This window comes from Achromobacter sp. MYb9 (assembly GCF_002975275.1).
Taxonomy (GTDB): Bacteria; Pseudomonadota; Gammaproteobacteria; order Burkholderiales; family Burkholderiaceae_B; genus Achromobacter.
The window spans coordinates 113,325-167,669 of record NZ_PCOQ01000011.1; the positions used below are offsets into that span (position 1 = coordinate 113,325).

The window sequence follows — 54,345 nt, forward strand, 5'->3', positions numbered from 1 at the left end:
GTTCTCACGATGGGACGGTGAGGAGGACATGGACGCATTGGCGTGCCTACCCCATCGTGGTTGGAGGGTCGTATCACGGCACAGTCAAAAGCGAGCATCAATGAGGGGCTGCTCACGGCTGTGGATTCAATCGACAGCAGCACGCCAATCGTTGACAATCGACACGAGTCCAAGTGGGCAGCAAGTTCTACTGTTCACCGAGTTTATACGAGGCACACCTATGCGGGGTTCTGAGATGACCGAGGGTAAGCATGAAAATCGCTGCCCGTTGAGTGCGGTCGACCGTCGGCTTGGAGACGTACATAGGCACTGGCATGAGGCTGAGCGTGGATATTTTGACCCTGAGAGCTTTAGGATCTCTATCCAGACCACAATTCAGACGCTGCGCACCGTCACTTTCATTCTGCAAAATAATAAGCGGCTTTTCACTGACTTCGATCCTTGGTATGAATCGTGGCAAGACAGACTACGCGCTGAGCCTTTGATGCGGTGGATGGTAGACGCACGCAACAAAATCGAGAAACAGGGCGATCTCGAAGCGCATAGCTTTGTTCGAGCCGAGATCATGGCGTCCTATTACGAGGAAGGGCCACGGATGGAGGTCCCTGCCGAACTGTTTCAAAGTCCAGCTGAGCTGATCAACGGCATTTCCACTGAAGCATTGAGAAAGCACGTTTTCAAGGATGGCATCCTACGCATTCAACGCCGGTGGGTAGAAAACAGCTTACCAGACTACGAACTCTTAGACGCTGTGGGGATCGCGTACGGGAAGGTCGCCGAGTTGGTGGCTGATGCCCACCGGCAATTGGGCTTGGAACCGCCTTCCACAATGGTCGGCGACATCGACCGCACAGAAGGTGAAGGTTCCCGAGGGGGGAGATTGCCTTGCATGATCGGTCACGGTGACGCTCGTAGCCACGATGTGTGGATTGCCACGGGGCAGCCAATGGCGATCGAGTCGAGAGCTATCAAATTTGACAGGGAGAGTGCAGAACAGGCCGCAACCAAGTATGGGCTCGATCCGAAGGGAATATTCCCGTCTACAGACCCTGCGCCCGAAGCGACATTGAACGGACTGTTCGCTACAGCAAGAAAAATGTTTTCCGTGGACGGTCATCACGACACCATTGCCTTCCTCTTGAAGGGCGCACGCCCCGTAAATTTGAGGCAGCTGGCTCTTCAAGAGCACGGGGAAAAGTACTTGGTCATGAGGATGCTTGCGAACGAGGTGATCAAGTACGGTGCAGATGGAGTGATCATCCTCAGTGAAATATGGAGCGCCCGCTATGATTCGAGCAATCCTTATCGCAGAGCAGCAGATGCACCTGAAAGAGAAGAGTTTCTGTCGGCTATTCTCGTAACCAAAACCGGTATTCCTGTTCAACAGCTTGCCCTGATTATGCGCGATGGCGACGGCGTGACGCTCGGAGAGACACAGACGCTCAGGGACCAGCCGCAAATCGCTTTTGCTCCCATTTACGCTGCGTGGGGACGTGCGATTCCGAATGCTTGGTTCGAAGCAACGACAATGGGTGCGCGGGATGCATCGTCTGGCGAAGGGACCACGACGTCGGTTTGATTCACGGGCGAGCGTCAGCATCGTGAATGCCGAGAGGCCACTCCGGGTGGAAACGGGCCATCGCGCACGCGTGCTCCCAGCCAGGAAATTGTCAGCATTTCCTGGGTTCACCGCCTCAGGTTGCAAGCTGACGTTGTTGGACTACTAACGACTACCGGTCCCCAGATCTGGCCGCAACGAGCCTTGCAAGAGACTCAAGCGTGCTTTGCTCGCTTGCGATAACCGCGACATGGCAGAGCCGACGCATTTGGGCATCGATGTACCGTTAAGTCGGCGCGCAATTGCAGCGCCATGCCGTCGATAGGTGCAACGGCTCGATGCAGGCGCTACTTGAAGCTAAAGTGGCGCTGCGAGGGCAAGCGTAATACGTGATTGGCCTTAAGCTTCACGCGGGCCTTTGATGTATCACCTGCCTCGTCTAGAACGGTGATCTCGCCGCTCTGATGGAGGTCAAGCAGCGTCGCCTCTACCATGCCGCGCGTCGCCGGCGTGGTATTTATTAGCTCGAGGAAGAACCGCTCGAAAGTCACGCCCTCAGCGCCGCCAAACAGCATAGCAGGGATCTGAGCCATCATAGTTTCCTTGCTAACCGTCGCCGCCAATTCACTGAAATCGAATCCCATCTGCAGTCGCTTTTCATCGTCGATCTTGCTAATGTAGCCCGTGCTGAACATATGGAAGCCTGCTTTGCCGTAGTGCGCGAAGTGGTTGTGGTGCTGCCAATGGGTCGTCGCCATTACGTCGCGTGCCTTCCAGTGCTGCGAGAGGTGAAGCAGCCAGAAGTCGCCATGTCCGCGCTCGGGCCGGATGAAAAATGGTGTATAGAACTGGGCGGAACACTGACTGGTGAGGCTCTGGTACAAGGAAGACTGCAACTGAACTCGCCAGCGCGGTGACTGCTTGATCTCGTCTAGGTCTGCCGCGCATACCGACGAATTGATGCCCGTCGATAGTTCGAAGTCCGCGAGGTTCTTCTCGTTGAGGTAGCTGATCAGACTGTCGATGTAGAAGGTGAGGATCACCTCGGCGTGCTTGAGTTTAGCGAAGATGTCGTGCAGACAGTCCATCGGCACGGCCGAGTAACCATACTGATCAAGTACGAATAAGGCGCGTCCCGAGCGTGGACTGCGATCTCGCGCTCGTTGGACGGCAGCTGCACAATGATCGGCGAACTTGCCCTCGATCAGCCGGATGCTGCCCTTGACCAGGGCTTCACCATATCCCCGATCTTCGAGAACATGGCGCAGGTAATCCAGAGCGTAGCGACAGTCGTCGATGCAGATTAGCTCTACATCGATTTGGATCGGCTTGCGGCGTTCCTGGCGAATGTTGACGAGGGCCTCGGCCTCGCGGATCGCCTCCAAGATCACCAGAGGTGATCCTGGAGCCTCCTGACCGGACTCGTTCTGATAAAGGCCTCCTCCGCAGAAGCCGTCGACGATGGTCAGCTGAATCTTGTCCTGCTGAGGCATCGAGACGAGCGTTAGGAAATAGTCGACGAGGTAGTTGCGCAGCAGTGCGTGCTTTACTTCACTGTGTCGCTTCAGCAGCGGGGGTGGATTTCCCCAAATCCAATCGTAATGTGGCATTAAATTGCACGCTGAGCGCGCTTTGATCAACCCTACGAAACAATTTGCCAGCGAGGCCTCACAAAATCAAGCTCTCTGTTGCACAAATTCAGATGGCGCTGCCTTGGCGAACGATCGTCACTGGCATTTCGTCCCAAGTTCGGCCGTTTAATTCACGACCGTTTGCCGCCTTTGCACGTTTTTTTCCGTCTGCGCCCCAGCCGCCCCACTGCTTAAAGAAGAAGGCAACCCCCTGCTCCTGGCACTGTTCGCGCACTGCCTCCACCCACTCCATCTTCATTGGCCGAGCCTTTGGCCCGGATTCACCGCCAACGATCACCCAATGAATGTCTTTCAGGTCCAGTTCGCCCACATCGGACAGTAGCGGCTCAACAGACAAAAAGCGGATCGTCGCCGGTACTTGCCGCAGGTAGTCGATGCGAGGTACGCCGTACTTTCGGTCTTCGACGGAGACTCCCAGCCAGGCGTTAGTCGGCACCAAGCGCGTCCGGAAATACCGAGCCATACGTGCGGCGCGCTTGGTGAGGATCTGATAAGTGTGATGAGGCGTCTGCGCGATGACCGCGAACACACTGTCAATGTAGTAATCCGGTATCCGATCGTGGAATAAGTCCGACATTGAATTCACGAAGTACACCGTAGGCTTCTTGCGTTTGATCGGATCATTGAGTCGCTCGGGCAACAGGGTCAGCGCAAAGCCGTTCTCATAGCCGGGTGTGCCCATCGCGTTCAGGCGCTTGGACATAGTCTCGGCATAACAGTGTTTGCACCCCGGTGAGATCTTGGTGCAGCCCACAGTCGGGTTCCAAGTCTGCTCAGTCCACTCGATTTTGCTGATTGTCGTCATCGCAATGCTCCCTGCTTTGCTAGCTTAGCCCGGCCCGTCAGCGATGGCTTATAGCTCCGAACAACGCCCCTGACAACGCCGATGATATTCAACGTCTCCTTGGCGCACATGCTCCGTCTGTCCTGATCGTGCGCAGCCAAGTATGGCTTGCCACGATCGATTCTGTATTCCTTGATGGTGTGGATTCCATCGATCTCGGCCACCACCACATCCCCGTGGACCGCCTGCATGCCCGTCTCTACCACAGCTACGTCGCCGCTAAGGATTCCTGCGTCGACCATTGAGTCGCCGCGCACCTGCAAAAACACAGTTTTCGATGGCCTGGTGATCAGCAATTGGTTCAGCGCCTGTGCCTGAAGACGGCCAGTGGCATTGCCCTCGCAGCCGAACCCCGCGCGCACCTCGTCATCACTGAAATCAACGGTGAAGAAGTCAGAACTGGGCACCAGTCGTCCACCTACGGACTTTTCCAAATAGCCGGAAGCGACCAAGCGCTGAGTCAGTTTGAAGGCAGCGTTCTTAGCCTTGAATCCGAGCGCCCTTGCCATCTCACTGTACGACGGCATACAACCCGCGCGGGCGTACAGATCGCGTAGGCGGCGTAGGTGCTGGGCGTCATTGTTGGTTCGAGCCATGCCGCATTTTAGTGTACGATCGTCCACTAATCAAGCAAACACGATGCCGAGCTATTTCTTCCTGACCGTTGCAGGCCGATTAGTTGGGAAACAAGTCTAGATTGCCGCTCCGGGCGATGTCACTCCAGATGCGATCCGGAAGCGGGTGGCGCGAGAAGAACACTAGACGGTAGATCGATCGGCCCTTGCCATCGGTAATTAGCGGCATCTGCCCGCTGATCTTAAAGCCTAAGGCCCCAACCGCCTTGCACCAGGCGTCGAAAAACCAGGCGGGCAAGCTCGATTTGGACAACTGATCCGTCGGTACAGCCAAGCGCCAACCGGGCAAAGCGTGATCGAAACGGTCTCGCTTAGGGTTTAGCTCCATATCGATGTTGCGCGTTAGGTCCATCAGGCTGAAGTGGACAGCAAAATCCACGTACTGCAGCTTGGCAAGCCGCTCAATGATCGAGAAGGACAGGTGCTCGAGATTGTAGGGATCAATGTAGGCCAGCGCTAGGGCACCAAAGGGAACCGCTTTGACAATCTCATCCACCGCTTCTTTGGCAGGTCCGACGAAGCTCTGCACGTTCGCACCCACGGCGTTGAGCCTCAGCTTGTTCGCATTGGCGCGATCAGCTTCGACATCGCCCACCAAGAGCTTGGTGAACGGTGCGCCGGATCGCACCGACTGGCGGTAGGCCGCGATCGAGCCGCCGTCTCGCGTGAAGCTCTCGCCTTCCACCTGGATACGGCCTGGGCCACAGAAGGGATCGATGAGCACTCGCTGCTTGAATTTTTTCTGTGCTTCACGGGTGGCGTCGAGGTAGCGTGCTAGATAGCGGTGTTTTTCATCGACCACCCAGCGCCCGACGCCGCGACCGTGAGGTCCCCGCTCCACCGGCAGTTCAGGGTAGGGGTCGGGCAATACATCGTCGGGTTTCTCGGTTTTCAAGTTTTCTCGCTATGGAATAACGCGGCCGGGCATGACATTTACCCCTCCCACATGTTCTAAAATGTAACATGGGTTCAACTTGCATCGCCGGACGCTGACGACCAGATCCCCGTGAAGGCCCCAGAATGACGCCTAAAGCGTGCTAAAGGGCAGTGGCCTCGTCGGGCGCGCGTTCCGCGCACTAGCCGGTGCTGTTGAACACAAGCACCTGATTGCCGCATTGCTTGCAAGTTGCGCCAACATGGCCGTGTCCATGGTAATCGGGCCGCATTGCGCGTCGCCAGTGTCGTGACAGTACTCTCGCAGCGAGAGCTGCCCCGCGATGTGGCTCGAGCGATACGTACCAGAATTGTTTCATTCCAAAAAGAGCGGGCGTTGTCTCACACATATCTCAAACCCCGTCTCCTTTGTGTCTCACACGTGTCTCAAACTTGTCTCAGGTATGTCTCACACCTGTCTCATATGAGTCTCAAACGCGTCTCATAGGTGTCTTATCGAGCAGCGCCGGACTACCGAAATGCCGAAAATCGGATCCATGTATACGGCCGGACTCCGCGCAATGCCCCGATCCCCGTGGCTTGCGACATTTTTGGGAGGTTCATTGTCAGACAAAAGAAAGCAACCCTTCGAACGAAAAACACAAAAAAATCAACGGGATGCCCCCACCCGGAGGGTGCGTCCTGTGTGGTGGCTTTAAGGGCACCTGTGAGCGTCCGGGGGACGCTCACAAAGTCCGCAGGACGGCCCCGCCGGCGCAGCCGGTGGGACTGGACGCCCCGTATCAAATCCGATGGTCAACCAAAGCAAAGGGCCGCCCTAGGGCGGCCCTTTGCTTTGGGTAGGGCTTTACCCCCCGGGGGGACAAGAACCTGGATGGTGGAGCAGTACAACCGGCAGATCTTCAGCCAATCCTTCAGGACGCTGGTCATGCAAAAGTCATGTCACAGAGCGACAATAAAAGCCGATGTTCCTCACCAGAGGTCCTCGCCAGATCCTCAAGGAGCGAAGTCAATGAACGAAATGAAGACTGTCCGCGCTACCGAATATGTAGCTTTATTGAACGCACGGCTCCGCGACGCAGATGTGCCGGAAGACGCACGATTGGTGACGACCCAGATTATTGGTGAAGGGCTACAGGAACGTACCCACCTTCACATACCTCAAGCGGCGCTACCCGCCGCGACAGCCGCAGTGTTCCAGCTTAGGCAGGAGGGCATTTTCTGTTTTCCCGTACTCGCCCCGCTGGATGCCCATTTCCTTGTCTGAGCCGCCAAAGCTAAAGGCTGCCCGAGGGCGGCCTTTAGCTTTGGTGCAGGTTTTCTGCGCGGGGACGCGCGGAAGGAGCTCAGGTCACCTGATGAGTTTTCAACCAGTCCTTCAACGCATTGTTCATGCGGGTCTGCCACCCCTGACCGGTTGCCTTGAAAGCAGCCAGAACCTCTTCATCCAAACGGATGGTAGTAGCGGATTTACGCACAGCGGCGGTACTACCGACGGGCCGACCACGCCGCCGCACGATCTCATCGGGCGTATGCACTCGGGCATATTGACCGTCAACAGCCTGTTTGGCGCTGCGCAACAGTGCGGCTTCAAACTCAGCCATCTCAGCATCTGGTTTCTTAGGCATCAAAGCACTCCTTGAGTTTGGCGAGAAACGACGCGGGCACGTTATCGAACTTGGCTTTGGCGTATACGATCAGCAACACCACTTCGCCGCTGGCCAGCCGAAGGTAATAGATCACACGTGCACCGCCCCGTTTTCCCATACCGACGCGGGACCAGCGCACCTTTCTGCATCCGCCCGAGCCAGGGATTACATCCCCTGCTTCCGGGTTCGCCGCGATCCAGTCTACGAATGCCTCCCGTTCGGAGTCGCTCCACACCTTCGCGGCCCAGGTGCTGAATTCATCAGTTTCGATAACGGTTAGCATGAATTAATTGTACTAACATTTTATTGGTGAGGCAAGATGTTTTGGTGGGCCGCCAGCCAGGGACCCGCCCAGCGACCCCGGCGCACATGCTCCTCATTCCTCCATTTCTCCCATCGGGCGTTCCACGGCCATTGCGACTTGAAGGGGTTGAGTTCGCATGATTTCAGGTACCCAGCCCTTGCCTTCCAGCAATTGCTCGGCGGTAGCGGCGGCCTGGGCCTTCTTCATGGCCAGCAGCGGCTTCGCCTGCTCCGCATCGACCGCCTCCGTGACCACTGCCGCGATCCGCTCCTTTGACACGTGGGCGAGGTAGGTTTGCGCGGTCGGCTTCCACCACTTGCTCATGTCCAGGCCGATCACTGTGCCCAAGCGGTCAAGGTGCCGAGGTTCTTCACCATAGGAATGGCTTTGGCGGCGGTAAATTGAAACGCTTGTGAGTACGGCGAGCAAGTCGATGAGGTCAGTCTGCGACTGATCCAGCAGCCAGGGCAGTACGGCTGCGGGGTCCTCCGGAACGTGCATCATGACGGCTTCGATCTGCGCGTGCACCGCTGCCCATGCCGAACTGTCCTTGATGCCTTCGTCCGTCTTCGCCAGCTCGTCGTGCGCTGTCCGCAACGAAAAATCGAAGGTATCTCCTGCGCTGCTGCGGCGGCTTCTGTCGAAATCCCCCAGCATTTGTTCGATAAGCAGGCAGAGGGCGAGCGTCGGGCGCATCATGATTTCGGCTTGGAGCGCAATGACGCGCTGTGCTTGGAGCCGGTTGGTCAGCGCCTCAGAATGCACGGGCCGCGTCATAACGGGGGGCAAGTCTACGCCCGCCGTTTTCTGGCCATCTGCGTCGTTGCTTCGCGTGGCTTGTGCCACGGCGTCGCGCTCGTCCTGGCGGATGAGGCCCCGAGTGACGGTCAAGTCGCCTTGATAGTCCAGGTGCACAATCGCGCCGCATAGGGCTTTCAGGTCGGCCGGGTAGTCGTAAAGCTCGGCCCGGATTTCACGAATCTGCCCTTCATAGCCGCGAATCACGCCGCGAACCTTGTCCAGGTCGGCCGCGTCGTGGCCTTCGGACTCTTGCAATCCAGCAAGCTTTGTCCGCGCCGCTTCGACCTTCTTTTGCAGTCCGTCGATCTGCTTGGCCTGGGCCTTGCTCGGCTCCTGGTTGACGCGCTGAATCTCGCCAAAGGGCTTCTTGTCGGCATACTCGAAAGACACGCGGCATTCCACCCACAACCAGCCTTCCGCCTGCACCGTCTTGAACAGCTTGGACCGCTGCATCTTGGCCTCGGCCATGCTACGCACTTTCTCCGGGTCGGCCAGATAGGCGTCGTTCTCGAACAGGTCGCGGCGAACTTCGCCGCCCGCCTTCTCGTACGCTGCGACGGTCACGTACCGCGCCACAGGCGAGTCGCCGCGCATTTCGGTTTCGGACAGCAACTGGCGGATGTGGTCATCGCGGTTCCAGTATTGGCCCGCCGACGCCTTCCATGCCGCCTCCTGGCGGGTGTGGTCGGACACGGACGCCAGCGCTTGCATTTCGTCTATCTTGATTTTGCCGTCGCGGAACAACTGCATGAGCGTGGGCGACACGCCGCCCAGCGCCAGCAGCTTCTTGACGGCCGACTCTGATGCGCCATGCGCGGCGGCGATGGCCGCAACCGTCCAGTTTTCGGCGCGCAGGCGCGCATATCCTGCATACACGTCTGCCGGGTGCATCGCCTTGCGCCCGAAGTTTTCGACCAGGCTGGCGTGGTAGGCGTACTCGCTCGGAATGACGAGGCAAGGGACCGGGTAGTCGGTTGGGAAAACGCCGCCTTCGATCAGCAGACCAAGGGCTGTCCAACGCCGTCCACCCGCGCACACTTCATAGGAGCCGTCCGGCGCTGCGACCACAACGAGGTTTTGCAGGAGTCCGCCCATCGCCTGGATGGTGGCTTTCAGCTCCAGAATCTCGGTGTCCTGTTTGCGGTCCTGCGCACTTCGTGCTTGGTACGCTTCGCTGAGGCGCAGTTGCGAATGCGGGATATCCATGCGCGTGGCGGCGGCGCGGATGGCGGCGAGTTCGTTGGAATCAAGTTTCATCAAAATGCTCCGGGTCGATATCGAGATCAGTGCAGTTGCGCGGGGATTTCGGGCGCGTCAAGCGCGGCGATGAGGGCGGCAAGCTGGCGCATGGTCATCGCGGGAATGCGAAAGCCCAGGCCCAGCAAGTGGGCACGGCGCATGTCGTTCGCCAATCTGATAAAGTCGTGGTTCATCACGATTCTCCTAGTCCGAGGGTTGCGGGTGATGGCCCCTGCCGGTTGCCGCCGGTCAGGGGCCTTTTCGTTTAATAGCCAAGCCATTCCAGCAGCACGTGACCGCGATACAGCGGGTGATTGCCGCAGTCGGCAAAGAACTCTTGAGCGTTCAATTGATGCCTACCGATTTCTTCCAAGACCTGGATGCGCGTCACCACGGCTTCGTCCGCCGATTCCCTGTCGCGCAGGCCCCGGGCCGAAACCGGCCCGAGATCGAATAGGTCCGCGAGTAGTTCGATCATGTCGGGCCTGTGGCCTTGCCATGCGACTAACTCGTTTTCGATGGTGACGGCCAAGACCGGCGCGGTGTCATAGCCTTTTGCCGCGAGCGCTTGAGCAAAGTCGGCAGCGCTGCGTTCGCTGAATTCGATGCCGCGTTCGGCAAGATAATTTTTGGAAAGCTCGCACTGAGCGCAGGCAAGGTGTGTGTACAGAACGACGTCGCAAGACATGGTGGATCCCCTTTTAGCCGTGATGGGGGCAAGGATTGCCAGAACCATCGTTGCAACCCGAACACGCGGCCATCACTACGGACTCTTCTACTGCGTCCCAGCCGTCCACCCATGCGCTTGCCAGTTCGGCAACATCGGCCAGCAACGGCGGTACGTCGTCGGCGCCACGGCCATGGGTGAAGTCTTGGCGGCCTTGAACGTGAGCCAGCATTTGCGCGTAACCAAGCTCCATGAAACGGCTGTCTTCATCGAACATCCCTGCTGCTTTGGTGTGAGCAACGCGGGCGTCCAGGCCGCGAAGGACCGTAAAGTCCTTGTCCGCTTTCTTGCCGAAAATTCTCGAGTCTTTTTCCATAGTCGCCTCCTTATTTGCCACGCACGAGCGTGCCCACGAAATCCACAATCCAAACTTTCAATGCGAACATGCGCGTGCCGGCTGAATCGGTCACGCCGTAGTGGTGGTGTGCGTGAGCAAGCGCGGCCTGCCCGTGCGCAGCTTCGTCTAGCGCCACCCTTACCCGTTCAATCGTCTTTCTGAACATGCCCCTTTCTCCCAATACACGCCTTGGCGTCTTTTCTTTGCTGACCGGGCCTGAAGATCGTTAGCCCGATCGTGAACGGCTGGAATCGCTGGACTTTGTCTTCGCGGTGTTTGCCGCCAGTCCTGTTAGTCGCCGAGCCCGTGCCGATCTGGATCATGGAGAGAGGAGCGGAAAGGGGCAGGAACGGAAGCCGCAGCCTTGCGCGCAGCGCAAGGACCGGGTGAGTACCTGGCGAAGCGAACCCCTTGGAGGGACGAACGCAGTGATACAGTCGGCGTTTCTAGGGCGCGGGGACTGACAGGGCGCCAGGCTTGCGTGAGATAGCCAGAGAGGCGCAGGCGTGCCGCGCGGCGAGCGCCCCGAGCCCCTAGGGCTCAAATTCGGCCGGAGGCCGTTGGCAAGCGGCAGCGCGCAGCGCCGCAAGGCGCGGAGGCGTAAGCCGACCAACGGGAGGGAAGGATGGAAGCCCCACGGGGGGCAAGACTGGCGGGGTTGGCCAGGCTTGACGCGCAGCGCGACAGCCCGACCCGCAGGCGCAGCCGGAGGGGCACGCCTAATGGGGAGTCGTGATCAGAACATCAGTGCTGAGATTTGGACCCCGGCGGCATCGAGACATTCAGCAAATCCAGGGCCTTATTTGCCCTATCCCGTGCGTCGGCGATAATTTCATTTTGCCGAGCGATGTACTCGTACAGAGCCTTGGGACTATGTTCAGCTTCGACCAAGCCCTGGTCATTGATGATATCCGTACACATATCAACGCACTCGTCGCAGATCGTGAGCGCGCTGGCGCCAGGGCCATTTTCCCGCGCGATCAGCTTCCGGACTTCGTTCTGAGACTTATCGCAAAATGAGCAATGCAGCACGGTCGGCTGCTTTTTTCGCCGGGGGCTCTTTTTATTGTTTTCATCCATTGGGCGCAGGGTCCGCGTCAACGCATCGCTAGGTCAGAGTAGGTGCGCAATCTAGCACAAGCCCTGGCAGTCCGGATGGGTACTTTTCCTAGTTGCGTACCGGCATTCTTGACGCGTATTGCATCCGATAGTTCTTTGAACAGGGAGAGTCACGTTGGATGGAACCATGATCATCAACGGTGTCCGTGCGGCCTACAGGACGATTCAAACGCCGAATGGGAAAGGGGTGATAGCGGAAGTGCAATATGCCGCCAGCGGACCATGGGAGTGCGTCGGTGGGCCCAACACGGTTTTCGCTGACGACGCCTCAGCCCGCCGTGCGATACAAAATCATGTGGCCGCGGACTGGTCTAAGAGGATGAACCCGAGCCGGTGACTCCATGTCCGCGGCACCGGCCATTTTGCCGTAACGAGACAGCCAGGCCGCCAGGCCTGGCTATGCCGTTTCAGCCGTTTCGGTGATGGTCCACCATGCCGGCCAAGTACGCCGCCCGCAATGCCCTCCAAAGAGTCCACACCGGTATTTCGCGATAGTCCTTCGAACGGATCCGCCGAAGTTCGAACGATTCAACGTCCAGGATCTCAAGCCCTATGTTTTCGATGGCCTGCCCTGCGGCCTCGGACAGTTGCGGCATTGCCATGGGTGGTGACTCCGTGCTCAGCTCGCCCAGCACCTTGCTGGCCAGCTCGTTGAGGTTGACTTTCGAATTGGCGATGGCTTGCACCTCGTCGAGAGGCAAGGATTCAATGAATTGCGCCATGCGCCGCTCGCTTTCCCGCGCCGCCAGCGCCGCCCAGGCGCCGCAGGCAGCGATCGCGGACAAGCCGGCCAGGTTGTTGCCTCCGTAGCCTTGCAGGTATGCAATCAGCCCACGCTTCATTTCGCTTTCATCCCGGCTCATGCTGCAATCCTGTCTTGTTTGGCCAGCGCCAGGCGCTGCACGGCGGCGTCGTGATACTTCGGGTCCATTTCGACCCCGTAGAAGCGCCGGCCGGTTTGGCGGGCGGCCACGCACGTCGAGCCGGAGCCAGCGAAGGGGTCTAGAACGATGTCGCGCGGGCGGCTGAAGGTTTCGATCAGCGGCGCCAGGCATTCGACCGGCTTTTGGGTCGGATGATGGCGATTGCCGGTGTACTTCCACGGCATTACGTCGGGCAAGGGCGTGGCCGGCACGGCCGGCTGGCCCTTGGCCAGCAGATAGGCCGACTCGTGCTGGTACGCCAAGAACCGCGCCTTGGATTGGTATTGCTTGGCGAACACGATGTGGCCGACCACACGAAAGCCCGCCGCGCGCCAGGCGGCGAAGAAGCGATCGACGCGGTTCCAGCCGTAGAACGAAATGCAAAACGCATCGTCGCGAAGCACTCGGAACATTTGTGCGAACGCCGGCGTCATCCATTCGTCGGTGCGATCGTTGGCAATGCTCCGGCCGGAGCGGTCCACGTAGTTAACGAGGTACGGCGGATCGGTCAACACTAGGTCGACGCAACGATCTGGCAAGGTGGGAAGGACGGACAGGCAATCGCCCAGGACAACACGACTCATGGTTGGCTCCTTGCGTGCAGCAATGTCAGCCGATCTGCATTGCACTGCACGGGGCAGGCGGGCGCAGCCCACGAAAGCGCGGTCAAGCGACGTGGAATAAATAGCGAACGCAGTGAGCGGTTTATGCCGCGAAAGCCCTTGAAGATGGGGCCGCGGCTACAAAGCCATGCGCAGCGGCCCTAGCGTCCGTGCGGGAGTGGGATGCGACTGTATGCTCCGTGCAGTGCTTGTTGGTCTGCATGTGCCGAAGGTGGCGCGTCGCCGGCGCGCCAGGCCCCGAGAGGGGCCATCGCAACCTCGCTAAAAGAGCGACATCTGGCCAGCGGCAGCAGCTTGGCGGATGGCCTTTGGAATGGCCTGCGGCGGCGCATCGATCTCAGCCGATGGACTGTCGGCCGCCACCTGGTCGACATGGATCTCGTCCATGGCCGCCGGCGCCTGCAGTAGCGCCCGAGCGCCCTCCTCCGCTTCGCGACGGCGAAGCCGCGCGCCCCAGCCGCCCAGGATGTGTGCGGGCGTAAACCACTGCTCCCGGCACTCGCCCGTGAGGCCGTTGCCATGAATCACCACGGCCGGCACGTGCAAGAGCGCCAGCTGAATGAATGTCATATGCACGCAGCGCTGATCGATGTCGATTGCAGTCGCGTGCATGCACTGCTGATGGTTCAGCTGCGCATCGTGCATCGCGTGCGCCGCCGCGATCAACATGCCGCCGGCGCCGCAGGCCGGCTCCAGTACGCGGACGAAACCGTTCGCGCTCGTCTTGTCGACCAGATCCGTGCCATTGCCCATCATCATGTTGCCCATCAGGCGCGACACCTCATAGGGCGTGAAGAATTGCCCGGCGCCAGCGTTGCCCATGTCGAGCATCATGAACGTGCTCCCCAGCACGTCGCCAAAGTCTGCTGCCTGAACCCGGACCTCGTAGGCCATGACCAGGTGCGAGAACGCTTGGACGAGCTGGTCGAGTTCGACTCGCTCGTACTGAGCGATCACCTGCAGGTAGCGCTGTTCGCGCGCCTCGCGCAGCGCCAGATCTGCTCGGGCCAATGCGATCGCGCAGATCTCCACCCAATCGCTCCAGACGCGGTCGATGCCGCGCGTATGCGCAACCTGCCGAATGAGGCTGACGATTTCCTTCTGATGGGCGTCCGCGCTGTTCAGGAATCGGCGTTGTTGTGCATTTGAGGTTTTGGCCATGTGGTCTCTCCGGTTGCCAGGGCGGGAATGCCCGGAACTTGAGAGGCACGGCGCAGCGCAGCGCTCAAGTGTCGAAGACGGCCAGCGGCCGCAAGTGGCGGCGGCGCAGCCGGCGTCGCGCCGCACTTGAACGCGAGAACGCCGTGGCACACTGACCGGGAATGCAGACCCGCCACCCCGTATGGCTTTCAACGGTCCAACTTCAAAGCGCAGCCGTTCCCCTGCAGCGTCACTTAGCAGGGGCGGAGCCACGATGGCCTGATGGCGCTCAGAAGAAGAAAGGCCCGCCGAAGCGGGCCGGAATGGCGTCAATCGATCGCCGCGAAGATGGCATTTGCCTCGGCGTGTTCGCGGGCGAAGTCGCGCAGGGCGTGGTACTTCTCGGCCAGGTCGTCGCTGCGGTACTGGCTGCACAGTTCGCACAGGACGTACAGCGTTGCCACGATGCCGACGGCGTCCGCCGACATGGTCCGGTCGCACCAGTTCATCGGCCATACGATGTGAAGCGTCTCGTAGTCGGCCGGCGCCATGTAGAAGCCGTTCGGGATTTCGTAGTAGTGCCAGTAGCCGCCACGGTAATCCTTGGCCAGGCGATCGAGCCAACCGTAGATCGAGATTTCGCCGCGCAGCATCAGACGGGGGCCAAAGTGTTTGGGAAGGAAGGCCAGGCGCTCGTTATCTGGAACCAGGCGGGCTTCAGTGAGAGTGGCTTGCGTCATGTCGTGCTCCTTGGAAGTGGGTCCCGGCTCGGTGGCGGGACGGGAGCACTGGCGCCCTGCGGAACAAGCGCCGCAGGCAAGGGGACGTGGAATATAAAGCGAGCGCAGCGAGCGGCTATATGCCGCGAAAGCCGCTTGCGTGTGGCGCGCGCAGGGCAAAGATGCGCCCAGGGCCTGACACCTAGCCAGGCCCGCCGCCCAGGTCTCGGCACTGCAGCCGTCACCCCGCATCGTCAAGTACCATGAGACATTGACCCAACCCCTAATTCGAAGGCACTAGATCAGGATGCCCGTATCCTCAGAAAAGCTAACACTGGTCAAGTCGAGACTAATGTTGGCCCAGCGCATTCTGGAAGACTCCGATCTCCTGCCCGGAGCCGACGCCATCAGTTATGGCACTCATGAAAGACATGAGCGAGAAGCGCTCGTTGTGTACCTGTTGCTGACGTGCTTTGATACGCTAGGCCAGGCGGAAGAGTATTTGCCGTTCAGAAACTGGATAAGCAGTAAGCAGGAAAGACACCTTCACGAGGTCGCAAAAGCCCTTGCGGATGAACCGGAGATGGTCGCGCAAGGTCCGACACAAGCGACCCAGGCCCTGCTTGCGCGTCACACCGAGTTATATGGCGTAGGTAATGCCTTTCGCAACGGAATCAACTATCTCGAGGAAGGCGCGAGGAATTGGCTGTTCTCGTCCATTTCAGTGGGCAAACTTCCCGAAGAAGCGCGAGTAAATACCCACACAAGCTACCCATCGATACCCCTCGAGAATCAGGCGGTCGAACATGAGCTGAAGACTACATACTTGTACAAGCTACGCAACGAATTCACCCACGAACTGAGCCAGCGTCAGTTTTGCTCTACGCCTCAAAATTCGTTTATCGCGCGACAGTTGCTGCGACTCCCCCCCGACGACACTACGCATATCGCGTCCTGGCTCGCAGCTGTGACTGCCAGCGGGCTTGTCCAGTGCGGTGGATCTCATCATGAACGCCGCGGATCCAAGTATGGGCTTATTTCTTACACGGTTAGCGATTGGCCCTTCGTGCTCTTTGAAGTCCTCTATTCTGCGATAGGTGTCCCGTTTTCGCGAACATCCATCAAGCTCAATTTCTTCATCTTGGACTCAAGCCGAGGCGTTGATACCGTCAGCATGCAGATCCTGCCATCGGTCTCGTTCGCGCAGCTCCCTACAACACTACAAGCCCTCGGAGCACATATGGCGTCCTGGCCCTGATCTCGTCCTTCAGACGCGAACCCGCCCTTGTGGGCTGAAGATGTCCCGCCGGCATTTCGACGTGCGCACGTATGTACTACCGCCACATTTATCTCGCAAGGGGCAATCGATGTGTAATCGATTCGTCCAGGAGTCAGATCCGCAGGATTACCTCGAGCGGATCTTGACCCACCAAAGTCAGGCCTTCGCGGCCCCAGCGGGGCCGCAATTCAACATACCTCCGGGCACGCGCCCGCTGACTGCTCTGCGTCGAGCCGATGTCCCCACACTGTCCTGTAGCCAGGTAGGTCTGGTGGTTGTAACCTAGGCAGTCACACTTCCCATGACCTCACTATGGCAACCGATGATCTAACCCGCATAGAAACTGTCGAAAATGCCCAAGGGGTTGCCACTGCATGGGCACACGAACGCCGCCTTGCGGTTCGTGATTTCGATGAGTTTGCAAGGGATTGGTTTTTGCGGGCAGCGCCTGAGAACCGGGTGCGAATAAATCTGCGGGCGACCCTGGAATCGTTTCATTCGGTCTGCAAGCACTATGAGACCGAATGGGCGACAAATGTTGCTCTCCTTGCCGACTTGACGAGCAGTTGGAATCTGGAGACGGTCAAACACCTGGCGGTATTTAACGTTGCGGGTATTGCAGGCGCAGCGGCCCTTCTGACAAATCCTGCATACGCAAGTCAGATAGCCACGAAGCTAGCCCTACCCCTCTTCGCTGGCGGGCTGATAGCCGCTCTCTTAAATTTCTGGACGAATACTCGGGGGAATGCCCTGGCCTATAGGCACGCCTTAAAGCAGCGACGTGCTGCCACCTCTGCTAGAGAATGGAAAGACGTCGGCGCTTTTTTGGAAGAATTCAAGGGGAAATTCACCCCCACGGACTGGTTTTCGATTGCCGAAAGAGTGGGATGGTCTTCCGCAGCATTCGGCCTTGCAGGCGTAGCCTGCTTGGGTGTGTCCCTCATGTAACTTGGCGTCGCTTCTGCAAAACCCACGGCCAACATGACATGCAAGGAAGGCGGTCGAAATGTGCAGCCACTATCAAACCCTGAAGGACGCCGAGCTTCTGCTCAAGAAGTTCGGCGTGCGCGAGAAGCCGGCCGCCGTCGGCAAGTACGATATCTGGCCGCGCTACCAGGGCGTGTTCGTGCGCCGGCCGGTGGAACATGACGCCGGCGACGAGGCAGTGCCAGAGCGGGAGGCCGTGGCCGGCCGCTGGGGTCTGATCAGCGCCATGACGAAAGCTGATGGCCTGGACAACGCCGGCAAGCTGTCCACATTCAACGCACGCAGCGAGACAGCGCCAAAATCCTTCACGTTCGGGAATGCGTGGCGCCGAGCACAGCATTGCATCATTCCGGCCGACGCCATCTTCGAACCCGATTGGCGATCCGGCGTCGCGGTGGCTACGCGCTTCACACGGGACGATGGCGCGACGCTGGGCATTGCCGGTCTGTGGGATCGGTGGCGCGACGCCGCAGGCCAGATTCAAGAGAGTTACACCATGCTAACCATCAACGCGGACGAGGATCCACTGTTCCAGGACTACCACCAGGCGAGCAAGGAAAAGCGCATGGTCGTCATCCTGCCAGAGGGCGCGTACGGCGACTGGCTGACGGCGCCGGTTGGTGATACCCGCGATTTCCTGGTGACCTTTCCGGCTGATCGCTTGATAGCAGAAGCGCAGATCCAGTAGCCCTACCCCAATTTTTGCTTGTAGAGATCCTGCGCCGCCGCGAGCGAAGCACGCATGCCGTAGAGCGTGCCCCTGTCACCGTGGCTAAACCAGAGTTCGTACTGCCACATGCCCTCGACATAAACGCGGCAGATCGTCCAGCCGGGCGGGCCCTGCCAGTAGTAGTCGCCCTTCTGCATCCACTCCCCAGCGTCGGCCATGTTCCGTTCCCATCGCCCCGGAAACAGGGCCGAATTGCGCGAATTCTAGGCTTGTTTATACTGTATATCCATACAGTATTTTGACAGAAGATCATGCTCTGCTCCGTCACCCGCACCCACTACTTTGGCGAGAAGCGCCACGACCGTGACCCCGGCCCGACCATCATCGGTACCGTTCGCATGTACTCCATAATGCGAGACGACATGAAGAGGTACATCCGAGTCATGACCATGGACGGACTGCAGAAATTCGGTGCTACCGAGAAGGGAGCCATCCCCGACCTGCTGCAGCCGGAACTGCTGACGTTCTCTTCCGACAGGGGGATGATGGTCTGTGGATTCGAAGAGATCGACGGGCGACGCTTCTACCAGGGTTGGTGGATGCAGTGGGTCAGCTCATGATTTGCGACGAAGGGGGAATCCTGACGGAACGCGACAAAACCAGGATTTAGCAGCTAAACAGTTCGAAGTCCGCTTGGGCTGGCAGCTTCTTAGACATAGCATGTGATGGTTGAACCCAGGAACATCTTAGTGGCCACATTGCTCCGTCTTCCTTGCTACGCCGCATATGCATTCGCCGCACTGCTCGGTTACCTGACCTATCACCTTTTTGAAAGACCGTTCATGGTAGTGTCGTCGGCGTTTTCCAGAACGCCTCTCGGCCGCCAGACATTCATCCTCGCCAGCCATTCTCCATTGGGCCTGCGGCACATGTTCTGGATACTCTTGATCGCTTTCCTAGGCATCGAGTTCATTTCCCTGTCGGCCAAAGCAGTCTTCGATCCCCTCTGGCTGCTGCTCGCGGTGCTGCTGGTGCTCCTCGTTTTTAGCTACAGCGGGCGAGTTTTGACCGTGGCTAACAGTGGGGGGAGAAGGTGGAACGTCCATCTAAACGTCCTGCGGACGCGAAGACAAAGTAGCGCCGTTCAGTGGAGAGGCGCCTTTGCCGATCTGGACTCCATAGCGCACATGGCACGCGCCGGAAGGTTAAATACTCTGAAGTTGGAATCGACATTGTTGGTTAGCGACGCGACAGCTCAACGGCTGAAGCGAAAGCTGGAAAGAATATTTTCAAAGCACGGCTTAGTAGCCAACGTGGTAATCAACAAGCCTCGTGCGCTCGGCATCGTGGGCTCCGGTTTCATTCATGTTTTGCTGGCACGGCAGCGGCAACTGAAAGCACATCGCATTGTCCATCATGCCCCACTCGACTTGATGACAAGGATGATCGAAGTCGAGCTATCGCAGGCGCCGCGCTCATTGCGCGGCACAGAGGTCGCGGATTAGCCATATGGGTGTTTAGGCCATCTGATGCAAGCGATGATCGATGGGGGTCGGTGGGTATGTGAAATCCGGGAAGCCGTTTGCCCATGGCCCGGACGAAACACGCCGGGCGGTTGCGCATCGCTCATCCGCATATTCATGGGTTCGGACAACACATCTATTTCGTCTTCCTGTGTGGTGACGTGATCAGCGGCGATTTATCGCCAACACCCAATGCGCCGAACTTGCATCCAAGCAAACGACAAGAAAAAGTGACGCATAGATTGACGCGCTCAGAGTATCCTTCTTCGCGATTGCATTCAGCACATCCAGGAGACTGCTAGTGAACACACCCGCAACCAAAAAGGCGGCAAAGGCTGCGAAAGCAGCGAAATCGATACCAACAGCGACGTCCGGTGCGAGTAACAAAGTCGTTCGATTGGAGCCCAGAAAGAAAACGCTGCGCCGCTTGTATGCTCTTTCGGGGAATCGTTGCGCCTTCTATGCGTGTGAGCGTGCCATCCTAAACATTGACGGAATCTTCGTCGCTCAGGTATGTCATATTGAAGCGGCCAGTCCGGAGGGGCAGCGCTTCAATGCGGCAATGACCAATGAACAACGTGCGCATGAAGCAAACTTGCTCCTTCTCTGCTATGAGCATCACCGAGTCACCGACGATGTCACGAAGTACCCGGTTGAACGCATGCAGCAGATCAAGCGCGATCATGAAGCGAAATTCGCCGATGCTGCGGGAAAGATCAGATCCAGAATCGTCGACCACACAACGCTCGAGACGGTGAAAGAAGCTGCCAATCTAGAAGCACTTTGGGCTGAGATTGGAGCGCCGGCCGACGACGATCATGACCCGGCGGAATCTCTTGCCGAGCTTGGAAAAGTTGTGCGCGCGCTCAAGAGGCTGCCGATACAGACACGGCAGCTCTTCGCGATCGCCGTCGATCGGAGCAAAATTGATCGGCCAAGTGGATCGCGATATGTATCCGTTTCCTTGCTTAAGCTGGTGACCGAACTAAGCATGACTGCTCTTCGCAATCACATCGCGATCCTCGATGAAGCCAAGTTAGTTGGCGAGGCAGACCCCGGTGAACAATTTCGAGAGCAGCGCATACTCATCCAAACATCGCCAGAAAGCTGGGATTTCTGGACAAAATTGAAGAAATTTTGCAAAAAAAGAGAGTTGCCTCTCAAACTATTCATAGAGGATCTGGATTTTTCTAGCCTTGCCCATTAGCAGCTCTTTATCAGCACGGCTGTGTAGATTCCATCTGTCAAAATGAGATTTGCGTGGGGCCGGTGGGTATGTGGGAGAAGCCCGGGTGGCCGGTGGGCATACCCTGTGGTCAAGCGCGTGGTCAGGCGGCGCCTGTCCACCGTTTGTCCATCAGCGGTCGTCCACGGGCCGAGCACAGCGAGTCGGGCGGTCGCGAAGCGATCATCCACATATCCACGGGTTCGGATAAACGTATTTTGAAGTTGGTGTTTAGCGGCTAAACAGAGCCGAAGGCTCGCAATCGGCCACTTTAGGTCATTCACCAGTGCCCACTTCGGGCGAGAGCAGCGGTATATTGAGCGGTATCGAGGTCGACTAGAACTTATCAAACACGACCACCATCCGATGCCCTAGGACTTTTCCCAGCTCTACAGCCAATGCGTCGTCTATGCAGGGTCCGTCGAACCCAAACGCGAGGTTCCCCAATCCCCACGCCAGCGGTAAAAATCGCCATTGAGTGATACTGTCCGATTGTCGACAACTTGGGCATTCTAGCGAGCCACGTTCCCCCGAATACCAGGCGGAAATCATTTCTTGCCACGGGAGAGATGCGGCATCATGCTCTGCGGAGCAGCACGGGCAGCCCAGCACCTCCACCGTCTGCGGTCCAGCGTTGTAGACGCGCCGCCCCACGATTGCGCCTATCCCGTTTCTGCTCTGCTCATTTACCCATTTGGCCCACCGAGCGATACCCGGGCCAGGTGCGTGGCTGACCGGGGAAAAGGCGACTTCGGCCCCAGGCGAGGGAATAGCAATGCACATTGCTTCCATCCAACTCATGCCGCTCTTGGCGAATGCGGGCGCTTCTTCCAGGGTGACATCGAGATCAACGATGTAGATGGGTGAGTCGCTCATTGGATGATGAAATTCGATACGTGGTTTCGTGGACACTGCGTGCCAGTATATTTATTAAGTCGACATGGTACGAATCACCTTCCGTATCCACCTTCCGCTCCGGGCCAAGCAGGCCTAAGAAGATATCGGAAGTTGGGACGCTCACTGACTACGGCCACTGTGTGCATGCGTCCATATTCGTCAATCCCGTATTGTCGGCAACGGGTCGAGGGTTGCCGCCCTTCAACGAAAGCGTTCGTACGAGTAGACATCTGAGAACGCGAACCGGCGCCATTGAGGCGCTCGTCGCATGAAAGAATGGCCAGCTTTCCGTGCTGACACTGTGGTCGGCATGGAAACCTTCTGCTGATAGAAGCTCCTTCTTCTCGCGCCTCCCGGGCCTGTCGGTCTACGACATCGTGCGGCAGGCCGTGCTGACGACGCAGCCGTAGCAATTGCACCTTTATTACGGTCATTGCCTTGACCCCTTCCAAAGTCGCAGCTATCTGCTCGCTACCGGCCTCTCAACTGAACGAACCTTGTCGAGAGTTGGCCTGACAGCCCTTATTTGGTAAAAGCAACGTTGATCAGAACCTGAGAATCGATGGCTACCATGTCCGAACCCTATTCGGCCTTTCTCAACCTCCAGATGTCCCGCGAGAATCTTGCCAGATGGCTCGCTGCCCCGGCGCCGGCGGCATCAAGATGGTCGGACTGGCGTTCCATCGGCGGCCAGTGGTATCTCTCCGAAGGCAAGGATCTGGCTGCCTCCAGCAGTCAGGATCTGGGCACGCTCATTTCGGAATGCGACGCCATGCTGGCTCGCCATCCGGACAACCGCGCGGCGCTGGGGGCCATCCTGAAATCCGCAGAGGCCGAGAACATCAAAGTTGCGGCCTACGATCGTACAGGAACGTGCTTCGTTGCAGGCTCGCTGACCTATTCCGAAAACCTCTACGACCTCATCGTCTTTTTTTCGATAGCGCGCGGAGCGGCCGATTTTTTCGAGGCGGATGGTCGTGGCCTTGCAGTGGTTCACGACTATCTCTGGGGCGAGGAAGACGAACGAGAAACGGTGGCTGCGCTGGAACTCGCCGGAAACGGCGGCTCCGTATTCCTGGCGTCCGAAGAACTCGGCCAAGCCGCTCGCGCATTCGAGGCCATGGTGGACGCGATGCTGGAAGGCAAAGAGGATCCGGAGTTCCACCCGCGCAATCAACTCGACCATCTTTGAGACCAGACCTGCGTCCAGCAGGGACAACAGAGTGCACACGACAGGGCCGCCAGGCGGGCCAAAGAGGTAAAATTTCCAATGCGATTACTGCCACTGGTTATCATGCTGTCCGCTTGCTCGGTCTGCCAGGCGCAGGGAACCAGGACCTGGCACTTTACTGGTGCCGAGCTGGCCGCGGCCCTTGAAGGCCGGATGCCCTCGGAGCTCCGAGAGGCATCGCTTCGCCGCCAATTTGCTTCCTCCTATGCGCAGGCCTACGTCGTCGGCATCGCCGACCAGACACAGGGCACGGTCTGGTGCCCCCCCACAGGCGTCCTTCCTCACGAATTGAAGGACAGGGTGTACAGCTACTTGTCCACGCTGCAAGCCAGCCGTCTCGAGGAAAATGCCGGCCCGCTAGTAAGCGAGGCACTCCATCAGTCTTTCGCTTGCCGGTAGAGTCATCCCCGCCAATACGGCCCACCCGGCTGAACTAAGACCGGAATGAGTGCGTGCGTTCTGTCGCACGGTAACTGTCGATGATTCCGAGCGGCTGCTGACATCGGCGCGCGCAAAAGCCCGGCGCGCCCGCTCCGTATTGCAATTGCGGCAAAGCCAGACCGAGCTTGTCAATTCGATGCGATCAGCGCCGTGTCAAAGTCACTGGCCATCCGCGCGTCGTAGTGTCTCTTCGGTGACCCCAGCGGTGAGCAACGTATTGACAAGTTGCACCGCATGGTCACGTTGAGAGGGTGCCATGTCGGTGGCGAGCCTATCGCGATACTGCATCATCTCCTCGTCCGGCGAGGGAACGACGCTGATCAATGCGAAGGCGGTCGCCAAGTTGCGCGCCACGCCGCGTCCTTCGGCATACATAACCCCAAGGCTGAACGTCGCCAAGCGGTGGCCCTGCGTGGCCGCCTGGCGCATCAGGCGCACGGCCTTTGCATCGTCCTGCGCCACGTCGTCGCCGTTGGCATACATCACGGCAAGATTGAACTGTGCCCGTGGGTAGCCCTGGTGGGCGGCCTTCGTGTACCAGTCCCGAGCCGATGCAATACTGCGCGGCACGCCGCGCCCGAAGTCGTATTGCTGCGCCAGGTTGTACTGCGCCGTCTCAAGCCCTTGATCGGCCGCCCGGCGGAACCACTGCACGGCTTGCGACTCGTCCTTCGGCACGCCTCGTCCTTGCTGATATAGCGTGCCCAGCGTGTCCTGGGCCGGCGCATGGCCCTGATCCGCGGCCTTGCGCAGCCACTGCGCCGCCTGCGAATCATCCTGGGGCACGCCACGGCCGGAAAGGTACGCCCCACCCATCCGATCCTGCGCGGCAGCGTTTCCCTGGTCGGCGGCCTTGCGCCACCACTGCACGGCGAGCGCATCGTCCTGGGGGACGCCGGTGCCGGTGAAATACATCGCGCCGAGATTGTTCTGCGCCTTGGCCAGCCCCTGTTCTGCGGCGCGGCCAAACCACTCGACCGCCTTACCGGCATCCGGCGCCGTGGCGAGTCCGTGCGCGTAGATGGCGCCCAGGTTGTTCTGCGCCTCCGCATGACCTTGGGCCGCCGCCAAGGCGAACCAGTGCATGGCCTGGGCACCGTCCCGCTGCGTGGACGGACCGTCGAAAAAATGGTCGCCCAGCTGGTATTGCGCTTCGGCATTGCCCTGCGCTGCGGCCTTGCTCCACCACTGCAACGCCAGGTCATCCCGGCGCGCCACCCCGTGGCCGCGAGCGTACATCTGGCCAAGCATGGTTTGCGCTTCGGCATTGCCTTGGACGGCGGCCTTCTCGCACCATTGCGCGGCGAGCGCGTCGTCCTGCGGCACGCCGCGGCCGTTGGCATACATGACGCCCAGATTGAACTGCGCGCCTGCTTCGCCCTGCTCGGCAGCACGGCGAAGCCACGATACTGTGAGCGCGTCGTCTTTTTCCCCACCCTGCGCATTCGCGTACATGAGGCCCAAGCCATATTGGGCCTTGGCATGGCCCGCTTCGGCCAAGGGGCGCCACTTTTCCCGCGCATTGCCGTAGTCGCCGGCGCTGTAGTCCGCATAGCCCTGCTTGAATCGATCGTCCTGGCTGTCTTGCGCCCGAACAGCCATTGGTGCGCAGCACAATGCCAAGAACAACACCGCAGCCCGAAATCGCGTCGCGCGGCCAGGATGTCGCTGCCGCCAGCTGAGCCTGCCAGCCATGTTGGCGATTGAACGAACCGGTAAACTCAAAGCCATACCATCTCCTGAAAATGCTGGCCACAGGCAATGCGGAAGGACGCTTGGCATTGCGCCGCGCCGGAAGCGTGAACCACAGGCGGGACGCAATTATCCGGGCCCTCGGGACTCTGCGTGGCGCGCGGCAATCCATGACAATGTCCCGGAGTCGGCACCTCCAGACTCCACGACTTCGATGCCGGCCATCATCAATCCATAGCCGTGCTCCTCATCCCAGGCACAGCGGAAATCCAGGCCGATATAAGGCGCGCCGTCGACGGGATGAAACGTAATGCTATTCAGACGGACCAGCTTTCGCACGATGTCCTCGTCCCAATGCCGAGGCAAGCGGAAGGCGTCATCGCTTAACACGATGCCCTCCTGCTCGGCACGCAGGCGTGGCAAATCCGCCAGCATCGCGTCCATCACCGCCCGGTAGAACGCCGCGTCGTGGGCCAACAACCATTGGGCCGCCGCAGTCATCATCAGCTCCGGCCGTTCGCCGGTGCCATCGTCGTTCTCGAACAAGGCGATGACCTCGCCAGGTTCCGCAATGCGGTCATCGCGGGCGTAGCCCTTGGATGGCGCGAGGGAGTCGACGCCGCGCAATCGCGACGTGGCGGGAAGCGGCAACGCCGTCAGCCATACGCGCCAGCCTTTTTTCTGCCCATAGAGCGCAGGCAGGCCCGGCACGGAAAGCGGCACATAGTCTGGTGGAATCTGCTCAATATTCATCGAATCGCTCCTTTCATCTAGGTCGAGGCGTGCGCCGGCCCTAATCGCCAGCCACGGCTGTCAAGGCAGCCAGCGCCGCCACCAAGGCCACGTCGGCGCCGACCGGCGCGCTCGTCACCGTCGTACGCATTCGTTGTGCCAGGGTGCTGTTGAAATCGGCCGCAAGGTCGGCGCGCACCGTGATCCGCCGACTGGCATTGTCGAGCAGCATGTCCGGCGATACTCCCTCTTCCGGTCGGGCGCCGTTGGCGCGGTGGACGCGAGCGGTGGTAATTACCGGCGCGTCTGGATCGCGTTGTGCAATCCGGTGAGTTTCGCCAGGAAAGCGCCATAGCCGTACGCTTCGCCCGGCGCGGCCGCTGGCGTCGAGGTGGGCGTGGTCCGCAACACCGTCCAGCCATGAGCGGCGAGATGATCCAGGAAGCGTTGTGGCTGCGATGTCATGTCGGTTTCCTCGGATGGGGTATCTATGATATTGCAGTCTTCAGGACCGAATGGATGACGAACCGGTCCATCTCGCCTTCAGGCAGGTAGGGCTCGGCCCGCAAGGTCATGGTGCGCCCCGCGAAACGCTCATCGGCCTCGTCCAGCATGCGCACGCCGGTAATCGGATCGGCGATGCAGAAGCCCTCCACCGACATGGCAAGTTTGTCGAAGGCCGCCTCTGTGGCGGCGTAGCGCCCGGGGCCACCGTTCAAGCGCTCAAGCAACGCTAACGCCTCCCGCGCGCCGAGCGACAGTACGTCCTTGCCATCAAGAAATAGCGGACGCTGATTCTGGGCCGGCATGATTTCGGCCAGACGCTCAGCCTGGTATCCCAGTATGAGGCCCGGATTGCCGCGCGTTTCGGTCACGCTGTCAGCGGAAGGGCCGCTTTGCGTATAGACGCTGATGAACGCCTGCTTTTCCTCGTCGCTCATCGCGTCGCCGAACTTCTCCAGCGTGTCGCGCAGGAGATCATCCGAAACTCTATTGTTGCCACGCACGGTAACGGCGCCGTACGTGCCGGACAGCGCATTCACCTGCGCCGCGGACATGCCGAATTTGAGTTTCCCCAGCCCCTTGCCGGGAAAAACAGTCCAGTCGCTTTCTGCGGCCATCTCAATCCCTACGTAGTCATTAACCGGCATGGCACGGCCCGAGGCTGCTGCCCCCTCCGCGCTCGGGCCCATGCGAACCGGCGAACATCCGGCGCCTATTGTGTGCACGGATAAGCCGTTCCCAAGGCTTGCGCCACCACCTTTGCAGCGGTTTCGGCCAGAAGCCGCCGTTCGGCGCAGATGAGAGAGCGTCAGCGCGCCGGGCGCGTGCCCATGGCCGTGAGCACGCCCAAACCGATAAATGATGTTCCCGCGAGCCGGTTACCCCAGCGACCGCTCCATGCAGCCCGTCTTAGGCGCGGAGCGACGAGACTTGCCATTAGCACGTAAAGGACGTCGGTGCAGCACGCGATCCCCACGAAAACACCCCCGAGCGCAACGGTCTGCATCAGTGGGTTGCCGTGAGCGTCCATGAACTGCGGCAGGAAGGCGGCGAAGAACAAGGTGGTTTTCGGGTTCAGCAGCGCGACCATGAAGCCATCTCGAAAGACGCGCCGCAACGGCTGCGCCAGCACCTGTGGCGTTGCGTCGGTGACTGGCAACGCCGTCCTCCACATCCGGATCCCCAGATACACGAGGTAGGCGGCGCCGGCCCATTTCACGGTGGTAAAAGCGGCTGATGACACGGCAAATACGGCGGCCAGCCCGAGCGCGGCTCCCAATGCATTGGAGAGATTGCCAAGCGCGACGCCCAGTACAGATGCAAGACCGCATGCGCGACCCTGCGCCAAAGTACGGGCCACGATGTAGACGACCGCGGGTCCGGGGGTGATAGCCAACATCAGGCTAGCGCCCACAAAAGCCAGGAGCAAAGGCATGTCGGGAAGCATACGAACTCCAAATGTGAGGTGACAATTATCGTTACACCACTTCAATTTACAAGGAATCATCCTGCAGGGTACTTGCATATAGGATGCCTTGCACCTGTCTTGCAGGCGCAAGTTGCAAGGTCAGCTTCGGGTCGACAACGGTCATTCCTAACGGGTGGCCGAGCCCGCTAAGTGCAACCTGGCACGGGATACACGATGAACGCGACCACCTCTCTCGCCGAACTCGATGCTTGCCGGGCCATGATAGTTGGCGGGCGCCGCTGCGCCGCCCATTACCACCATGGCATATTCCGGCCAATCATCTATGCTGAATGACCATCCAGAAACCGCTCGGCATCCAACGCCGCCATCGACCCGAAGCCGGCGGAGGTAATCGCCTGACGGTAGTGCTGGTCGGCCACGTCCCCAGCGGCGAAGACGCCCTCAATGGATGTCTGAGTCGCATTGCCGCGCAGGCCAGAGCTGATTTCCAAGTATCCGTTGTTCATCGCCAATTGGCCGTCGAACAAGCTGGTATTAGGACTGTGGCCAACCGCCACAAAGAACCCATGGGCGTCGATATCGCGGGTACTGCCATCCTGGACGGATTTGACGCGAACTCCCGTCACGCCCGCATCGTTGCCCAGCACTTCGCAAACCTCATGGTTCCACACCATCTCGATCGTGCCTTCCGCCACCTTCGTGAGTAGTTTGTCCTGCGTGATCTTCTCCGCCTTGAGCCTATCGCGGCGGTGTACCAAATAGACCTTGCGGGCGATGTTTGACAGGTACAGCGCCTCCTCGACGGCGGTGTTGCCACCACCCACCACGACTACGTCTTCGCCGCGATAGAAGAAGCCATCGCACGTTGCGCAGGCTGAAACGCCGCGCCCCATGAATGCCTCCTCCGACGGAATGCCCAGATACTTGGCGGTCGCGCCGGTAGATATGATCAGCGCATCAGCGGTGTACTCGCCGCTGTCGCCTGTAAGCGTGAACGGGCGCTGTGCCAAATCCGCGGTATGGATGTGGTCAAAGACCACCTCGGTCTCAAAGCGCTCAGCATGGCTTTGCATACGGGCCATCAGATCCGGCCCCGTCAGGCCATGCATATCGCCAGGCCAATTGTCGACCTCGGTGGTGGTCGTCAGCTGCCCGCCCGGCTGCAAGCCCGTAATCAGCAGCGGCTTCAGGTTGGCACGGGCCGCGTAGACCGCAGCAGTCCAGCCTGCGGGACCCGAGCCCAAAATAATCAGCTTCCGATGGTTCTTCATACCGTCATTCATGATGAGTCCTTTTGCCTGAGTTCGTATTTGCGCAAGGGGCCAGTCCGTTTCCAATCGGCGTTTCTGACGGATCAGCCCCGCAACCCATGAACCGCCCAGGCAATCAGCCGGGACGGCCGCTTCCCCCCCTATCAGTCCTCGCACCACCGGTATAGGTCAACGCGCCCAGCACGATCGCAACTAGCAACAGCGCGGGCACGTCACCCAACATATGCCCCATGTGCGAACCAGGGCTGTAGGACTGAACCGCCATGATCAAGCCGTGCACGACACTCGACCATATCGCGAAGTCGATCAGCGACCGATTCGCCATCGGATCGCGTGAAGCGCGGATCAGCAACACCCCGAGCGTTGCGTACATGCCCACAATCATCATGAAGTAGTGAGAAGAGGCAGGCGGCCCTTCATGCCACATCCATCCCGACGGCCATACGACCGCCAGCGGATAAATCAAGCAAAATATGACCCCGATAACAAGAAGGGCGATCTTCAGAAGTTTCAAACGGGACGTCGACATTTTTTTCTCCGGTAGCCGAGCGTATTAACTCACTCGGGTTTTAAGATCCATTCACGCGGCAGGGCATACGCCCGATTACGCCTACGACACCAAGGCGTAAGCCTCTTGCTGCTCCTGACTGAACTTTGTCCGCACCCAGCGTGAGATCTCACGTGCGGACAAATTTCCCAGGTACCGGCCAAGCTCCCGGCCGTACTCGCCATACAACACGATCATTGGCACAGCTGCGACCTTCAACGAGTTCAGCAGTTGGGAATCCGTGGCAGCATTGACTTTCACAACTCGAACGTGCCCGCCAAAATCTTCAGCAGCCTTTTCAACTGCGGGCCCCATCGTCGTGCACGGGGGGCACCACGGCGCTCCGATGTAAAGCAGAATCGGAACGTTGCTCGAGCGTGCCAAACGGTTAAATGCCGTGGCATCCAGCTCCTCTACTTTCCCGACCCAAGATGGCACGGTCATGTTCATCGCCTCACCTTTTCAACTGGCAGCTGGCCTCGCTGAGGCCGGCCGCTTGGCTATGTGACTAACGCGTCTTATACGAATGCAGCCAGTTCCGCACGCAACGCCTGCTTCGGCATCGCTCCGAGGAGCTCCTTGGCGACATTCCCGTCCACGAAAACCTTTAATGCCGGGATGGACCGTACGCCATATCGCCGCGCCAGTTCGGGATGCTCGTCGATGTCAACCTTGACCACCTGCAGCTTGCCAGCGAGTTCGTCGGAAAGCTCCTCCAATGAAGGGGCGATGGCTCGGCAAGGCGGACACCAAGGCGCCCAGAAATCGACCAAGACCGGCGTCTTGCTCTGAATGACATCAACTTCGAAATCACTAGTGGTGGTGTTACGGGTAGCCATTTGGAACCTCCATAAAACGCGATTGCTTAATGCACTGATTAGTTGATTGCAGCGAGACTTCCGCTGGACTCGAAAGTCGGGTAATCGGTGTAGCCCTTGGCTCCAATCACCCCGTAGAACGTGGACCGGTCAGCCTCTGCGAGTGGCCACCCGTTCTTCATGCGCTCCACCAGATCGGGGTTAGCGATGTATGCCGTGCCGAACGCGATCAAATCAAGCTCTCCTTTTGCAAGCTCAGCGTCGGCCAGATCCTTGGTAAAACCACCAGCGCCGATCAGAGTGCCCTGGTACGCCTTACGGAAGGCGGCACCAAAGCCAGCGGGCGTGCCCGCGGCCGAAATAGTCGTCTGATAGTTCAGGTGGACAAATGCCAAAGTTCTATCGTTCAAAGCTGCAGCCATGCTGGCCCACGCTTCTTCCTCGCCTTCAAAGGCCTCCATGTCATAGATACGGCCGAACGGTGAGACACGCACACCCACCTTTTCACCGCCGATCTCGTCCGCCAGCGCATCAAGCGTCTCCAGCAAGAAGCGTTGGCGATTGGCGATGGAGCCTCCGTATTTATCGGTGCGGGTGTTCATTGCACTACTCAGGAACTGATCAAACAAGAACGCGTTGGCCGCCATCACTTCGACCCCATCAAAGCCAGCATCCATGGCGCATCGAGCAGAGGCAACAAAGTCCTGGATGACGCGACCCACTTCGTCTGTGGAAAGCGCGCGCGGCTTGCTAGGCAAAACCGGACCTTCTTTGCCCGGCTCTACCCATGCATAAACCATGGTCGACGTCGCCGGCACCTCGCCTGAAGACACCGGCGCGCCATTTCCCGGCTGAGTGGAATAGTGAGACAGACGGCCTACGTGCCAAAGCTGAGCGAAGATCTTGCCGCCCTTCTCATGCACAGCGTCAGTCACCTTCCGCCATCCTTGGACCTGCTCGTCGGTGTACAAGCCGGGCGTATACAAATAGCCGCGGCCTTCCTCGGAAACTGGCAGACCTTCCGTAATAATCAAGCCCGCCGACGCGCGCTGCGCGTAGTAGAGAGCAGTCAGGTCATCAGGGATGTTCTCGGGCGTCCGAGTCCGTGTCATCGGCGCCATGACGACACGGTTGGCCAGTTGCAGACCGGAGAGATCGTAGGGGGTAAAAAGTTTGCTCATGATGCGTTTCTCGATTGGGATGCAACCCCGTTCGGAGCTGCTAGTTGCAATGCGTGTGTGATGCAGTCCGGCCTTAGCCTTCCAAGACTTCCAGCGTGGAGACGACTCGAATGGCCTTGGAGAAGTTGGCGCGGTTTACCGACGTCTTGCTCACCACATCGTGAAGTTCCTCCAGGCGTTCGCGCGGGGCGTCGGCGTGCAGGCGAACGACATAGCTCACTTCGTCGTAGCCGGGGTTCACGGTTTCGTCTAACCCGAGGAACCCGCGCAGATCCAGCTCGCCTTCGGTCTCAATCTCCAGGCTGTGCAGCGTGATTCCCATCGCCGCGGCGTTGACCACGTAGCCGACCGTCAAGCAGGCATTAAGCGCTGCCATCAACAGTTCTTGCGGATTAGGCGCGGAGTTCTGACCGAGCAATTCGTTCGGTTCATCAGCCGCGATTTCGAAGTTGCGTTCGTACTTCACTCCACTGAGCGAATAGTGGCTTACCGTTGCGACCGAGCGGGTCTGGCCGGCCCATTTCGTCTTGACGTTGAAGCGGGCATTCCGCTTGGAAGCGTCCTCGGCTATGCCTTTTGCGAACTGCTGAAGCGCGGCGACATCGATACCATTGGGCATGTTGGTCATTTCAATATTCCTTTCTGATTACGCGTATGTACGCAAGAGGTCGCGCGGTGCCGGATGGCGCCGTTTGATCCAGTTGATTGATGCGATAAGTTCAAGTGGTGAATTAGTAGGAACAGCCATCAATGCCGCAGCTCCCACCTTCTGCAACACCGGTAATTTCTTCGGGCGCCTCGCGCGCGGCATCTAGAATTGCTCGCTCGAAAACACTGACGTCTCGCGCACCGGACACAAAGGCGCTGTCGTTGAATAGAAACAACGGAACACCATTGGCAATGCGGCTCGCCCTACTCTCGTCAAGTTGAATTTCGGCGGCGATACGAGCGGATTCGAGGTCGAATGACGTGTCGGTAACGCCAACTTCTTTGGCCAACGAAATCAGCACATCCCGATCAAAAATATCGAGTCCGTCTGTTGTTCCAGCCTTGTACAGGCGCTCCATCAACCGCTGCGCGAGTAGTGGATCGCCAATGTTCTTGAGCAGTGCATGCGCTTTAGTCGTGTCTCCAAAACGCATGGCGTCGAAGTTGTAGACGAGGCCTTCCATAAGACCATTGGCGCTGACCGCCTCCATCATCCGATGCGCAGCAGCGGCGCCGCCAAGCTTCTGCTGCAGGGCGGTCTTGTAGTCCATCGGAAGCACGTCCTTGGCAAGACGGTAGGCACGGTGGCTCACCACGACCTGGACCTGGCCGGCCAACGACACAACCGCCTTTTCAAAACGCTTTTTTGCAATCCAGCACCACGGACATACAAAGTCAGACCATACTTCCACGTTCACAGCTTTCATTGATATCTCCGTCTTACCAACCGACAACCCTACCATGTAGTAGGTAGGCTTATAGGTTAAAAAAAAGGGCTGCATTTATCCCTCCTGGGGTCGACGCAGCATTCTCAAGCGTGTTGGGCTATCACTTGAATCACACTTATGTTCAGCGGCGCGTCTTCCCTGGTGGCCCAGTTGATGAAGCAGGAACCTTCCAGAAGGCTCAGCAGTAGAAACGCCTTTTCCTTGGCTCCGCTGCCCTGCGGAATTTCTCCAAGATTGATGCCCTCCTTCAGTATCCTGGTCAGCCAAGTCAACTGCATGTCAAAGAACTGATGCGTCAGCCGCTGCAGATTCGGCGGCAATGCAGACACCTCGGCCGCAAGCGCCCCGCAAAGAGGTAGCAGGCCGCCATCGGTACTGGACCTGAAAATTTGAAAAAAGCTCTCCAGACGGCCCATGACGTGGCGATGCTGAGTCTGTATTCGTTCGAGCTCGGTGCTTACGCGGGCAATGTAGGTCTCGACGATCACTTCGCCCAGTTCTTCCTTAGTGGGGAAATGATGGTGGATGCTCGCCTTGCGAATGCCTACCGCGTCAGCAAGATCAGCGTAGCTGAACGCGGTATAGCCTCGGGTACGCATCAGGGTTTCGGCGGTCTGAAGCAAAGCCTCTCGTGTGCCGGTAGCCATATCCTTTCCTTTTCCGGTCTTAGCATTTTTTGAATTCTACCTACCAGTTGGTAGGCTGTCAACACCTAGTGGGTGGAAAACCACGGCTCGTCCCAGCGTCTGATGTGACCCGCAAATAATTCATAGCACACCAGCATTCTTTGAAGAGCTGCGCATTCTGTACATGATCCAATAATTTCATCAGCGCAACAGATGCAGCGCGGTCCTGACGGCCGGCTTATGTCGCAGTTCGACGACCTGCGGCCAAGCGCGCCCACATCGGCGCCCGTACTTGCCAATGAGGCGCCTTTGATATTTGGATTCAGCGTTGGAGCAATCATGAAAGTACAGCCGGACCGCGCACGTCAATTCTGCACAAATGTCCTATTGGCCCTGGACACTCCAGAGTCGACTGCACGCACCATCTCGTCTCACTTGGTGGAGGCGGACATGAAGAATGTGCGATCGCACGGAATGATTCGCCTCGTGCGCTATGCCGAGCAGATTGAAAGTGGCTACATCGACAACAAGGCTCCGATAGATATTCGCCAGGTCGCGCCTGGGATGCTCCATGTCGATGCAAACAGGAACTGGGGGATTGTTGCATTGGACGCCATGGTACCCGAGCTTGAGAAAGTAGCCCGGGAAAATGGAGTCGCCGCTGGAGCGTTGGTCAACTGCGCACATACCGGAAGAATCGGCGCGTTCAGCGAAGCACTGGCGCGCCGGTTCATGTGGGGCATGGTCTTCGGCGGCGGTGCGAATCGGCACTTGCACGAGGTCGCCCCGCATGGCGGCGCCAAAGGGGTGTTCGATACAAACCCGTACGCCTTTAGCTTGCCGATGACGAAAGACAGCATGGCAAGCGCTGACTTCGCCACCGCAGCAACGGCGCAGGGCAAGGTGCTGGTCTATCGCACGAATCAAAAGCCGTTGCCAGCGGGCTGGATTATCGACAAGACCGGCAAGCCGTCCGTGAATCCTGAGGACTTGTATGACGGTGGCGCATTGCTGACGTCAGGAGAGCAGAAGGGATCAGCCATGGCACTTATTGCCGAACTATTCGGAGAGGCCGTCCTAGGCACTCCCCATGAACTTAACTGGTTCGTCATTGCTGTCGACCTGAGCCGCTTCACCGACCAATCGGCATATTTTTCGCAAGCGCTCTCTCTTCAGACCAAGATCGAAGATTGCCCACCTGCCGCAGGCGTCGACAAAGTCCGATGGCCCGGTCAGCCTGAAGTCGAAAGCGAAGCTACCGCTTCGAGCGACGGCATTGAGTACTCATCGTTAGAACTTGATCGGCTGGTAACGCTCGGAAGCCGACTCAACATCGTGTTGTGAGTGTCGTTGTTCCAACCTGGTGCATGCACCAGGACTACCTGCGGTGACGCAGATAAACAGGGGAAAAATATGAAATCCATCAACAAGAAACTCGTTGGCTTCGCCCTCGCGACGCTTATGGTTGGCCCGGTCTCGTACGCGCAGTCTGCCGACACGCTTTCCAAAGCCAAGACGGCTGGTTTCATCGTGCTTGGGGTAAAGGAAAACACAATACCCATGACCTACCGAGTGGGCAGCGGATACACCGGAATGCAAACGGAGCTGTGCGAGAAGTTCGTCGCCAGCGCGCTGCCCGGCGTAAAGGTCCGCTACATGAGTGTTACTGCCCAGAACCGCATCCCACTTCTTCAGAACGGCACCGTCGACATCGTGTGCGATGCGGCCACGAACACCGAAGCGCGAGCGGAACAGGTGGCATTTTCCTACACGGACTACGTATCACTTGTCCGATACGCAGTTAAAAAGGAATCGGGCATCAAGGCCGTCGAAGATCTCAAGGGTAAGACCGTCGCAACGTCGGTTGGCACTACCGTCGTGCAGAACCTTCGAGCGCTTAATAGCAGCAAGAACCTCGACATGAACCTGGTTTTGACCAAAGACCACGCAGAAGGGTTTCTGTTGTTGCAGTCCGGGCGTGCGGACGCGTACGTGATGGACGACAACACCTTGGCCGGCAACATTGCGAACATGGCCAAGCCGGAACTGTACGAAATCGTCGGCAGTCCGCTCAGCACCGAACCCCTAGCCCTGATGGTTCGCAAGGATGACCCCGAAATCAAGAATGCCCTGAACACTTATGTTGCTGCGTCGATGAAGTCCGGCGACATGGAGAAGCTCTACAACCGTTGGTTCATGAGCCCAATTCCGCCGCGCAATACCGCCATCAATCTTCCAATGAGTCCGGCTACGCGAGCGGCTTACGAACAACCCAACGATCGCCCTGCCGAATCTTACGTCGCCAAGTGATTTCAGCAATGAGATCCATGTAAAGGCAAGGTGAATCATGCAAGCGTGGCATTGGGAAGTATTTTTAAAAGACCCCGGCGGCAACTACGGATCGTATCTCCAGTGGTTGCTTTCGGCTTGGGGTTGGACGATTTCCGTGGCGGTATGCGCCATGGGGATCGCGCTGGTGATCGGGACAATTGTGGGCATCTTGCGCAGCGTCCAGAATCGCTTGTGGGCCGGGGTGAGCCAGGCATGGATCGAACTATTCAGGAATATCCCGCTCATTCTCCAGGTTTTCCTGTGGTACCAGGTCATGCCGGTTCTGGTTCCCGAGCTGCGCCGTACTTCCGGCTTTGTTCTCGTCATCGTTGCGCTCGGTCTGTACACATCATCGCGGATCGCGACCCAGGTTTTCTCCGGGATTCGCGCTGTGGCTGTTGGACAGAAGTCAGCGGCTACTGCATTGGGTTTGACGCAGCTCCAAAGCTACCGGTACGTCATCCTGCCGGTTTCATTTCGGGTCATTCTGCCCGTACTGACGACCGAGATGATGAGCGTGGTCAAGAACTCGTCTGTGGCGTTCGCGGTATCCGTTGGGGAACTGACGATGTTCGCGTTGCAGGCGCAAGAAGAAACGGCACGAGGCACTGAAATCTACTTGGCCGTTACCGGGCTCTATGCCCTCAGCGCAATCATCGTCAACCGGCTGATGCTCATGATTCAGGCCAAAGTAGAAGTTCCTGGCGTGGCGTCCGGGTCGCGTCGCATGAAGGAATCGCGATGCTGAACATCGATCTGAGCTTTTTTACCTGGCAGTACTTCAGCGAGTATGTATTACCCGGCATCTATTTCAGCGTGGCGCTCACCGTGGTCGCCGCAATTGGGGGCCTGTTCTTCGGTATCGTGCTGGCGCTGATGCGGTTATCACCCTCAAGGCTTCTGGCTGGCATTGCCGGCACCTATGTCGACACGATGCGCAGCATCCCCCTCGTGATGGTGTTGCTGTGGTTTTTCCTTTTGGTGCCGCCAGCGGCGTTTGATTCGCTGGGCAGTTTCGCCTCTCAGCATCGATCAGAGGGATCGGCGTTCATCACATTCATCGCGTTCGAAGCCGCGTTGTACTGCGAAGTAATACGCGCGGGCATCCTTTCCGTTCCGGCGGGGCAGCGGCAGGCAGGACAAGCGCTGGGTATGTCGTACTTGAGAACGATGCAAGCGATTGTCTTGCCGCAGGCGCTCCGACGCATGTACCCCGTGCTATTGACACAGACGATCATCCTTTTCCAGGACACGTCACTTGTCTACGCGATCGGTGCGTACGACATGCTCAAGGGCTTCGAGACCGCGGGCAGCAACCTTGGGCGTCCTGTGGAAGCTTACATCGCAGCAGCCCTGATGTACTTCGTCATTTGCTTCTCATTTTCGCGCCTGGTGCAAAGACGCTTTTCCGCTGCCGGCGCGCCAGCCCCCGTTCGATCTATTTTTTCTCCGAAGCCGAAAAGCGTATGAATCACCAATATGTTCAAAGCGGGACTGTCGATCGCAAGGAGACGCCGCAAGGCGCCCGAGTCGCGTATAGCCGCAAACTAGAGTCTTGCCTAAGCCTCGATGACTTTGAGCTCGCGGCAAAACGACATCTGCCTACGCCCTTCTACCAGTATGTCTCCGGAGGCACCGAAACGAACCAGTCGCTTCGTTCGAACCGTTCCGTTTTTTCGGACTTCGAACTCGTGCCGCGGTTTATGGTCGGTGTGGACAACGTCGACACCAGCGTAGATCTGCTCGGCCATCGGTATAGCCTTCCTTTTGGCATCGCACCCATGGGAGTGGCTGCACTTTGGGCCTATAGGGGCGACACGGCTCTGGCTTCGGCCGCCGCCGTCGAGAACATCCCGATGATGCTTAGCGGTGCTTCGCTCATACCCTTAGAAGACGTGCGTCAGGCTAACCAGCGCGCATGGTTCCAGATGTTCTTCCCAAGTGAGGATGCGGGGATCGTGGCCCTCACAGAGCGTGTCAGAGCCGCCGGCTACGAAACGCTGGTCATCACCGTGGACTGTCCCGTGAATGGAAACCGCGAAAACAATGCGCGAGCGGGCTTTTCAACGCCTGTACGTCCAAGTCTACGCCTGGCATGGCAAGGAATTACCCACCCGCGTTGGACGGCAGGTACGTTTCTTCGGACGCTTCTCACACACGGAATGCCACATTTCGAGAACAACCACGCTCATCGCGGCGTGCCACTTTTCTCGGCCTCTGCACAACGAGACCTGAGCGCCGCCGCGCACGCCGATTGGAGGCAGATCAAATTGGTACGCGAGCTGTGGAAGGGAAAATTGATCGTCAAGGGACTTTTGGATCCTCGCGATGCGGCGATGGCGGCAGCCTGCGGAGCGGACGGCATCATCGTTTCCAACCACGGTGGCCGTCAATTAGACGGCGCGGCAGCTCCGCTGCGGGTGCTTCCCGGCATCGTCGCAGCTTGTCCCAGTATCCCGGTCATGCTGGATAGCGGAGTGCGCAGAGGCACGGACGTAATCAAAGCGCTCGCGCTTGGCGCAAAGTTTGTATTCGTTGGCCGTCCCTTTGCGTATGCAGCGTCAGTAGGCGGGCGGGAAGGTGTGCTTCGCGCCATCCAACTTCTGAAAGACGAAGTCCAACGTGATATGGCGCTTGCTGGCCGCCGGTCTGTCGGTGACATCGACAAATCGGTACTGTATCCGCTGCGTGCCTACAGCCATCAAGTTTGATCGACATTTGGAATGAGATCTATCCTGCTATGACGACGGTTATCGGCATTGAAAACGTATCGAAGTGGTATGGCACTACGCGTGTGCTAAATGGTTGCTCCACCACTATCGAAAAAGGCGAAGTGGTCGTGGTATGCGGCCCGTCCGGTTCGGGAAAGTCGACGTTGATCAAGACGATCAACGCGCTGGAGCCTATTCAAGAAGGCACGATCACGGTCTGTGGCGTAAGTCTGCAGAACTCGTCAACGGACCTTTCCGCACTACGCTCGAAGGTGGGCATGGTGTTTCAGAACTTTGAACTTTTCCCCCATTTGACGGTAGTGGAGAACCTGACCCTGGCTCAGGAAAAGGTGCTTAAGCGCGATAACGCCACTGCGACCACGCGCGGGCTGAAGATGCTTGATCGCGTCGGACTCATCCAGCACAAGGACAAGTACCCCAGCCAGTTGTCCGGCGGTCAACAACAACGCGTGGCCATAGCTCGTGCACTGAGCATGGACCCCGTGGTGATGCTCTTCGATGAACCCACCTCCGCCCTCGATCCGGAAATGGTCAACGAGGTTCTCGATGTAATGGTCACCCTTGCGCAGGAAGGGATGACAATGGTGGTCGTCACCCACGAAATGGGGTTCGCACGGCGAGTTGCCGATCGGATAATCTTTATGGATGTCGGCGGCATGATCCTGGAAGACTGCAGTAAGGGCGATTTTTTCAGTTCGACAGGAACCCGCAACAAAAGGGTAAGCCTGTTCCTTGAACAAATCTTGCCTCACTAAAGCCGACACGCGAGTGCTCGGTACGGCTATGAAGTTGGCACACCGCCCCGGCCACTGCTGAAAGATAAATATCTTTGGTTTGAGCCGGGGCGCTTCCATGAAGAGCGGCTCGAGCGTAGAGTGGTCCAATGACCACTTTTCCAATTCGTTTTGCAGCTTGGAGTGCAACGAATGATCCAATACCTGCAGACGTTCGTGGCGGTGGCCCGACTCGGAAGTTTTTCAGCAGCAGGCGACCGACTCGGATTGTCACAGTCCGCGGTCAGCACGCAGATGCGCAAGCTCGAAGAGTCAATTGGCAACGAGCTCTTTGACCGGCAACGGCGAGGCACCGTCCTGACTCACGCGGGCCGCCGTGCGCTCACAGTGGCCGAACGCATAGTGGGCCTGTACGACGATATGCGAAATGGTCTTGAAGATGAGTTGCTCAGCGGTACCTTGCGAGCGGGCTCGATCATGACGGGACTGCTAGGAGAGGTCATAGACGCTGTGGTGGAGTTTCGAAAGCGTTATCCCAACACAGACGTCCATCTGACCCCTGGCTCATCGGCGGAGCTTTTGGCAATGGTCGAAAAGCACATTCTTGACTGCGCGCTCATCGTAAAGCCGCCCTTTCCGGTGCACGGCTTACTCTCATGGCGCCCCGTGCGGAATGAACCCTATGTTCTGTGGGTGCCTCAGTGGAGAAAGGACAGTGATGTAGGTGAGCTGTTGGCAACACAGCCGTTCATTCGCTATGACCGCCGATCACATGGCGGCGCGTCAATCGATCATTTTCTTAAACAGCGCAAGCACTCCGTCAAGGAATTCATGGAAGTGGATTCGGTGGAGACCATTGCGATGCTAGTGGCTAGAGGGCTGGGAGTCGCCATTCTTCCGAGCACGCCTTCACTAAAAAAGCTTGGGCTTGAGATCAGGGAAATATCCTTAGGCGAGCATACGTTCTTCCGCCAAATTGGTCTGATCGAACGCCTAGACAACCCACGCGCTCATCTCAATAATGAGTTTTTCGACTCGCTACTGGCCACAAGTCCCGAATAGCGGCGTCCAACGAAGTTCGCCGCATCTCCCGCCTGTGCTTTGCGAAAGGCTCACAGGGTATTCTTGCACCTACGGATGACATGCCTCGACATGAGGTTCTCCCGCCTCGCCTGGCCGTTCGAATTGTGTCCGGCTGCCAATCGCGAACGATAGCTATAAAGAACTAACTTCCGCTTAACAAAATTGATTAAGACGAACCGGCGGCTGCCAAGGGCAGCGTCAGGCGGCACGCCAACCCACCATCGGGTGCGGGCAGCAATTGCAGCAGTCCGCCATGCTGTTTTGCGATCGCAGCCACGATGGAGAGACCCAGGCCGCTGCCTGATGTGTGTCGGACACCACGCCAGAATGGCTCCACGGCTCGCTCGCACTGATCTGCGCTGAGGCCGGGGCCGCGGTCGCGCACAGAAATCTCGAGCGAGGAGGCAGAGGGCGTCAAGGTCACGTCGATCGTCTGGTCGGCCGGCGAGTAGGCCAGCGCATTGTCCAGCAGATTGCGCACGGCGCTGACCAGCAATGTGTCGGAAAGTGCGACGTGGATCGATTCGGACGGTGAGGCTAGCGTGATACGTGCGGTCGGAAGAGCTTTGATCAGCGGCTTCAGGACCACCACCGCATCGCAATGCAGGCCGTCTCCGAATACCTGTTCCGTACTGTTTTCCACTCGGGCGAGCAGGAGCAGTTGTTCCAGCAGGCGTTCCAACCGCGCTGTGCCCAGTAGTGCGTGATCCAGCGACTGGCGCCACAGTGCCGATTCCGTGGGTGCTGGCAGACGGGCCAGCACCTGCAGGTGGGTCTTGACGGCCGTCACCGGCGTGCGCATCTCGTGGGCGGCATTGTCTGAAAAGCGGCGTTCGCGCTCAAGCGCCTGTTCCATGCTTCGCAGCAATTGGGTGATTGTTTGAGCGAACGGCCGCAGTTCCTTGGGAATGCGCCGATAACGCAATTGCAGCTCGGCCAGCGGCTTGCCCTGCGCGAGCGAGCGGCGCAACCGCTCCATCGGAGCCAGCCCGCGACCGATACCTAGCCATAGCAGCAAAAGGCCTGCCAGCAAACCCGCCGCCAACGGCACCAACGCGGTCAATGCGATTTCGGTGCGTAGCGCGGTCCGCATGTCCATCCGGTCTGCGGTGGCAACGCGTAAGTCGCCCTCCTCCATTACATACGTGCGCCAAGCGACACCATGCTGGATAAGCGAACCAAAGCCGGCCGAAGCATCGCGCAACGCCGGCCCGCCATCCACGCGGGCGATCGTTCGCGAAAGGACTTCCCCGCGCCACTGGCTGACTTCGCAAGCCACGCCATCGCGCGCGAGGACGTCCAATGGGCCTTCGGGCATGCCGAAAGGGGCGCCCGCGCCCACAGGTATTTGCGAAATCAGCCGGGCAACCATGGATGCGGAAGATGCCAGTCGTGCATCAAGCGCGTCGTCGACCTTGGTCGTGGCGCGCTCGAACATCCAGAGCGTCATCATGCCGCCCAATAGGATCCAGACGCCTCCCAGGAGCAGCAGCAGTCGAATGCGCAGACTCACGGGAGCTGGCTTCCCAGCCGGTACCCGAGACCGCGCACGGTCTCGATCACGTTCATCCCGAGCTTGCGCCGTAGCTTGTGGATATGGACATTGACGGCGTTGCTTTCCGCACGGTCACCCGATCTATAAAGGTTATCGCGCAGTTGATCTGCGGTCAGAACCCGTCCCGGGTGCTGCAGCAGCACCTTGAGCAACCCAAGCTCGCGCCGCGACAGCGTGACCGGCAGCCCCTCGAGGCGGACTTCGTCGGACGATAAATTGACCGTGAGCGGGCCGTGCTGGATGTGGTCGGCGCTGTAGCCGGCCGCACGCCGCATTATCGCCTGCAGGCGCGCAGCCAACTCGTCTAGATCGAAGGGTTTGAGCTGGTAGTCGTCGGCGCCGTTCCGGAGAGCATCCACACGTTGCGTCACGCTGTCGCGCGCCGTGAGCACGAGGATCGGAAGATGTTCGCGCCGTGCCCGCCATCGCGCAAGTAGCGACATGCCATCTCCGTCCGGCAGGCCCAGATCCAGCACGCAGGCACTCGGGTGGGACGTTCGAAGCGCGAGGTCGGCCTGGCCCAGCGTGCACACGCTATCCACGATGAAGCCGTGCAGGCCGAGCCCAACCTCGATCCCCGCCGCCACGGATGCGTCGTCTTCAACCAACAAGATTCGCACGATTGATCCTTCCAGCCAAAACACGCATAATTATTTTAAATAATAAGCTTATTTCCTAAGGTAATTTAGCATGGCGACTGCGTTATGGCTTGGCTTGTGCATAGGTGCCTCCCTTGGGCTCACCGGCGCCGGGGGAGGCATTCTCGCGGTGCCCGCGCTCATGTTCGGACTGCATATGTCTTTGGCGCAAGCGGCGCCAGTGGCTCTGATCGCCGTGGGCGCGGCCTCGGCCGTGGGCGCCATCCAGGGCCTGCGTAGCGGCCTGGTGCGCTACAAGGCCGCACTCCTGATGGCAATCACCGGCGCCGTCACCGCACCGCTGGGCCTAGCGCTGGCGCGACAGATTCCTGCCTCGTGGCTTAGCCTGGGGTTCGCAGCCGTCATGATGCTCGTGGCCGTACGCATGGCACGCCAGTCACGTCCCGCGCGTGCCGGCCTGGCGCCAGCGGCCGATCGCAACAAGGCCTGCCGTCTTTCCGCCGAGACTGGCCGGTTCATCTGGACCGGTCGCGCCGCGGTCACTTTGGGGTCGATAGGGGCCGTGGCGGGCATCTGCACCGGCATGTTGGGCGTGGGTGGGGGCTTCATCATCGTGCCGGCGCTCACGTATTTCAGCGACGCCCGCATGCACAATATCGTGTCCACCTCCTTGATGGTCATCGCTTTTGTCTCGGCAGTCACGGTCGGCTCCGCTGTGATGCGTGGCCTTTCCTTGACCGACGCGCAATGGCTGTTCATCGCTGCCGCGACCGTGGGCATGATGCTCGGCCGGATGGCGGCACCGCTCGTGCCACAACCGGTGTTACAGCGGGTGTTCGCCGCTGTGTGCGTCGCCGTCGCTGGCGTTCTCATCCTGCGCACTTGATCCTCCCCCATGGCGCTAGCCCGTGCTTGCGCCGATCCCATCTGGACCTCTCTCATGAATGTATTGATCCACGCACCCACGTCCGCCGCGCTTGAGCGTGCGCGCAACAATGTGCTAAATCTACGCAAGGCTCGGCCCGACGCGCAGATCCGTCTGGTGCTTAACGGCTCGGCGGTTGCCGCCGCGCTCGAGGGCGAATCTCATGCCGCTGACGCTGTCACGTGGCTGTGTCCTAACACCCTGGCGCGCACCGAGCGCGTGGCACGAGAGCCGATGGCGGTGTTGTCCGAAGCGGCCATCGTTCTGCTGGCTGAATGGCAGAGCGAAGGTTGGTCATACGTCCGCGCCTGACCCAGCAGTGTTAATCCTCTGATAATCCGCGCGCTGCACTATCTGGTGCATGACGAAATCACGCATTATCCGGGCGCTCGCACGCCGATGGCTTCCTTGGCTTGCAGTTCTAACTTTGGCCACGTTCGCGACATCGGCCTTTTCGCAGAACGAATTTCTCGACCCTGAAGATGCGTTCCGTCTGGAGTCGTCGCGCGGCGCGGGGGACGAAGTCGTGCTGAACTGGCAGATTGCCGAAGGCTATTACCTTTATCGCGAGCGTATCGAAGCACAGCGCATGCCGCAGGCAACGTCGGTTTCCCTGCAAACGCCGCCAGGCGAAAGCAAGGACGACCCGAATTTCGGCGTGATGGAGGTCTACCACGGCCAGGCTCGAGCAGTGCTCGCACCCGCAGGGAACGGCATCTTGCGTGTCACTTGGCAAGGCTGCGCGGATGCCGGTCTCTGCTATCCCCCTCAGACGCGCGACATCGACATAAGCCGCCTATCGGCGACTAGCAGCGCTAGCCCGGCCCCCGCGCTGGACGCGAACAGCGATCTGAGCATCCGGCATGCGCTCCACAACCATAGTCTGGGCTGGAGCCTGGCAGTTTTTCTTGTGTTGGGCCTGGGGCTGGCTTTCACGCCCTGCGTGCTGCCGATGCTGCCCATCGTCTCCTCCCTGGTCGTCGGCGCGCGGGCGTCCCCAAGGCGTGGCTTGATACTGAGCTTGGCCTTTGTCCTTCCCATGGCCGCCACGTACGCCGCCATGGGAGTGGCGGCGGCGTTGGCCGGTGCCAGCCTTCAAGCCTCCTTGCAAAACCCCTACATGCTTGGCCTGCTGGGGACGGTGTTCGTCACGCTCGCCTTCGCCATGTTTGGCTTCTACAACCTGCAACTGCCCGCGTCGTTGCGCGATAGACTGGATCGAGCGGGCCGGCGTCAACAAGGCGGTACCTTGTTGAGTGCGGCGGTGATGGGGATAGTTTCTGCATTGCTCGTCGGCCCCTGCATGACGGCGCCGCTGGCTGGCACGCTGCTGTACATCGCCGAAAGCGGAGACCTCGTACGTGGTGCGGCGATTCTATTTTCGCTGGGCTTAGGAATGGGATTGCCAATGCTCGCCGTCGGCGCCTTGGGCCCGCGTCTCCTGCCCCGCCCTGGCCTGTGGATGGAGCGTGTGAAAGCGGTATTCGGGTTCCTGTTGCTCGGCACCGCGGTACTGATGCTGGAACGCATACTTCCGCCTCCGGTGAGCCTGGCCTTGTGGGGTGGCCTGGCCATTGCGATCGCCAGTGCTCTTGCCATCTGGGCCTGGCAAGCACGGACATCAGCAGCCTATCTGGCACTGTTGCTCAGCGTTTCGATTCCCATGATGACCTGGGGACTCGCCATGCAACTGGGGGCCGCGGCGGGGCAGGCCGACCCCGTGCGTCCGTTGGCGTTCCTGGTGGCCGGCAACGTGAATACCCCTGGCACATCCGCCGAAACCGATGGCTTCATCACCGTGGATGCACCGGATGCCATGGCGGCGGCGCTCAGCCGCGCGCAAGCTGCGGGAAAACCCGTCTTCCTCGACTTCTCGGCGCAATGGTGCGTGTCCTGCAAGAAAATTGAACGGGAGGTCTATCCCCTACCCGAGGTCCGCGCAGCGCTATCGTCGTTCGAGCTAATTCGCATGGACCTAACCCGCAGCACGCCGGACCAATTGGCGCTACTGCGCCAGCTACAAGTGCCCGGGCCGCCGAGTGCCTTGTTCTTCGGCGCCGATGGACGCGAGCGGCGTGCGCAGCGGCTGACCGGCGAGTTTGACGCCTCGGCGTTACTCCGCCAGCATCGTCTCGCGCTGGAGGCGCCATGAGCGGCATGCTTTCTGTAGGACCGTTAGTGTTGCCCTTGACTCTGGTGGCGTTCATCGCAAGCGTGCTGATGGGTCAAGGGGTGGCGGCATGGTTAGCTATGCGGCGCGGCCCCGACACGCAACTTCCGATGGGCCGGGTGTTGTTAACTGGCATCCTGGCCTCGCGCGCAGCATTTGTCGCTCAGCAGTTCGCCGCGTACTCCGCCGATCCCGTCTCGATCCTTGACATTCGCGACGGCGGCTGGAATGCCACCGCCGGTTTTGCCGCGGCATGGGCCTACGCCGTATGGCTGAGCGGGCATCGCAGCAGTTGGAAGGCACCCATGCTGACAGGAATCGCGGTGGCAACGCTGGTCTGGGCGGGAGCTCACTGGGTGGCTGCAGCCACCGGATCGGGCGAACCGCGCGCGTCCCTGCCCGAAACCACGTTCCGAACGCTGGAGGGAGAGCCGAGATCGCTGCAAGCCTTTCAAGGCAAGCCGGTCGTGCTCAATCTCTGGGCCAGCTGGTGCCCGCCCTGCAGGCGCGAAATGCCAGTTTTCGCCCAAGCCCAGGCCGCCCATCCTGAGATCACATTTGTTTTCCTGAATCAAGGCGAGCGCACCGCGGTAGTGCAGCAGTTTCTCGCACAGCAGGGGCTGGCGCTGGAAAACGTCCTCCTCGACGTCGACACCCAGGCCGCCACCGTGTTCGGTCATCGCGCATTACCCGCCACCTTGTTCTTCGACGCTTTCGGCCGGCACGTCGACACCCGGCTGGGAGAACTCTCACGAGCCACGCTCGCACAGCGCCTTGCGCTCATAAGCCACGCCCCTGCTCCTCACACCTCTAAGGAAATGCTCCCTTGACTGACTCGCTTCCGCTTACCGCTCGTACCGGATCGTTCCCACGCAGCTTTGGCGCTTCAGTGATCGCGGCATTGATGCTGTCGCTTACTTCTCCCGCTTCCGCCTCCGACCTCCCTCACGCGTTGCGGGCGTTGCAGGCCGAAGGTCTGGAGGTTCTAGGCCCTTTACAGACTCCCGCAGGGGTCCAGGGTTGGGCGGCGCGGGCGGGCAACCGTCCTGTCGCGCTCTACGCCGTGCCCGGGGGCCAATACGTGATCGCGGGCACGCTACTCGACAAGGACGGCAACGATCTGACTCACGGTCCACTGCAATCGGCAACGGCCCCGGCCATATCTAGCGACGTCTGGAAGCAGCTGGAAAGTTCGACATGGCTGGCCGACGGCAAGCCAGATGCAGGCCGCACCGTCTATGTCTTTACGGATCCCAATTGCCCGTACTGCGCCAAGTCCTGGGCGGACGCTCGACCCTGGGTCGACGCGGGACATGTGCAATTGCGTCACGTCGTAGTCGGAATGTTGACGCCGACAAGCCCCGGCATGGCGGCCGCATTGTTGTCAGCTCAGGATCCAGCAAAGGCCTTGCACGATTACGAGGCCAGGCAGTCGGCTGGCGTGGCAGCGCAGATGGCAACGGGGCGACTCCGGCCGGTCAACGATGAGGTGCTTAAACCACTGGACCCCATCCCGTCGGAAATCGAGGGGAAGCTATTGGCCAATATGGCGCTCATGCAGGCGCTGTCACTGCGAGCGACGCCTGCGTTCGTGTGGCGCGACGCAAATGGCGAGGTACATCAGCGCACAGGTATGCCGCCTAGCGAAATCGAGAAGGTGCTGGGCAAACGACCGTGACCGATATCAATCACGTCTCGTGCCCGTCGCTGGCGCCGGGCCGTAATGAGGCGAGCTGAATGAAGATGCTTGAAGAGGCACTGCATACAGCGGTGCGCAGGTTTGGCGCACGTGCATTGGCAGCTAATGCTGCGCAGTTCACGCGGTCGCCAGAAGACATATGGTGCGAGGCCCGCGAGATGCGCGACACATTGGAGGCCGACGCCGCTCAGCGAACCCGAACCGCGCCGGCTGACGGCGTTCAGCGATTTCCTGCTGGAACGCTGGCAGCAAGCGCCGTGGGACCGGTTGGCGCGACTCGTAGTTGCAGAGGCACAGGTCCGCCTATAGCCCAGATTTTGCACGTCGGGGCCCGCATGTCGGGCGTCGCACCACACGGCCACCCCGACTTAACCCGTACGCTCAGCCCCAATGATTCGTATTGACGACATGGCCTATGTAGAAATCGCCCGTAGCGAGCCACATAACTCGTTGTCGAGATGAGCACATGGATTTTCGAGCTTTGGGTTCAGTCCAATCAGGATCAGCTCCGCGGAAGCAATTGCCCTAGCAGACGACAAGAAGGGCCGCGCTGATGCTACTTTCGATGCCATTTTCCGTAGATAATTGCATATCTCATTTGCGCGGCCGGGTCTGACATGCGATTGTCCAATTCGCTCTCTAAACTGGAGCTTTTCGTTAAGATCGTTGAGAACGGTAGTCTGTCCAAGGCCGCGCGCGAGCTTAGCCTGACACCGTCTGCGGTAAGCAAGGCTTTGGCCCAACTTGAGGATCAGCTTGGTACCGTACTCATTAAGCGCACGACGCGGCATATCGCCCTGACTGAAGGCGGAGCAATGATGTACGCACGTGCGACAGCTATCCTCCGCGATGCCGACCTTGCACTGCATGAGGCTATCCAGTTTCGCAAGCCATCGGGCGTTCTACACGTGTCGTGCTCGGTGGCATTCGGCTGCACGCAAGTCTCGAGATTGGTGCGCGACTTTTCTGCGCAGTACCCCGAAATAGAGATTTCTTTGAACCTTGATGACCGCATGGTGGACCTTGCATCGGAAGGCCATGATGTCGCTCTGCGCATCACCGCACGCGATAACTGGGACTATCCTGGGCGAAAGCTAGCACCGATTCACTGGCTGTATGTAGCGTCTCCAGCCTATCTAAACAGCCATCCGCCCATACGCAACCCTGTGGATTTAACCCATCACTCATGCCTGCTCTATCCCGCGATGACCGAGCATCGAGAATGGAGCTTCGCGCATCTTGGTAGTACAGAGACGATAAAGGTGCGATGCCTCGCCGTAGCCAATTCCAGTTTGGCGCTTGCTGAGATCGCACTTGATCACGCAGGTATCGCATGCCTGCCCGCCTATGTAGCGCAGCGTCACCTGGACGAGGGCAAGCTGCAACAGGTACTGCCGCAGTATGCTCCACCGCCTCGACACTCTCTCTACGCCCTGTACTTCAAGACTCGCTATAGCAACCCGGCAGTCAGGGTGTTCGTAGAATTCCTGGAGGAGAAATTCAAAGACGGCGCGCCGTGGCACAAGGCTGCGACCGTCTGAGATCCACCCCAGTCGCTCAGCGTTATTTGAGAGCGCTCGCAATGCTATCGACGGCTTGATCCACCAAGCTGCGAGAGCAGCCTAAATTGGCGCGCATGAACCCGTGGCCCTCCAAGCCGAACTTTGGCCCTCTATCTAGCCATACCCGACACTTGGTAAGCATGAAATCTTCGAGTTCTTCGGCTGGCATGCCAAGCGCCCGGAAGTCCATCCAAGCCAAGTAGAGCGAGTCCATCTCCAGCACCTTGATCCCCTTATCAAGGTTGTTGATGCGCTGAGCGAAGTGCCTTTGGTTCGCTACCACATAGGCCAGCATGGCGTCAGCCCAAGAACCGCCGTGTGTAAAGGCGGCCTCGGTCGCCACCATTCCCAAAACGTTTACCTGGGTGTTGTAGTTCCGCTCGATCGTACGCAGAATCTCGGCTCGCTTCACCTTGTCCGCCACGAACATGTTGCCGCACTGCAGGCCCGCCAGATTGAACGTTTTACTTGCGGACGTGCAGGTGACGCTGTTTAGCGCGAAGCGGGGATCAAGCGATGCAAATGGCGTGTGCTGTTTCCCCTGCCCAAACACGAAGTCGCAGTGAATCTCGTCGGCAATCACGAGCACACCATGGCGTAGACAGATCTCGCCCATCGCGAAAAGATCTTCTTTGCTCCACACATTGCCAGTGGGATTGTGCGGATTCGAAAGGATAAATATCTTGGTGTCATCCCGAATCGCCTCTTCAAACACCTTGGCATCGAACCGGTAGCGACTCCCATCGTAGTGCAGCGGCGCATTCACGACATGGCGTCCGTTAATGACGACATCATGGTTGAAATGCACGTACACCGGCGGCTGGATCAGCACAGAGTCGCCTGGACGAGAAAAGGCCAGCACGATCGTCTTCAGCGCCGCGATAACGCTGGCAATCGGAACGACCCAATCATTGGGGACATCCCACCCAAAGCGCCTACGTTGCCATCCCGTGACGGCATTCAGGTAGCCGCTCGTCGGACGTGCGGGGTAGCCGTATACGCCGTGCGACACGGCCTCTTTCAGTGCGTCGACCACTGCAAGCGGCGATCTGAAATCCATATCTGCGACCCACATGGGAAGCGGATCGGCGGCGGCTTGCTCGGCCGTGAGCATTTCGGCCTGCGATCGCCATTTGAGGGAATTGCTTTGCTTGCGGTCCACCACAGTATCGAAGTCGAACATAGTATCGGGCGTCATTTCGAGATTCTTAGTTTTAGATTTCAAGTTTATGGACGGCCTGTGGACATCAGTAGCCCAGGGCCTTCAGGAAGGGAGATAGGCACACGATCAGGCCGAATACGAAGACGTACCAGACCTTCAGCGATATGTACTTTCGCAGCGCCGGGACCTTGTAGATCAAGAGGCAGGGAACGATAAAGGACGCAATACCGTAGATCGGCGATGCAAGCTGCTGTAGTAACAGGATCGAGAAGCGGGTTTGCACCCAGAGCCACAGGCCCAACACGATCGCGACACAGAGCATCAGTGATACCACGCGTTTGTTTATGCGCTCCTTTGGCACGAACCGCGTGAGAATGTTCATCACCAAGCCAGCAACTGCTTCTTCAATACCCAGATAGATTCCGAGGAACGCCGTGACTACAGCAAATACATTAAGCGCTGTGGTCAAGTAGAGGACACCGTTCCCGGGTATCACTGCACCGGCAAGGGCAAGCGCCGAGATGTTCTGGGCCTTGGCTGAAAGAGCCTGTTCATGCGACAGCGCGAACGAGAATGACGTCGCAAAGAACAGAACCAAAACAGCCAGAATTACGTACGCTATGCGATTCGCGCGAATGGCCCTGTACGTTGCTACGCGCGGGTCAGACTCCACCCTACGAAAGGCGATGTTCATCGGACTCAAGATTTGCACGAAGAGGATGGAGAACAGCGTGAACGGCACGGTAAGGATGGTGTCAATGGCGAACTTTTCAAGATCGGACGTCGTTGGCATGGGCGGGACATTCGCGCCAATGTTCCAGAACGGCACCATCACGACACCTAGGAACACCACGATGGCAAGTTTGAGGACCACAAGCGGCCCCGATATCTTGAAGAGCAGCTTCTCGCCCTGCGCCGCGATCGCCACCAGTACGCTGAGAATTGCCAATGAGAATATTGGGCTATCAGAAAGCAAACCCGTCGTTATACCGAACGTCTGCAGATACTTCGCGGTGTCAAACGTGACCGCTAGCGAGTAAGTGAGCATGCCCTTAAGCAGCATGAAGAAGTACACGACCGCCAGGAATATGCCCCAGTTCTTTCCCAGATACTGCGCGATGATGTTGGCATAGCTGTCAGCCTCCCGGCTCGCCGAAAGGGACTGCAGATACAGCTTCTGCATCATGTAAAGCGCAGGGTACGCAAGGAGCACCGAAGCTGCAAAAACCCATATGCCTGTCAAGCCCACCTGCACCGGAAGAAATATGATGCCGGCGCCAATCGCCATTCCAATGCACAGCACAACCCAGCCGGCATCGTAGCGAGTGAAAGGCACACGTTCGCGGGGACTTTCCTCCGGCGTGCGTGTCGTTGTGATCGGCGCTGTATTAACCGCGCTATCGGCTGTGTTCAACATCCCCTCCTGATCTTGTCACGCTCAACTGGTTGCGCCGCCAGATCGGCAACTCGTCGCCCCGAAAAGCTGGACCAGCACCTCTTTGGACGCCTGTCCAAAGGCTGCAGGAAGTGTACTGACGGCCAGCTTCTCAACGCGGGGAAATTTCCTCACAGCATTTGTGCGCAAAATTCATAAGTGAACGTTGGTCTAGAGGCCCCCACCTCACCCCTTACAGAAGTACAGTGATGAACGAGAAATTTTGCTCATTGCGACACTCGTGTTTGTCATCATGGCTCCCGCTCAATCCTCACGCCCGGCGACGCGCGCAAGCAATCAAATGGCCGTGACGACGCAAAATGAACTTCTCCCCGAACCTTCGCGGCTCTCGACACTGCTCCATTGGAAGGTCTGACTTACCTATGCTTTTCCGACCGGCAAATCCTTCAACCTTTGTTGCGTTTAGCCTTACGTTGTTGTTCTTCCAAAACCAGGCTATTGGCGCTGAAAAACCGGCCGCCATCAGAACCCTGGAGGAACGAGGACTGACCATGATTCAGGAGTTCGATGCTGGGACTGGCGCTGCAGTGCGCGCATTCGCGGGCGAAGCGCTCGACGACAAGATATTGGAGAGCCTGGCGGCCAAGCCATTGGCGAGCAAGACTTGGGCGCAGCTCGCATCGGCCACATGGGTGCTCGACGGAGATGCCAGCGCTCCCCGCATCGTCTATACATTTACCGATCCCAATTGCCCGTATTGCAATCGCTTTTGGCAGGCGGCACGTCCGTGGATCGACTCCGGCAAGGTACAAATTCGCCATTTACTCGTGGGTATCATCAAAGCGGATAGCCCGGCAAAGGCTGCGGCCATATTGGGGGCTTCCGACCGATCCGCCGCCTTGCGCGAAAACGAGGTGAAGTCTAGCCATGGCGGCATTGCACCGGCCGATATGATCTCCCCGACAGTACAGCAAGTTCTGGACGCGAATCAGATGCTTATGATTTCCCTAGGCTTCCGGGGTACGCCCGGCATAGTCGTCTTGGATGCCAATGGGGCACTCAGGAAGTACAACGGTATGCCGCGGGCGCAGGCCTTGGCTGAGGCGCTAGGGCCTTTGTAGGTCAAGCTTCGGACACCCGGTCGGGAAGCTGGCACGGGATTCTTGCGGACTCCAGCATCGCGCGCTCATAGGCTGGCACCTCCTGTGCCCCGGGCAAAATGACCTCTTCATTAAATAAGGAAAGGGGGAGGCCGGAGGCAAGGTTCTTGGCATCGCGTTCATCGCGGGCCACTGACGCCAGGTGCCGAGCATCAAAGCTGAACTCATGCGGCGTCAAACCCTGCCCTATGGCAAGCTCGGAAAGCACGCGTCTGTCGAATATGTCCTTTTCTCCTGCGGTGCAGGCGCGGAAAATCACTTCGATTAACTGCTGACGCCTGTCGAACGAATCGATGCTCTTGACCATCGCGTGAGCGTCCGTTGTATCGCCAAACCGCATCTTTTTGAACCGAAATTCCAGCCCCCCCTCACTACCGGCTTCATTGAGAGCGGCCATCATTCGATCGGCCGTCGTAACGTTGCCCAACCTTCGAATCAGAGCCATCGTGAACCCCTCGGCGGGTATGCCTTTGGCCATGCGATACGACCGGACATCAACCACAACCTCAATCTCCCGCGCCAAGTTGCGCGCCGCCTTTCCTATACGGCTGATGGCTATCCAACACCAGGGACAGACGAAGTCCGACCAAACCACTACGCGAACTCTCTTCATCCGTGCCCTTTCTCGCCGCTCGTACTCTCGCCCTGCGGGACTTCTCTACCAACTAGACGGTAGATAACTAGGGGAAAATAAGCCGCCCCATTTTTGGCGCGACTTCGCTTTGTAGCTTTTCGAATGCTAGCTCTGCTCAATGATCGATAGAACAACGGTCTCGTCGAGGGCTTGTTTTCCCTTAGTAGCCCAATTGACAAAACTTGCCCCCTCCAGAAGGCTCAGGATCAGGAAAGCTTTCTGCTTGGCTCCCCGGCCTGCCGGGATATCTCCATCGGCCATGCCCTCTTCCAACGTCGTCCGAAGCCAAGTCAACTGCAAATCGAAAAATCGCTGCGTGAGCTTTTGCAGCTCCACAGGCAGCACCTTCATTTCTGCGGCAAGTGCACCGCACATAGGAAGTAGACCGCGATTGCTACTTGCTTGGAACAGCGAAAAGTACGCCGTCACCTTATCGGCAACATTTGAATTCTGCTGCTCGATACGTCGAAAACCAGAGCGCACCCGCTCGATATATTCCTCTACGATCGCGACACCAAGGTCCTCTTTCGTGGGGAAGTGGTGATGGATACTTGCCTTCCTGATGCCGATGTCCTCGGCCAGATCAGCATAGCTGAAGGCGGCGTACCCTTTGGTGCGCATCAGGTTTTCGGCGGACCTTACCAGCGCTTCTCGCGTTCCAATTACCATGTCTATTCCTAATCGCCGCGATCACTCCACGGCGGAAAACTCCTCGTAAGCGTCGAGGGCACGAGAAGAGTATACGTACGCCGCGCCCGCATTCAAGGCAATTGCTGTACCCAACGCTGCGGCAACTTCCTCCTTAGTCGCACCGGCCTTCTTTGCAGCGACCGCGTGGGCTGCGATACAACCATCGCAACGCGTGGTGACCGCCACTGCCAGCGCAATCAGCTCATGCGTTTTCGCATCCAACACGCTGTCCTTGCGCGTCGCAACGTCCAATTGATGCA

62 protein-coding genes and 1 pseudogene (1 of these 63 cut by a window edge) are annotated in these 54,345 nt (G+C 58.8%); 24 read left to right on the forward strand and 39 right to left on the reverse strand.

Annotated features, from left to right (window positions below; genetic code table 11):
- Positions 1 to 235 precede the first annotated feature (235 nt).
- Positions 236 to 1,579: a hypothetical protein gene (locus CQ050_RS17345; RefSeq protein WP_105558150.1), complete on the forward strand. Its 1,344-nt coding sequence runs from the start codon at positions 236 to 238 to the stop codon at positions 1,577 to 1,579.
- A 326-nt stretch (positions 1,580 to 1,905) separates the two neighbouring features.
- Here the strand turns inward: CQ050_RS17345 and CQ050_RS17350 are convergent, their stop codons facing one another.
- The 4 genes from CQ050_RS17350 to tcmP all read right to left on the reverse strand — a co-directional run bounded on the left by CQ050_RS17350 (position 1,906) and on the right by tcmP (position 5,584).
- Positions 1,906 to 3,168, reverse strand: coding sequence for a three-Cys-motif partner protein TcmP (locus CQ050_RS17350; protein WP_105558069.1), 1,263 nt, complete (start codon positions 3,166 to 3,168; stop codon positions 1,906 to 1,908).
- An 88-nt stretch (positions 3,169 to 3,256) separates the two neighbouring features.
- On the reverse strand, positions 3,257 to 4,015 hold the full coding sequence (locus CQ050_RS17355; RefSeq protein ID WP_105558070.1) for a phage Gp37/Gp68 family protein: 759 nt from the start codon (positions 4,013 to 4,015) through the stop codon (positions 3,257 to 3,259).
- Positions 4,012 to 4,650 (reverse strand): LexA family transcriptional regulator, encoded by a 639-nt coding sequence (locus CQ050_RS17360; RefSeq protein ID WP_105558071.1) that lies wholly within the window; start codon positions 4,648 to 4,650, stop codon positions 4,012 to 4,014. Before CQ050_RS17360 ends, CQ050_RS17355 begins: the two co-directional genes overlap by 4 nt.
- Positions 4,651 to 4,729: 79 nt before the next feature.
- On the reverse strand, positions 4,730 to 5,584 hold the full coding sequence (gene tcmP, locus CQ050_RS17365) for a three-Cys-motif partner protein TcmP (protein WP_105558072.1): 855 nt from the start codon (positions 5,582 to 5,584) through the stop codon (positions 4,730 to 4,732).
- A gap of 1,011 nt (positions 5,585 to 6,595) precedes the next feature.
- On the opposite strand from tcmP, the gene CQ050_RS17370 reads away from it, so the two are divergent.
- Positions 6,596 to 6,850, forward strand: coding sequence for a hypothetical protein (locus CQ050_RS17370; RefSeq protein WP_105558073.1), 255 nt, complete (start codon positions 6,596 to 6,598; stop codon positions 6,848 to 6,850).
- Positions 6,851 to 6,929: 79 nt separating this feature from the next.
- Here CQ050_RS17370 and CQ050_RS17375 read toward each other — a convergent pair whose 3' ends face one another.
- The 12 genes and pseudogenes from CQ050_RS17375 to CQ050_RS17420 form a co-directional block, all read right to left on the reverse strand.
- Complete coding sequence (locus CQ050_RS17375) at positions 6,930 to 7,211, reverse strand: BrnA antitoxin family protein (protein ID WP_105558074.1); 282 nt, start codon at positions 7,209 to 7,211, stop codon at positions 6,930 to 6,932.
- Positions 7,204 to 7,515 carry a transcriptional regulator gene (locus CQ050_RS17380; protein WP_105558075.1) on the reverse strand — a complete coding sequence of 104 codons (312 nt, stop codon included), beginning with the start codon at positions 7,513 to 7,515 and terminating at the stop codon, positions 7,204 to 7,206. The genes CQ050_RS17375 and CQ050_RS17380 overlap by 8 nt, the downstream gene beginning before the upstream one ends.
- Positions 7,516 to 7,608: 93 nt before the next feature.
- Positions 7,609 to 9,594 (reverse strand): ParB/RepB/Spo0J family partition protein, encoded by a 1,986-nt coding sequence (locus CQ050_RS17385; RefSeq protein ID WP_105558076.1) that lies wholly within the window; start codon positions 9,592 to 9,594, stop codon positions 7,609 to 7,611.
- Positions 9,595 to 9,620: 26 nt separating this feature from the next.
- Positions 9,621 to 9,770, reverse strand: coding sequence for a hypothetical protein (locus tag CQ050_RS31000; protein WP_199196850.1), 150 nt, complete (start codon positions 9,768 to 9,770; stop codon positions 9,621 to 9,623).
- A gap of 71 nt (positions 9,771 to 9,841) precedes the next feature.
- The gene (locus CQ050_RS17390; protein WP_105558077.1) at positions 9,842 to 10,264 is read right to left on the reverse strand and encodes a hypothetical protein; all 423 of its coding nucleotides are present in this window, start codon (positions 10,262 to 10,264) and stop codon (positions 9,842 to 9,844) included.
- A 13-nt stretch (positions 10,265 to 10,277) separates the two neighbouring features.
- Positions 10,278 to 10,619: a hypothetical protein gene (locus CQ050_RS17395; RefSeq protein WP_105558078.1), complete on the reverse strand. Its 342-nt coding sequence runs from the start codon at positions 10,617 to 10,619 to the stop codon at positions 10,278 to 10,280.
- Positions 10,620 to 10,629: 10 nt separating this feature from the next.
- Entirely contained in the window at positions 10,630 to 10,806 is a 177-nt protein-coding gene (locus tag CQ050_RS30850; protein ID WP_158266056.1) for a hypothetical protein, read from the reverse strand.
- Between the two features lie 736 nt (positions 10,807 to 11,542).
- A pseudogene (locus CQ050_RS31140) lies at positions 11,543 to 11,720 on the reverse strand (ClpX C4-type zinc finger protein); the annotation flags it as partial.
- A gap of 446 nt (positions 11,721 to 12,166) precedes the next feature.
- Positions 12,167 to 12,622 (reverse strand): hypothetical protein, encoded by a 456-nt coding sequence (locus CQ050_RS17405; protein ID WP_105558080.1) that lies wholly within the window; start codon positions 12,620 to 12,622, stop codon positions 12,167 to 12,169.
- Complete coding sequence (locus tag CQ050_RS17410; protein WP_105558081.1) at positions 12,619 to 13,266, reverse strand: DNA methyltransferase; 648 nt, start codon at positions 13,264 to 13,266, stop codon at positions 12,619 to 12,621. Before CQ050_RS17410 ends, CQ050_RS17405 begins: the two co-directional genes overlap by 4 nt.
- A 300-nt stretch (positions 13,267 to 13,566) precedes the next feature.
- Positions 13,567 to 14,466, reverse strand: coding sequence for an N-6 DNA methylase (locus tag CQ050_RS17415; RefSeq protein WP_105558082.1), 900 nt, complete (start codon positions 14,464 to 14,466; stop codon positions 13,567 to 13,569).
- A gap of 308 nt (positions 14,467 to 14,774) precedes the next feature.
- Complete coding sequence (locus CQ050_RS17420) at positions 14,775 to 15,185, reverse strand: antirestriction protein (RefSeq protein WP_105558083.1); 411 nt, start codon at positions 15,183 to 15,185, stop codon at positions 14,775 to 14,777.
- Between the two features lie 331 nt (positions 15,186 to 15,516).
- Between CQ050_RS17420 and CQ050_RS17425 the strand changes: the two genes are divergently transcribed.
- The 3 genes from CQ050_RS17425 to CQ050_RS17430 all read left to right on the forward strand — a co-directional run bounded on the left by CQ050_RS17425 (position 15,517) and on the right by CQ050_RS17430 (position 18,118).
- Positions 15,517 to 16,422: a hypothetical protein gene (locus CQ050_RS17425; protein ID WP_105558084.1), complete on the forward strand. Its 906-nt coding sequence runs from the start codon at positions 15,517 to 15,519 to the stop codon at positions 16,420 to 16,422.
- Positions 16,423 to 16,755: 333 nt separating this feature from the next.
- The gene (locus CQ050_RS30740; protein WP_146121046.1) at positions 16,756 to 17,391 is read left to right on the forward strand and encodes a hypothetical protein; all 636 of its coding nucleotides are present in this window, start codon (positions 16,756 to 16,758) and stop codon (positions 17,389 to 17,391) included.
- Between the two features lie 58 nt (positions 17,392 to 17,449).
- Positions 17,450 to 18,118, forward strand: a complete 669-nt coding sequence (locus tag CQ050_RS17430; protein ID WP_105558085.1) for an SOS response-associated peptidase — start codon at positions 17,450 to 17,452, stop codon at positions 18,116 to 18,118.
- Positions 18,119 to 18,120: 2 nt separating this feature from the next.
- On the opposite strand, the gene CQ050_RS17435 is transcribed toward CQ050_RS17430, so the two are convergent.
- Positions 18,121 to 18,318, reverse strand: a complete 198-nt coding sequence (locus CQ050_RS17435; RefSeq protein WP_105558086.1) for a hypothetical protein — start codon at positions 18,316 to 18,318, stop codon at positions 18,121 to 18,123.
- A gap of 93 nt (positions 18,319 to 18,411) precedes the next feature.
- On the opposite strand from CQ050_RS17435, the gene CQ050_RS17440 reads away from it, so the two are divergent.
- The 3 genes from CQ050_RS17440 to CQ050_RS17450 all read left to right on the forward strand — a co-directional run bounded on the left by CQ050_RS17440 (position 18,412) and on the right by CQ050_RS17450 (position 20,830).
- Positions 18,412 to 18,720, forward strand: coding sequence for a hypothetical protein (locus CQ050_RS17440; RefSeq protein WP_233214130.1), 309 nt, complete (start codon positions 18,412 to 18,414; stop codon positions 18,718 to 18,720).
- Positions 18,721 to 18,849: 129 nt separating this feature from the next.
- Positions 18,850 to 19,605, forward strand: coding sequence for a hypothetical protein (locus CQ050_RS17445; protein ID WP_146121047.1), 756 nt, complete (start codon positions 18,850 to 18,852; stop codon positions 19,603 to 19,605).
- Positions 19,606 to 19,924: 319 nt separating this feature from the next.
- The gene (locus CQ050_RS17450) at positions 19,925 to 20,830 is read left to right on the forward strand and encodes a hypothetical protein (protein ID WP_146121048.1); all 906 of its coding nucleotides are present in this window, start codon (positions 19,925 to 19,927) and stop codon (positions 20,828 to 20,830) included.
- 354 nt (positions 20,831 to 21,184) lie between these two features.
- On the opposite strand, the gene CQ050_RS30855 is transcribed toward CQ050_RS17450, so the two are convergent.
- Positions 21,185 to 21,724, reverse strand: a complete 540-nt coding sequence (locus tag CQ050_RS30855; protein WP_158266057.1) for a hypothetical protein — start codon at positions 21,722 to 21,724, stop codon at positions 21,185 to 21,187.
- A 592-nt stretch (positions 21,725 to 22,316) separates the two neighbouring features.
- Here CQ050_RS30855 and CQ050_RS17455 point away from each other — a divergent pair.
- Together CQ050_RS17455 and CQ050_RS17460 are read left to right on the forward strand one after the other, a co-directional pair.
- Positions 22,317 to 22,937, forward strand: a complete 621-nt coding sequence (locus CQ050_RS17455; RefSeq protein ID WP_105558152.1) for a hypothetical protein — start codon at positions 22,317 to 22,319, stop codon at positions 22,935 to 22,937.
- Between the two features lie 192 nt (positions 22,938 to 23,129).
- Positions 23,130 to 23,375, forward strand: coding sequence for a Rap1a/Tai family immunity protein (locus tag CQ050_RS17460; protein ID WP_233214148.1), 246 nt, complete (start codon positions 23,130 to 23,132; stop codon positions 23,373 to 23,375).
- 201 nt (positions 23,376 to 23,576) lie between these two features.
- Here the strand turns inward: CQ050_RS17460 and CQ050_RS17465 are convergent, their stop codons facing one another.
- The 14 genes from CQ050_RS17465 to CQ050_RS17520 all read right to left on the reverse strand — a co-directional run bounded on the left by CQ050_RS17465 (position 23,577) and on the right by CQ050_RS17520 (position 33,674).
- Positions 23,577 to 25,148 (reverse strand): SEL1-like repeat protein, encoded by a 1,572-nt coding sequence (locus CQ050_RS17465; RefSeq protein ID WP_158266058.1) that lies wholly within the window; start codon positions 25,146 to 25,148, stop codon positions 23,577 to 23,579.
- Positions 25,149 to 25,238: 90 nt separating this feature from the next.
- A complete protein-coding gene (locus CQ050_RS17470; RefSeq protein ID WP_105558091.1) occupies positions 25,239 to 25,862 on the reverse strand; it encodes a hypothetical protein in 624 nt (207 codons plus the stop codon).
- Between the two features lie 40 nt (positions 25,863 to 25,902).
- The gene (locus CQ050_RS30860) at positions 25,903 to 26,073 is read right to left on the reverse strand and encodes a hypothetical protein (protein WP_158266059.1); all 171 of its coding nucleotides are present in this window, start codon (positions 26,071 to 26,073) and stop codon (positions 25,903 to 25,905) included.
- 62 nt (positions 26,074 to 26,135) lie between these two features.
- Positions 26,136 to 26,306, reverse strand: a complete 171-nt coding sequence (locus CQ050_RS30865; protein ID WP_158266060.1) for a hypothetical protein — start codon at positions 26,304 to 26,306, stop codon at positions 26,136 to 26,138.
- A gap of 23 nt (positions 26,307 to 26,329) precedes the next feature.
- A complete protein-coding gene (locus tag CQ050_RS17475) occupies positions 26,330 to 26,992 on the reverse strand; it encodes a hypothetical protein (RefSeq protein WP_233214132.1) in 663 nt (220 codons plus the stop codon).
- Between the two features lie 161 nt (positions 26,993 to 27,153).
- Positions 27,154 to 27,792, reverse strand: coding sequence for a LysE family translocator (locus CQ050_RS17480; protein WP_105558093.1), 639 nt, complete (start codon positions 27,790 to 27,792; stop codon positions 27,154 to 27,156).
- A gap of 302 nt (positions 27,793 to 28,094) precedes the next feature.
- Entirely contained in the window at positions 28,095 to 29,057 is a 963-nt protein-coding gene (gene trxB / locus CQ050_RS17485) for a thioredoxin-disulfide reductase (protein ID WP_105558094.1), read from the reverse strand.
- A 103-nt stretch (positions 29,058 to 29,160) separates the two neighbouring features.
- Positions 29,161 to 29,574, reverse strand: coding sequence for a DUF6632 domain-containing protein (locus CQ050_RS17490; RefSeq protein ID WP_054457923.1), 414 nt, complete (start codon positions 29,572 to 29,574; stop codon positions 29,161 to 29,163).
- 81 nt (positions 29,575 to 29,655) lie between these two features.
- A complete protein-coding gene (locus tag CQ050_RS17495) occupies positions 29,656 to 30,042 on the reverse strand; it encodes a co-chaperone YbbN (protein ID WP_146121049.1) in 387 nt (128 codons plus the stop codon).
- 68 nt (positions 30,043 to 30,110) lie between these two features.
- Positions 30,111 to 30,431, reverse strand: coding sequence for a thioredoxin (trxA, locus tag CQ050_RS17500; protein ID WP_054457924.1), 321 nt, complete (start codon positions 30,429 to 30,431; stop codon positions 30,111 to 30,113).
- A gap of 38 nt (positions 30,432 to 30,469) precedes the next feature.
- Positions 30,470 to 31,591, reverse strand: a complete 1,122-nt coding sequence (locus CQ050_RS17505) for an alkene reductase (RefSeq protein ID WP_199196851.1) — start codon at positions 31,589 to 31,591, stop codon at positions 30,470 to 30,472.
- Positions 31,592 to 31,664: 73 nt separating this feature from the next.
- Positions 31,665 to 32,219: an OsmC family protein gene (locus tag CQ050_RS17510; RefSeq protein WP_105558097.1), complete on the reverse strand. Its 555-nt coding sequence runs from the start codon at positions 32,217 to 32,219 to the stop codon at positions 31,665 to 31,667.
- Positions 32,220 to 32,322: 103 nt separating this feature from the next.
- A complete protein-coding gene (locus CQ050_RS17515) occupies positions 32,323 to 33,006 on the reverse strand; it encodes a DsbA family oxidoreductase (protein ID WP_105558153.1) in 684 nt (227 codons plus the stop codon).
- Positions 33,007 to 33,110: 104 nt separating this feature from the next.
- On the reverse strand, positions 33,111 to 33,674 hold the full coding sequence (locus tag CQ050_RS17520) for a TetR/AcrR family transcriptional regulator (protein WP_105558098.1): 564 nt from the start codon (positions 33,672 to 33,674) through the stop codon (positions 33,111 to 33,113).
- Positions 33,675 to 33,893: 219 nt separating this feature from the next.
- Between CQ050_RS17520 and CQ050_RS17525 the strand changes: the two genes are divergently transcribed.
- The 7 genes from CQ050_RS17525 to CQ050_RS17555 all read left to right on the forward strand — a co-directional run bounded on the left by CQ050_RS17525 (position 33,894) and on the right by CQ050_RS17555 (position 40,512).
- The gene (locus tag CQ050_RS17525) at positions 33,894 to 34,997 is read left to right on the forward strand and encodes an Ldh family oxidoreductase (protein WP_158266061.1); all 1,104 of its coding nucleotides are present in this window, start codon (positions 33,894 to 33,896) and stop codon (positions 34,995 to 34,997) included.
- Between the two features lie 69 nt (positions 34,998 to 35,066).
- A complete protein-coding gene (locus tag CQ050_RS17530; protein WP_233214133.1) occupies positions 35,067 to 35,963 on the forward strand; it encodes an amino acid ABC transporter substrate-binding protein in 897 nt (298 codons plus the stop codon).
- 37 nt (positions 35,964 to 36,000) lie between these two features.
- Positions 36,001 to 36,732 (forward strand): amino acid ABC transporter permease, encoded by a 732-nt coding sequence (locus tag CQ050_RS17535; RefSeq protein ID WP_105558100.1) that lies wholly within the window; start codon positions 36,001 to 36,003, stop codon positions 36,730 to 36,732.
- On the forward strand, positions 36,726 to 37,454 hold the full coding sequence (locus tag CQ050_RS17540) for an amino acid ABC transporter permease (RefSeq protein WP_105558101.1): 729 nt from the start codon (positions 36,726 to 36,728) through the stop codon (positions 37,452 to 37,454). The genes CQ050_RS17535 and CQ050_RS17540 overlap by 7 nt, the downstream gene beginning before the upstream one ends.
- A complete protein-coding gene (locus CQ050_RS17545; RefSeq protein WP_105558102.1) occupies positions 37,451 to 38,695 on the forward strand; it encodes an alpha-hydroxy acid oxidase in 1,245 nt (414 codons plus the stop codon). The genes CQ050_RS17540 and CQ050_RS17545 overlap by 4 nt, the downstream gene beginning before the upstream one ends.
- 29 nt (positions 38,696 to 38,724) lie before the next feature.
- Positions 38,725 to 39,471 (forward strand): amino acid ABC transporter ATP-binding protein, encoded by a 747-nt coding sequence (locus CQ050_RS17550; RefSeq protein ID WP_105558155.1) that lies wholly within the window; start codon positions 38,725 to 38,727, stop codon positions 39,469 to 39,471.
- A gap of 171 nt (positions 39,472 to 39,642) precedes the next feature.
- Positions 39,643 to 40,512 (forward strand): LysR family transcriptional regulator, encoded by an 870-nt coding sequence (locus CQ050_RS17555; RefSeq protein WP_105558103.1) that lies wholly within the window; start codon positions 39,643 to 39,645, stop codon positions 40,510 to 40,512.
- Between the two features lie 187 nt (positions 40,513 to 40,699).
- On the opposite strand, the gene CQ050_RS17560 is transcribed toward CQ050_RS17555, so the two are convergent.
- Both CQ050_RS17560 and CQ050_RS17565 read right to left on the reverse strand, forming a co-directional pair.
- Positions 40,700 to 42,046: a sensor histidine kinase KdpD gene (locus CQ050_RS17560; RefSeq protein WP_105558104.1), complete on the reverse strand. Its 1,347-nt coding sequence runs from the start codon at positions 42,044 to 42,046 to the stop codon at positions 40,700 to 40,702.
- Positions 42,043 to 42,708, reverse strand: coding sequence for a response regulator transcription factor (locus CQ050_RS17565; protein ID WP_105558156.1), 666 nt, complete (start codon positions 42,706 to 42,708; stop codon positions 42,043 to 42,045). The genes CQ050_RS17560 and CQ050_RS17565 overlap by 4 nt, the downstream gene beginning before the upstream one ends.
- A 70-nt stretch (positions 42,709 to 42,778) precedes the next feature.
- On the opposite strand from CQ050_RS17565, the gene CQ050_RS17570 reads away from it, so the two are divergent.
- The 6 genes from CQ050_RS17570 to CQ050_RS17600 all read left to right on the forward strand — a co-directional run bounded on the left by CQ050_RS17570 (position 42,779) and on the right by CQ050_RS17600 (position 49,022).
- Positions 42,779 to 43,573 carry a sulfite exporter TauE/SafE family protein gene (locus tag CQ050_RS17570; RefSeq protein ID WP_105558105.1) on the forward strand — a complete coding sequence of 265 codons (795 nt, stop codon included), beginning with the start codon at positions 42,779 to 42,781 and terminating at the stop codon, positions 43,571 to 43,573.
- Between the two features lie 54 nt (positions 43,574 to 43,627).
- Entirely contained in the window at positions 43,628 to 43,924 is a 297-nt protein-coding gene (locus tag CQ050_RS17575; protein ID WP_105558106.1) for a hypothetical protein, read from the forward strand.
- 115 nt (positions 43,925 to 44,039) lie between these two features.
- Positions 44,040 to 45,764 carry a protein-disulfide reductase DsbD gene (gene dsbD / locus CQ050_RS17580; protein WP_199196852.1) on the forward strand — a complete coding sequence of 575 codons (1,725 nt, stop codon included), beginning with the start codon at positions 44,040 to 44,042 and terminating at the stop codon, positions 45,762 to 45,764.
- Positions 45,761 to 46,612 carry a TlpA disulfide reductase family protein gene (locus tag CQ050_RS17585; protein ID WP_105558108.1) on the forward strand — a complete coding sequence of 284 codons (852 nt, stop codon included), beginning with the start codon at positions 45,761 to 45,763 and terminating at the stop codon, positions 46,610 to 46,612. The genes dsbD and CQ050_RS17585 overlap by 4 nt, the downstream gene beginning before the upstream one ends.
- Complete coding sequence (gene dsbG, locus CQ050_RS17590) at positions 46,609 to 47,460, forward strand: thiol:disulfide interchange protein DsbG (RefSeq protein WP_233214134.1); 852 nt, start codon at positions 46,609 to 46,611, stop codon at positions 47,458 to 47,460. The genes CQ050_RS17585 and dsbG (CQ050_RS17590) overlap by 4 nt, the downstream gene beginning before the upstream one ends.
- Positions 47,461 to 48,098: 638 nt before the next feature.
- Positions 48,099 to 49,022 (forward strand): LysR family transcriptional regulator, encoded by a 924-nt coding sequence (locus CQ050_RS17600; RefSeq protein ID WP_105558110.1) that lies wholly within the window; start codon positions 48,099 to 48,101, stop codon positions 49,020 to 49,022.
- Between the two features lie 22 nt (positions 49,023 to 49,044).
- On the opposite strand, the gene CQ050_RS17605 is transcribed toward CQ050_RS17600, so the two are convergent.
- Together CQ050_RS17605 and CQ050_RS17610 are read right to left on the reverse strand one after the other, a co-directional pair.
- On the reverse strand, positions 49,045 to 50,241 hold the full coding sequence (locus CQ050_RS17605) for a MalY/PatB family protein (protein ID WP_105558111.1): 1,197 nt from the start codon (positions 50,239 to 50,241) through the stop codon (positions 49,045 to 49,047).
- Positions 50,242 to 50,290: 49 nt separating this feature from the next.
- Entirely contained in the window at positions 50,291 to 51,619 is a 1,329-nt protein-coding gene (locus tag CQ050_RS17610) for an amino acid permease (RefSeq protein ID WP_233214135.1), read from the reverse strand.
- Between the two features lie 404 nt (positions 51,620 to 52,023).
- Here CQ050_RS17610 and dsbG (CQ050_RS17615) point away from each other — a divergent pair, with 404 nt between their 5' ends.
- Positions 52,024 to 52,722: a thiol:disulfide interchange protein DsbG gene (dsbG, locus tag CQ050_RS17615; protein WP_105558112.1), complete on the forward strand. Its 699-nt coding sequence runs from the start codon at positions 52,024 to 52,026 to the stop codon at positions 52,720 to 52,722.
- A gap of 1 nt (position 52,723) precedes the next feature.
- On the opposite strand, the gene CQ050_RS17620 is transcribed toward dsbG (CQ050_RS17615), so the two are convergent.
- From CQ050_RS17620 to CQ050_RS17630, 3 genes are all read right to left on the reverse strand, one after another.
- A complete protein-coding gene (locus tag CQ050_RS17620) occupies positions 52,724 to 53,374 on the reverse strand; it encodes a DsbA family protein (protein WP_105558113.1) in 651 nt (216 codons plus the stop codon).
- 126 nt (positions 53,375 to 53,500) lie between these two features.
- The gene (locus tag CQ050_RS17625; protein ID WP_105558114.1) at positions 53,501 to 54,064 is read right to left on the reverse strand and encodes a TetR/AcrR family transcriptional regulator; all 564 of its coding nucleotides are present in this window, start codon (positions 54,062 to 54,064) and stop codon (positions 53,501 to 53,503) included.
- A gap of 21 nt (positions 54,065 to 54,085) precedes the next feature.
- On the reverse strand, positions 54,086 to 54,345 hold the 3' portion of the coding sequence (locus tag CQ050_RS17630; RefSeq protein ID WP_105558115.1) for a carboxymuconolactone decarboxylase family protein. The gene runs 88 nt beyond the window's last position; the window shows 260 of its 348 coding nt (coding positions 89-348); the start codon falls outside the window, past its right edge; its stop codon occupies positions 54,086 to 54,088.

What these genes read in the sequence shown, in the direction of transcription:
- CQ050_RS17360 (WP_105558071.1), bottom strand. Translation starts at nt 4,650, where the DNA reads ATGGCTCGAACCAACAATGACGCCCAGCACCTACGCCGCCTACGCGAT.
- CQ050_RS31000 (WP_199196850.1), bottom strand. Translation starts at nt 9,770, where the DNA reads ATGAACCACGACTTTATCAGATTGGCGAACGACATGCGCCGTGCCCAC.
- CQ050_RS17540 (WP_105558101.1), top strand. Translation starts at nt 36,726, where the DNA reads ATGCTGAACATCGATCTGAGCTTTTTTACCTGGCAGTACTTCAGCGAG.
- CQ050_RS17625 (WP_105558114.1), bottom strand. Translation starts at nt 54,064, where the DNA reads ATGGTAATTGGAACGCGAGAAGCGCTGGTAAGGTCCGCCGAAAACCTG.
- CQ050_RS17345 (WP_105558150.1), top strand. Translation starts at nt 236, where the DNA reads ATGACCGAGGGTAAGCATGAAAATCGCTGCCCGTTGAGTGCGGTCGAC.
- CQ050_RS17600 (WP_105558110.1), top strand. Translation starts at nt 48,099, where the DNA reads ATGCGATTGTCCAATTCGCTCTCTAAACTGGAGCTTTTCGTTAAGATC.
- CQ050_RS30865 (WP_158266060.1), bottom strand. Translation starts at nt 26,306, where the DNA reads ATGACATCGCAGCCACAACGCTTCCTGGATCATCTCGCCGCTCATGGC.
- CQ050_RS17570 (WP_105558105.1), top strand. Translation starts at nt 42,779, where the DNA reads ATGGCGACTGCGTTATGGCTTGGCTTGTGCATAGGTGCCTCCCTTGGG.
- CQ050_RS17490 (WP_054457923.1), bottom strand. Translation starts at nt 29,574, where the DNA reads ATGTCGACGTCCCGTTTGAAACTTCTGAAGATCGCCCTTCTTGTTATC.
- CQ050_RS17425 (WP_105558084.1), top strand. Translation starts at nt 15,517, where the DNA reads ATGTTGGCCCAGCGCATTCTGGAAGACTCCGATCTCCTGCCCGGAGCC.
- CQ050_RS17350 (WP_105558069.1), bottom strand. Translation starts at nt 3,168, where the DNA reads ATGCCACATTACGATTGGATTTGGGGAAATCCACCCCCGCTGCTGAAG.
- CQ050_RS17430 (WP_105558085.1), top strand. Translation starts at nt 17,450, where the DNA reads ATGTGCAGCCACTATCAAACCCTGAAGGACGCCGAGCTTCTGCTCAAG.
- CQ050_RS17475 (WP_233214132.1), bottom strand. Translation starts at nt 26,992, where the DNA reads ATGCCGGTTAATGACTACGTAGGGATTGAGATGGCCGCAGAAAGCGAC.
- CQ050_RS17390 (WP_105558077.1), bottom strand. Translation starts at nt 10,264, where the DNA reads ATGTCTTGCGACGTCGTTCTGTACACACACCTTGCCTGCGCTCAGTGC.
- CQ050_RS17380 (WP_105558075.1), bottom strand. Translation starts at nt 7,515, where the DNA reads ATGCTAACCGTTATCGAAACTGATGAATTCAGCACCTGGGCCGCGAAG.
- CQ050_RS17550 (WP_105558155.1), top strand. Translation starts at nt 38,725, where the DNA reads ATGACGACGGTTATCGGCATTGAAAACGTATCGAAGTGGTATGGCACT.
- CQ050_RS30860 (WP_158266059.1), bottom strand. Translation starts at nt 26,073, where the DNA reads ATGCTGCTCGACAATGCCAGTCGGCGGATCACGGTGCGCGCCGACCTT.
- trxA (WP_054457924.1), bottom strand. Translation starts at nt 30,431, where the DNA reads ATGGCTACCCGTAACACCACCACTAGTGATTTCGAAGTTGATGTCATT.
- CQ050_RS17605 (WP_105558111.1), bottom strand. Translation starts at nt 50,241, where the DNA reads ATGACGCCCGATACTATGTTCGACTTCGATACTGTGGTGGACCGCAAG.
- CQ050_RS17415 (WP_105558082.1), bottom strand. Translation starts at nt 14,466, where the DNA reads ATGGCCAAAACCTCAAATGCACAACAACGCCGATTCCTGAACAGCGCG.
- CQ050_RS17585 (WP_105558108.1), top strand. Translation starts at nt 45,761, where the DNA reads ATGAGCGGCATGCTTTCTGTAGGACCGTTAGTGTTGCCCTTGACTCTG.
- CQ050_RS17530 (WP_233214133.1), top strand. Translation starts at nt 35,067, where the DNA reads ATGAAATCCATCAACAAGAAACTCGTTGGCTTCGCCCTCGCGACGCTT.
- CQ050_RS17535 (WP_105558100.1), top strand. Translation starts at nt 36,001, where the DNA reads ATGCAAGCGTGGCATTGGGAAGTATTTTTAAAAGACCCCGGCGGCAAC.
- CQ050_RS17355 (WP_105558070.1), bottom strand. Translation starts at nt 4,015, where the DNA reads ATGACGACAATCAGCAAAATCGAGTGGACTGAGCAGACTTGGAACCCG.
- CQ050_RS17465 (WP_158266058.1), bottom strand. Translation starts at nt 25,148, where the DNA reads ATGGCTTTGAGTTTACCGGTTCGTTCAATCGCCAACATGGCTGGCAGG.
- CQ050_RS17470 (WP_105558091.1), bottom strand. Translation starts at nt 25,862, where the DNA reads ATGAATATTGAGCAGATTCCACCAGACTATGTGCCGCTTTCCGTGCCG.
- CQ050_RS17510 (WP_105558097.1), bottom strand. Translation starts at nt 32,219, where the DNA reads ATGACCAACATGCCCAATGGTATCGATGTCGCCGCGCTTCAGCAGTTC.
- CQ050_RS17370 (WP_105558073.1), top strand. Translation starts at nt 6,596, where the DNA reads ATGAACGAAATGAAGACTGTCCGCGCTACCGAATATGTAGCTTTATTG.
- CQ050_RS17520 (WP_105558098.1), bottom strand. Translation starts at nt 33,674, where the DNA reads ATGGCTACCGGCACACGAGAGGCTTTGCTTCAGACCGCCGAAACCCTG.
- CQ050_RS17410 (WP_105558081.1), bottom strand. Translation starts at nt 13,266, where the DNA reads ATGAGTCGTGTTGTCCTGGGCGATTGCCTGTCCGTCCTTCCCACCTTG.
- CQ050_RS17555 (WP_105558103.1), top strand. Translation starts at nt 39,643, where the DNA reads ATGATCCAATACCTGCAGACGTTCGTGGCGGTGGCCCGACTCGGAAGT.
- CQ050_RS30855 (WP_158266057.1), bottom strand. Translation starts at nt 21,724, where the DNA reads ATGAGCGACTCACCCATCTACATCGTTGATCTCGATGTCACCCTGGAA.
- CQ050_RS30850 (WP_158266056.1), bottom strand. Translation starts at nt 10,806, where the DNA reads ATGTTCAGAAAGACGATTGAACGGGTAAGGGTGGCGCTAGACGAAGCT.
- CQ050_RS17525 (WP_158266061.1), top strand. Translation starts at nt 33,894, where the DNA reads ATGTCGCAGTTCGACGACCTGCGGCCAAGCGCGCCCACATCGGCGCCC.
- CQ050_RS30740 (WP_146121046.1), top strand. Translation starts at nt 16,756, where the DNA reads ATGGCAACCGATGATCTAACCCGCATAGAAACTGTCGAAAATGCCCAA.
- CQ050_RS17505 (WP_199196851.1), bottom strand. Translation starts at nt 31,591, where the DNA reads ATGAGCAAACTTTTTACCCCCTACGATCTCTCCGGTCTGCAACTGGCC.
- CQ050_RS17460 (WP_233214148.1), top strand. Translation starts at nt 23,130, where the DNA reads ATGCCCTCGGAGCTCCGAGAGGCATCGCTTCGCCGCCAATTTGCTTCC.
- CQ050_RS17495 (WP_146121049.1), bottom strand. Translation starts at nt 30,042, where the DNA reads ATGAACATGACCGTGCCATCTTGGGTCGGGAAAGTAGAGGAGCTGGAT.
- dsbG (WP_105558112.1), top strand. Translation starts at nt 52,024, where the DNA reads ATGCTTTTCCGACCGGCAAATCCTTCAACCTTTGTTGCGTTTAGCCTT.
- CQ050_RS17375 (WP_105558074.1), bottom strand. Translation starts at nt 7,211, where the DNA reads ATGCCTAAGAAACCAGATGCTGAGATGGCTGAGTTTGAAGCCGCACTG.
- trxB (WP_105558094.1), bottom strand. Translation starts at nt 29,057, where the DNA reads ATGAATGACGGTATGAAGAACCATCGGAAGCTGATTATTTTGGGCTCG.
- CQ050_RS17405 (WP_105558080.1), bottom strand. Translation starts at nt 12,622, where the DNA reads ATGAGCCGGGATGAAAGCGAAATGAAGCGTGGGCTGATTGCATACCTG.
- CQ050_RS17545 (WP_105558102.1), top strand. Translation starts at nt 37,451, where the DNA reads ATGAATCACCAATATGTTCAAAGCGGGACTGTCGATCGCAAGGAGACG.
- CQ050_RS17455 (WP_105558152.1), top strand. Translation starts at nt 22,317, where the DNA reads ATGTCCGAACCCTATTCGGCCTTTCTCAACCTCCAGATGTCCCGCGAG.
- CQ050_RS17575 (WP_105558106.1), top strand. Translation starts at nt 43,628, where the DNA reads ATGAATGTATTGATCCACGCACCCACGTCCGCCGCGCTTGAGCGTGCG.
- CQ050_RS17395 (WP_105558078.1), bottom strand. Translation starts at nt 10,619, where the DNA reads ATGGAAAAAGACTCGAGAATTTTCGGCAAGAAAGCGGACAAGGACTTT.
- CQ050_RS17515 (WP_105558153.1), bottom strand. Translation starts at nt 33,006, where the DNA reads ATGAAAGCTGTGAACGTGGAAGTATGGTCTGACTTTGTATGTCCGTGG.
- CQ050_RS17420 (WP_105558083.1), bottom strand. Translation starts at nt 15,185, where the DNA reads ATGACGCAAGCCACTCTCACTGAAGCCCGCCTGGTTCCAGATAACGAG.
- CQ050_RS17480 (WP_105558093.1), bottom strand. Translation starts at nt 27,792, where the DNA reads ATGCTTCCCGACATGCCTTTGCTCCTGGCTTTTGTGGGCGCTAGCCTG.
- CQ050_RS17385 (WP_105558076.1), bottom strand. Translation starts at nt 9,594, where the DNA reads ATGAAACTTGATTCCAACGAACTCGCCGCCATCCGCGCCGCCGCCACG.
- CQ050_RS17620 (WP_105558113.1), bottom strand. Translation starts at nt 53,374, where the DNA reads ATGAAGAGAGTTCGCGTAGTGGTTTGGTCGGACTTCGTCTGTCCCTGG.
- CQ050_RS17435 (WP_105558086.1), bottom strand. Translation starts at nt 18,318, where the DNA reads ATGGCCGACGCTGGGGAGTGGATGCAGAAGGGCGACTACTACTGGCAG.
- CQ050_RS17440 (WP_233214130.1), top strand. Translation starts at nt 18,412, where the DNA reads ATGCTCTGCTCCGTCACCCGCACCCACTACTTTGGCGAGAAGCGCCAC.